The organism is Pseudomonas sp. NPDC012596 (assembly GCF_042902325.1).
Classification (GTDB): Bacteria; Pseudomonadota; Gammaproteobacteria; order Pseudomonadales; family Pseudomonadaceae; genus Aquipseudomonas.
Window position 1 is genome coordinate 53967 of sequence record NZ_JBIBEB010000020.1, and the last position, 55499, is coordinate 109465.

The following is a 55499-nucleotide window of genomic DNA, read 5'->3' on the forward strand; positions in this document are numbered from 1 at the left end:
GGGCCAGGGTGGAACCGGCGGTGACCAGGCTGACTGCTTCCTTCGGCCCGGCCGTCATCACTTTAAGGTCGTAGCCGCCGGACAGGATGCCCGGCTGGCCAGTGATGATCACTACGGCCCGTTCGTCCTTGGCGCGATCGAGGGCGGCATTGAACGCGTCGATGACATCCGGCGAGATGGCGTTGACCTTGCCGTTGTTCAGGGTCAGGGTGGCGATGCCGTCTTCGGCATGGTAGGTAATCAGCTCGCTCATGGCAGAGTCCTTTAGGTGGCGTGACGATGACGTTACCCAGCGCCGTAGGCCAGGTAAAGCAGCAAGGCTGACTGGCCAGTCAGTAGCAGGGCTGAACGCCTTTGCGCACCGGGGTAGAGCGTTGCCAGCCCGTAAAAGCGCAGGCGAGATTGGCAGCATTGCCCTGACAACCTCGGGTTTTTATCGGTTTGGCTTAAATGCATGAAAAAACTGAAAAAAATGCTTGCCAAGGTAAAGCTCTTCCACTAAATTAGCGCGCCTCGACAGGGTGAATGCCTTGAAGAGAAAACGGTGAAGTGTCCGAGTGGTCGAAGGAGCACGCCTGGAAAGTGTGTATACGAGAAATCGTATCAAGGGTTCAAATCCCTTCTTCACCGCCACATTCTGCGAAAAGCCCCCGAACTGCAAAGTTCGGGGGCTTTTTGTTTCAGGGGTAGTAGGGGCCGCGTCCAAGGTCAGCAGAGCATCTGTGGGAGCGGGCTTGCCCCGCGAATGGGCCGCAAAGCGGCCCCGCAGACCTCAGAAACTCACCGACGCCGACAGCCGCGCCGTCCTCGGCGCCCCCTGGAACAGGTAGTTGTCCCCCAGGTAATCGCCCACATCCCGCCAGTAGCGCTTGTCGAACAGGTTATCCACGGTCAGCCGCAGCACCGTCTCATAGCCACCCACACGCGTGCGATACCGGGTACCGACATCGAACACCGTATACCCACCCACCTCGACATTCCCCGCCTGGCTCGCATACTTGCTGGCGCTGTAGCGCGCGCCGCCAAGCAGTGCCAGGCCAGGGACCGGCAGGCTGTAGTCGGCTTGCAGGGCGGCACGCAGGCGCGGCACGTTGATCGCCTGATGGTCCTCGTAGGCATCGGTACCACTGTTCTTGACCCGTGCGCGAATCGCTGCGGCGCTGGCCTGGACCTGCAGGTTCGAGGTCACCCAGCCGCTGGCACCCAGCTCCAGGCCGATGTTCTTCTGCTGGCCTTGCTGCACGTAGGTGAAACGGCCATCGCCTTGCGGGCGGGCGTACTGATAGGCCTGGCGGATCTGAAACAGCGCGGCGCTGAAGCTCATGCCTTGCCAGTCGCGCTTGATGCCCAGCTCAAGTTGCTGCGACAGGGTGGGGGCGAGGATTTCGGCAGCGTTGCTGGCAAACCAAGGGGCGGTGCCCCCGGCCGACAAACCCTTCGAGTAGCTGGCGTACAGGGTGGTGTCCAGGCGCGGTTTGTAGATCAGTGCGGCATTGGGCAGCAGCTGATATTGCCGGGTGTGGCGCCCGGCCACGCCGTTCTCGTCCCAGGTTTTTTCGTCCAGGCGCACTTCACGGGCGCCAAGCACGGCTTGCCAGTGCTCGTTCAAGGTGATGCGGTCGCTGACGAACAGGCCGTACTGGCGGCTGTCCAGGCGCCGCTCGCTACTGCCAACGGGCTTGTCCGAAGGGGCCACGGCAGGCGCGCCGGTGTAGATGTTGCCGCTGCCGACCCACTCGTTGTAGTAGGGGCGCTGGTCCAGAGTGCGTCGTTGGGCGCTGCTGCCGGCCGTCAGTTCGTGGCTTACGCCAAGGGCATCGAAACGGCCGTTGAGCATGGCCTGCGCCTCGTCCGTGCGGCGGGTGTCATCAGGGCTGCGGAAATCATAGATGTCGTAGTCGCCTTGCGGGCTGAAGTGCGACTGCCAGCCACCTTCGCTGCCCCAGGCAAACGCGCTGTAGTCATCGATCACCACGTGGCTGCGCGAGGCGCTGAGCGTGCCGCTCCAGTTATCGTTGAAGCGGTACTGGAAGCGTCCGCCCAGGTTCAGCGAATCGTTCTGCACAGGCTTGGCCCAGTGCTGATAGGCCAGCCTGTCATCGGGGTCGATGCCGTGCGGCACTTCGCTGCCGCCCAGCAGTTGATAGCCCGGCACCGAGCGCTGCTCGCGGTGCTGGTATTCGGCATCCAGTTGCAGGGTGGCATCGGCGCTGATCTGCCAGTCGAAGGCCAGGGATGCGAAGTCGCGCTTGCCATCGGCATGGTCGACGTACGAGCGGATGTCCTCATGGGCGAGGTTGGCGCGCAGGCCGAACTGCCGTTCGCTGCCGAACCAGCCGCCCAGGTCGGTGGCCAGGTAGCGCTCGCCCTGCTCGTTGGTCGAAACGGTTACGCTGCGTACATCTTCGGCGCGCTTGGTCACGTAGTTGATCAACCCGCCAGGCTCGGACACGCCGCTTTGCAGGCCGGACAAGCCTTTGAGCAGTTCGACCTGCTGCTTGTTTTCCAGGGCTACGTTCTGCTCGCCGACAATGGTCTGGCCATTGATGCGGTAGCTGCTGGCGGCGTTCAGTTCGAAGCCGCGGACGTTGAAGTTTTCGTAGTAGCCGATAGGCGCATAACTTTCGCCGACCGAGGCGTCGCTTTGCAGCACCTCGCTGAGCTGGCGTACCTGCCGGTCTTCGATCAGTTGCTGGCTGAACACGCTGACCGATGCCGGGGTATCGAGCAGCGGTGCGGCCTGGAACCCGCCTACTGCGGCCTCGCGCACCTGATAGCCTTCGTTGCCGTAGGTGTCGGACACCTGCACGGGGGCGAGGGTGACACTGCTGTCAGCCAAACCGTGAGGGCTGTGCAAGGCCAGGCCCAGGCTGAGCAGGCTCAGGGGCAGGCGGGGGCGGGGCAGGGGCATGCGAGGTCCTTGATGGGCGAGATTGCACCGGCCTCTTCGCGGGCAAGCCCGCTCCTACAGGCACGGCACCGCTTTCAACGGCGGCGCCATGCCTGTAGGAGCGGGCTTGCCCGCGAAGAGGCCGGTGCAGACAAAAAGTGCCGCATCTTATCAGGCCCATGCAGCCCAGAGCGCGCCCGAGATGCTTATTCGCCTTTAGCCGGCCGCCGGTGCTGGCGCCAGCTGTCATCGATCTTTGACCAGGTCTTGCCATCGGTGATGGCCATCAGCTTGCGGCCATCCTTGAACGTGGCAAGAAAGGTGGCTTCCTCCTCCTTGCCACCGAGCCACAGCCCCGCCAGCAGGCCCACCGGGCCAGCCACCAGGGCGCCGGCCACGCCCCAGCCCAGTGCAGTGCCCAGGCTCCGGCTGGTCTCAAGGCTGGCGAGCTGCAGGTCGCTGATACGTGTAAGGGAAATCCGCTCGCCAGGCGAAGGGCTGCGCGGGGTCTTGAGTGTGAGCGATCCATTGCGATACTCGCCTTCACCTTGCAAGAAATCGCCGGATTGCACCGTGAGTCTTGTCATTGAGTCGTCCTGTCAGTGAAAGGGGCTTGGCCAGCACCTACTGAAGCGCTGGCACGTCGGGCAAGTCAACGAGCAGGCGACGGAGGGTCGTGTGGCGCTATGCCGTGCAGGCCCTCGCAGGCCGCTTGCGCTTGCGTTCGGCCCAACCCCATACCAGCAGGGCCAGCGCGCCGATCAGCAACCCTGCCACCACGATGCCCTTCCAGCCTGAATGCTGGAACAGCTGCGTGCCCAGCAACGAGCCTAGCGCGCCGCCGATGAAATAACAGGTGATGTAGCCGGCATTGAGCCGAGTACGTGCCTCGGGCCGCAGGGCAATCACCGCATTCTGGTTGCTCACGTGCACCAGTTGAACGGCCAGGTCGAGCACCAGCACGCCCAGCAGCAATGCCGCCAGTGAGTGCTCGGCAAAGCCCAGCGGTACCCATGACAGCAACAGTGCCACCAGGCCCACCGTGGTGCCCAGCGAGCCCTTGCCGCGGTCTGCCAGGCGCCCGGCCCAGTTGGCCGACAGCGCGCCCGCTGCGCCGGCAAGGCCGAACAGGCCGATTACCGCGTCGGAATAATGGTAAGGCTCGCGGGCCAGGAGGAACGCCAGCGGCGTCCAGAACAGGGCGAACAGGCTGAATGCCAGCAACCCCAGCAGCGAACGCAGCCGCAGCACCGGCTCCTCGATGAACAGGCGGAACACCGAGCCGATCAGCGCCGGGTACTTCAGCCCAGCGTGGCTGTGGTGTTGCGGCAGGCTGCGGTACAGGGCGAAGGCGGTGATCGCCATCAGCACGGCAGCCAGCACATAGATGCTGCGCCAACCGCCCAGCTCCGCCATGAAACCGGCAGCGGTGCGTGCCAGCAAGATGCCCAGCAGCAGGCCGCTCATCAGTGTGCCCACCGCTCGCCCGCGCTGGTGCGGCTCGCTCAAGGTCGCCGCCATGGGCACGAGGATTTGCGCCACCACCGAGAAAAGGCCGGTGAGCGCGGTACCGAGGAGCAACCATGGCAGGTTTGGTGCGCAGGCGCTGATCAACAGGCCCAGGGTGGATATCGCCGACATCACCACGATAAGGCGGCGTTGCTCGAACAGGTCTCCCAGTGGCGCCAGCAGCAGCAGGCCGGCGCCATAGCTGAGTTGTGCGGCGATGACGATACTGCCGGCACTGGCGGTGCTCAGGCCGAACTGTTCGGCGATGCTGTGCAGCAATGGCTGTGCATAGTAGTTGCTAGCCACGGCCAGGCCGGTGGCGGTGGCCATCAGCAGGATCAGGGCGCGGCTCAAACTCGGGGCGTTCATGGCAATCTCGTGCGGGCAGTGGTCAGTGGCAATCAGTATCGGGAACTGCCAGGCATGACGCCAACGTAGGGTTATCAGGTTATCCGCAAAGGTTGCCGGTACTCGCCGTTTCGCAGGCCTGCACCGGCAACCTCCTCAGTCAGGCAGCGAAACCACCGTCGGCGGTCAGGCTGGCACCGGTGATATAGCCGGCTTCCGGGCCCGCCAGGTAGGCCACGAAGCTGGCAATTTCGTCGACCTGGCCGTATCGCCCAATCGCCATCAACGGGATAAGGCTCTCGGCAAACTCGCCGCTGGCCGGGTTCATGTCGGTGTCCACCGGGCCTGGTTGCACGTTGTTCACGGTGATCCCCTGTGGCCCCAGGTCGCGCGCCATACCTTTGGTGAGGCCGACCAGCGCCGACTTGCTCATGGCATAGGGCGCACCGCCGGCAAACGGCATGCGTTCGGCATTGGTGCTGCCGATGTTGATGATCCGCCCGCCCTGGCCCATGTAGCGGGCGGCGGCCTGGCTGGCGACAAATACGCTGCGTACGTTGATGGCCAAGGTGCGGTCGAAGTCGGCGAGGTCGAACTCCGCCAGCGGTGCCACGGCCAGTACGCCGGCGTTGTTGACCAGGATGTCGAGGCGGCCGAAGGCTTTCACGGTGTCGTCCACCGCCAGTTGCACGGCTGCGGCGTCAGCGCTGTCGGCGCGCAAGGCAAGCGCTTGACCACCGGCTGCCTTGACCTCTTCGACCAGGTCGTTGGCCGGGCCTTCCGAGCTTGCGTAGGTGAAGGCAACCTGGGCGCCTTCGCGGGCCAGGCGGCGCACGATGGCGGCGCCGATGCCGCGAGAACCGCCCTGGATCAGGGCGACTTTGCCTTCGAGAGTAAGTTGCTTGGACATGCTGATCTCCTGCTGGAAGCAAGGCCGAATGCCTTGGATGGGCGCAGTATCGGCCGATGATTACCTGCTGATAAGATGGCAATCGCTATTGGCAGAGTAAACCTTTGGTTGGTAATCATGGCCATGGAATCTTTCAACGCCCTCGAGTGTTTCATCCGCAGCGCCGAGGTCGGCAGCTTCGCCGAAGCGGCCCGCCGCCTGAGCCTGACGCCGGCAGCGGTGGGCAAACATGTCGCTCAGCTTGAGGCGCGCCTCGGTGTACGGCTGTTCCAGCGTAGTACGCGCAAGCTGACCCTGACCGAAGCCGGGCAGCGATTTCTGGGCGAGGTCAGCGACAGCTTTCGCACCATCCAGTATGCCGTGGCCAACCTGGCCAGTGCCGAAGGCCAGCCGGCCGGGCTGTTGCGGGTGAGCATGGGTACCGTGTTTGGCAGGTTGTACGTGTTGCCGTTGCTCGGGGAGTTTCTGCGGCGCTACCCGGCAATTACCCCGGACTGGCATTTCGACAACCGCCAGGTGGACCTGATCGGCCAGGGCTTCGATGCCGCGATCGGCGGCGGGTTCGAACTGCCGCTGGGGGTTGTGGCGCGTAAGCTGACGCCGGCACATCGCGTGTTGGTGGCGGCGCCTGCGTACCTGGCCCGGCACGATGCGATCAAGGAGCCACAAGCGCTGCAGCGCCATGCCGGCATCCTTATTCGCTCACCCCAGACCGGCCGCGTGCGCTCCTGGCCCTTGACCAGCCGCTGGCAGGCGCAGCAGCCGTTGCAGTTACGCCAGGCAATGACCATGAGCGACTCGGATGCAGCCTGCGCGGTGGCCCAGCAAGGGGTGGGCATTGCCTTGGTCAGCCTGCCGTTTGCCGTGCCTTATCTGGAGGCGGGGCAACTGCAACGGGTGTTGCCAGACTGGTATGTGGATGATGGGCATATCAGCCTGTATTACGCCGAACACAAGCTGCTACCCGGCAAGACCCGAGCGTTCATCGATTTTGTGCAGGAGCAGTTTGCCGAGCGCGGGTTGGCGGCCAAATTCGATGCGTTGACCGGGGTTGAACGGTGAACGTGCAGGCTTGCCCGCGATGGGGCTGGGTCAGAGCACCTCAACAATGAACAACTGCTGAGCACCCAGGTTGACCTCGTCATCGACCTTCTTGCCCATCAGCTGTTGGCCCAATGGCGAGCGTGGGGTGATGACCGTCACCAGCCCGTGCCCTTCGCCAATCTTCAGCCCAGCTGCCTCTGGCCCCAGAAACAGCCGCCGCTGGCCGCCGTCCTGGTCTTCCAGGGTCACCAGGCTGGTGATCTGGATGCCGCGTGCGGGGTCGTAGCCGCGCAGGGCCAACTGCTGGTAGGTCAGCAGCGCCTGGCGGATCTCGGCGGTGCGCCGGGCTTGGCCGGTGGCCAGGTAGGAGGCTTCCAGGCCTAGGGTGTCGTACTTGTTCTCGGCGATGTTCTCTTCGGCGGTGGCCGTTTCGTAGGCGGTCTGGGCGGCGCGGCGCAATACCTCCATGTCCGTTTCCAGGGCTTCGATGATGCGTGTGAGCAGCGTGGCCTTGTCCATGATCAGTAACAGAACTCCAGCACGTTGGCCTGGCTCTTGTCGGTCGGCGCGGTGCGGTTTTGCGACAGCCAGAACTGGCACTTCGGGCTGTTGAGGTTACGCGGGTTACCTTGGGCAGCCTCGGCGGCTTGTTGCTGTTCTTGCTTGTGCAGGATGTCCTTGTACCGCTCGAACATCTCGTTCTGCGCATCCAGCGGTTGCGTGGGCGGGGCGGCCGGCTGGGCAATGCCTGGGGCAACGGCCTGGGCCACCGGTTGCACCTGCTCGGGCCACCAACGCAGGGCAAGCCCCAGGCTCAGGGCGATGGCCACGGCGCCTAGCCACAGGCCCAGTGCCACGCACAGGATCAGCTGCAGGGGCTTGAGGGTGATCTTCAGTTCACGGTGGCGGGGCATGGCGGCCTCCTGGCAGGGCGGGACGAGCGGCTATTGTCGCATGGCACCGGGCGGTTTTTCAGTGCCAATGCTTTTGTCGGCGACGATTTAGCCTCAGAATTCGCCGATTTGCGCAGGGCGAGGGCAGGGCACATGGCAGAGAGCGTGAAAGTCACCTGGGACATTTTCTGCACTGTGGTCGACAACTACGGCGATATCGGCGTGACCTGGCGCCTGGCGCGACAGCTGGTGGCCGAGCACGGGCTGGCAGTGCGCCTGTGGGTGGACGACCTGGGTGCCTTCGTCCCGCTGTGCCCGGGCGCCGATGCCAGTGCTGCGCAGCAATGGCAACAAGGTGTGGACGTGCGTGCCTGGCCTGCCGAATGGCAGCCAGCGGAGCCGGCCGACGTGGTGATTGGTGCCTTTGCCTGCCAGTTGCCACCGCCTTACGTTGAAGCCATGCGCGTGCGCACCACGCCTGTTTTGTGGCTGAACCTGGATTACCTCAGCGCTGAAGACTGGGTGGAGGGCTGCCACGGCCTGCCGTCGCCCCAGTCCAACGGGCTGCGCAAAGTGTTTTTCTTCCCGGGCTTCACCGATAGGACCGGCGGGCTGCTACGTGAGGCCTCTTTGTTGGCGCGGCGCGAAGCGTTGCAGCAGTCCGCAGAGGCGCGTGAGGCGTTCCTGCAAAGCCTGGGCATATACCCGCAGGCCGATGCGCAGCTAATTTCGCTGTTCGCCTACGAAAACCCACAACTCGGTGCCTGGCTCGATGCGCTGGCAACCGACACTTGCGCCACCCACCTGCTGGTGCCGCAAGGCCGTATTCTCGGTGACTTGGGCACCTGGCTGGGCGAGCCGGGGCTAAAGGTGGGTGACCTGTTCCAGCGCGGCGCGCTGACCGTGCAGGTTTTGCCGTTCGTCAGCCAGGACGACTACGACCGCCTGCTCTGGAGCTGCGACTTCAATGCCGTGCGCGGTGAAGATTCGTTCGTGCGTGCGCAGTGGGCGGGCCGGCCGATGCTGTGGCACATCTACGTGCAAGAAGAAAACGCCCATTGGGAAAAGCTCGAGGCGTTCCTCAACCTTTATCGACAGGGGCTGTCGGACGCTGCCGGTGCTGCACTGGTGGCATTGTGGCGCGCCTGGAACATGGGCAGCGACATGGGCCAGGCGTGGCAAGGGGCCCGTAAACACTGGCCCGAGCTGCAGCAGCACGCCCGTGATTGGGCAGCCTGTCAGGCCGCTCGGCCGGACCTTGCCAAGGCGCTGGTACAGTTTTACCGAAATTGGATATGATATGCGGCCTCGATTTTTATAAATCCATCCAGATTCGGATACTTCGTAATGAAAACTGGTAAAGAACTGAAACCCGGTACCGTACTGCGGATCGACAATGACCCGTGGCTGGTTCAGAAAGCCGAGTTCACCAAATCGGGTCGCAACAGCGCGATCATGAAGACCAAGCTGAAAAACCTGCTGACCGGCTACAAGACCGAAACCGTTTACGGTGCGGACGACAAGCTGGACGACGTGATCCTGGATCGCAAAGAAGCGACCCTGTCGTTCATCAGCGGTGACTCGTACACCTTCATGGATACCAGCGACTACACCATGTACGAGCTGAACGCCGAAGACATCGAAGCCGTTCTGCCGTTCATCGAAGAAGGCATGGAAGACGTCTGTGAAGCCGTGTTCTTCGAAGGCCGCCTGGTATCGGTTGAACTGCCGACCACCATCAGCCGTCAGGTTGTCTACACCGAGAACGCTGCTCGCGGCGACACCTCGGGCAAGGTCATGAAGCCTGCCAAGCTGAAGAACGGTACTGAACTGCAGGTTGCCGACTTCATCAACATCGACGAGTGGATCGACATCGACACTCGCGAAGGTGGTGTGTACAAGGGCCGTTCCAAGAAGTAATCCTTCTTGTAACGTGCACAAAAAACCCGGCCTTGGCCGGGTTTTTTGTGGCTGAAATTTGCACTGGCTTCCTGTGGCAGCGGGTTCGCCCGCAAAGCAGGCGCCGCCAGATTCAGACAGTAACGTGCAGCCTTACGTCCACATTCCCGCGGGTAGCGTTGGAATAAGGGCAAACGTGGTGCGCTTTCTCCACCAGCCCTTCGGCGTCCGCTTGGGCCAGGCCCGGCAAGTTGATGTGCAGGTCGATATCCAGGCCAAACCCCCCTGGAATCTGGCCAATGCCTACCTTGGCGGTGATCGATGCGTCAGCGGGCAGTTGTTTCTTTTCCTGGCCGGCGACGAATTTCAGTGCGCCGATGAAGCACGCGGAGTAACCGGCAGCGAACAGCTGCTCAGGGTTGGTGCCTTCACCGCCTGCGCCGCCCAGTTCTTTCGGGGTGCTCAGCTTGGCTTCCAGCTTGCCGTCGCTGGAGCGGGATTTGCCGTCGCGACCGCCAGTGGAAGTGGCTTCTGCGATGTACAGCGGAGTGACCTTTTGCATCTTGAGCCTCGCTAGTGTGCTGTGCGACCCGCTTGAGGCGGGTGCGCCGGGTGGGTACGGGATTTAAGTTAGCGCGCAATTAGTTTGTGCGCAAGATAAATCTTCACCGCTCATCCGAACGGGCACTGCACAGCATAGCCGTCAGAGGTTCTTTTGCAGGCTGTCGCGCAGTGCAAGCAGGTCTGCCTGCAACTTCTGCAGGCTCTCAAGGCTGCGACCACTGGCCTTCAGAATGCAAGGCGGCACCGCTTTGGCCTGCTGCTGCAGGGCGCGGCCCTTGTCGGTCAGTTGCACCAGCACCACCCGTTCGTCCTCGCGGCTGCGGGTACGCTTGAGCAAGCCTTCGCTTTCCAGGCGCTTGAGCAAGGGGGTGAGCGAGCCAGGGTCGGTGAGCAGGTGCTGGCTGATCTCGCCCACGGTCAGGCCGTCCTGCTCCCACAACACGAGCATGGCCAAATACTGCGGGTAGGTCAGGCCCAATGCCTGCAGCAGGGGTTTGTAGACCTTGGTCATCAGCAACGAGGTGGAGTGCAGGGCGAAGCAGACCTGATTGTCCAGCAGCAGCTCGTCGCAAGAGGCTTGGGTGTCGGCGTTCATGCAGGTCCTTGAATATGATCAGTGTGGAAATCAAGCGCGCTCAAGTTTAGCGCACTCATTACCAGCGCAACTCGCTTCGCAGCGCCATGTCCCAGGGAGGAATAGGGCTGAAGCGGCTCTTGAGGAATTCGAGCAGCAAGCGGCTGCGAGAGTTCGTTTCATGTTCCAGGCGGAGCGCATAAATTCCGCTGGTCTCTGCGCTTGGCAGTCCGTCATGACAAAACAGCGGCAGCAACTCGCCACGCAGCAGGTACTCGCTGATCAACCAGGTCGGCAAGTGCGCGATGCCGAGGCCTGCGAGGGCGCCGAACAGCAGGGTTTCGGCGTTGTTGGCGGCCATGCGCATGCGTGCTGGGCGGTACAGGCGCAATTGCCCATCGACGTGGAAGCGCCAGGCAAACGGTGGCGCCAGGCCGTCCCAGTCCAGCCCGTCGTGTTCAGGCAGCTCGCTGGGGCAGGCGGGCACGCCGCGGCTGGCCAGGTAGGTGGGGCTGGCACAGGCGATGCGCACCATGTAGGCCAGCGGAGTGGCGACCAGCCTGGTATCGGCCAGAGGGCCGGCCCGCAGCACCAGGTCGACTTCGCCCAGGTGGCTGCCGTGCAGGTCGACGAAACTGTCGATAAGGCGCAGGTGCACGTCCAGGCCAGGGTAGGCGACGAGGAAGTCGGCAATGGCCGGGGCCAGGTGGCGGCGGCCGAAAGCGGCGGGGGCGTCGATACGGATCAGGCCTTCCGGGGCATTGCTCAGCGACACCGCCTCGGCGCGGGCCAGGCGCAGCTCCTCGATGATGCGCCGTGCCCGCTCGGCGAAGGCATTGCCCGCCGGTGTGGCGCGCACGGCATGGGTGCTGCGGGTAAACAGGCGGCTGCCGACGGCATTCTCAAGGTTGTCGATACGCCGTGCCACGGCAGAGGGCGTCAGCGGATGGCGCCGGGCGGCAGCGGAAAAGCTGCCGGTCTCCAGCACATCAAGGAACAGGCTCAACTGGTCGGTAAGGGTATCAGGGCTCATGGTTTGCCTTGCTTTTGCATAAAACGCACAGCCATTGTGCGTTGCTGTGCGTTTCCCCGCCAGCGCGCAATCGTTAGCATGCTCGCATTGTGAATGAGGCAGATGAGGCCCTGATGATCGAGTGGTTGTTGTATATCGTGCTGGGCGCAGGCCTGGGCACCGTGGGCGGGCTGTTCGGCATTGGAGGCGGATTGATTGCCATCCCGGCGCTGGGGGTTCTGTTTGGCCTTGATCAGCAGTTGGCCCAAGGCACGGCGCTGGTGATGGTGGTGCCGAATGTGCTGCTGGCGCTGTGGCGCTATCACCAGCGCAACCGCATCGAGCTGCGCCATGCCTTGCCGCTGTCGGCGTGCAGCTTCGTGTTCGCCTGGCTGGGCTCGATCTGGGCGGTGGGCATTGATGCGCATGCCATGCGCCTGGGTTTTGTCGGTTTTCTGGTGGCGCTGGCCATCTGGAACGTGGCGCGGATGTTTCTCAAGGCCGTACCCCCCAGCCCGGAAATGCGCCATGCGTGGCCATGGTTGGGCGTGCTGGGCTGCTTCTCCGGGACCATGGGCGGTCTGTTCGGTGTGGGCGGTGCGGTGGTTGCCACGCCAATCCTGACCAGTGTATTCGGCACCACCCAGGTGGTGGCGCAAGGCTTGTCGCTGGCACTGGCGGCGCCGAGCACCATGGTTACCTTGCTGACCTACGGCGTGCACCACAGTGTCGACTGGAGTGTGGGTATCCCGTTGGCGGTCGGTGGCCTGCTCAGCATCAGCTGGGGAGTGCGGCTGGCTCATGCGCTGCCGGAAAAGATCCTGCGCGGGATGTTCTGTGTATTCCTGGTGGTGTGCGCGGTGATGCTGGGGTACGAGTTGTAAGGCCTACAGGAACCCTTCGACGATGTAATCGGCCATGCAGTCGGTGATCGGCGACTGGGTCTGGGAATTGCGCAACAGCATCACATTTGCCACCGGCAGTTGTGGCAACCCGTCCTGCTCGCCAAGGATGCGAATATTCCCGCCCACCAGGCTCTGCAGTTGCGCCGTCACCGCAAGCCCTGCGGTGACGATGGCGAAGATCGCCGCCAGGCTGGGGCTGGTGTAGGCAATGCGATAGTCGATGCCCTGGGCCTCCAGGGCGTTGCAGGTCCAGGCGCGGCAGAAGCAGTCGGTGTTGAACAGTGCCAGCGGCATGGGCCGTTGTTCCTGCGGGCAGAAGCCTTCGGCGGCAGCCCATACCAGGCGCTCCTGGCGCAGCAGCTGGCCGATCTCATTGCCCGGCTCGCGGGTGACGATGGTCAGGTCCAGGTCCTGGCGCAGCATCAGGTGTTTCGACGAATCACAATGCACCTCCACCTGCACCAGCGGGTAGGCCTGGGCGAAGCTTGAGAGGATGGTCGGCAAGAAACGCATGGCGTAGTCGTCGGGCGTGCCGATGCGCACCACGCCCACCATGTGCGGCATGCGCAGGGTGTTGAACACCTCGCCATGCAGCTTGAGGATGCGCCGCGCGTAACCCAGCAGCACCTGGCCCTCGGCGGTCAGGCGCACCTGGCGGCCTTCGCGCTCGAACAGCTGGCGCTGCAGGATGTCTTCCTCCAGGCGTTTCATCTGCATGCTGACCGCCGACTGGGTGCGGTTGACCACTTCGCCGGCGCGGGTAAAGCCACCTTGCTCGGCGATGGCGACGAAGGTGCGCAGCACGTCAGCATCAAGGCTTTGATACTGGGACATTGCATCAATCTCCGAGATGCATGGCATCAGAAACATTCGTTGGATTGATCTTAAGCCTGGCGTGAGACTGGAGCCATCAACACGGAGGGCTTCACGATGAAAGGTCATGTCAGCAGCATCCAGCAATCTGCGTTCTCCCTGAACCACCTGTGGCACGCAGCCCTTGAGCGCCCGCTGCGCTGGTACGACCTGTACCGCCAGCGCCAGGAACTGGCCAGCCTCAGCGATGCCACCCTGCACGATCTGGGCTTGAGCCGGGCAGATATCCAGCAAGAGGCCGATCGGCACTTCTGGGATGATCCGCTGAGCAAAGGGTGACTGTTCTGCCCCGGTGAACGCTCAGGTGTTCACTGGGGCAGCAGCAAAGCCATCGGGCAGAAAGTCCTTACCTCCCCCGGAAAACCCACTAACCTGCAGTGCGTTCCTTCAACGAACCGCGTATGATGCGCGGCCTTTTGGCGCGTTCGTCGCCAGAAACCTCGTTTTCATTCTTACACCGGGAGGTGCCCAGATGAGTGAGCAAGACCTGCAAAATACCGAAATTACCCCTCCGTCCGGCGAAAAGCTGCAGAAAGTGCTGGCGCGTATCGGCGTGGGCTCGCGCCGTGACGTCGAGGCCTGGATCAGCCAGGGCCGTATCAAGGTCAATGGCGTTGCCGCCACCCTTGGTCAGCGCGTCGACCTGCACGATGCCATCGCTGTCGACGGCAAGCTGATCAAGCGCGAAGAGGCCGCCGAGGCCACCCGCCGGGTGATCATGTACAACAAGCCTGACGGCGAGATCTGCACCCGTGACGACCCGGAAGGCCGCCCAACCGTGTTCGACCGCCTGCCACGCCCGAAGGAAGGCCGCTGGATCAACATCGGCCGCCTGGACATCAACACCACTGGTCTGTTGTTGTTCACCACCGACGGTGAGCTGGCCAACCGCCTGATGCACCCGTCCTACGAGATGGACCGCGAGTACGCGGTGCGTGTGCGTGGCGAAGTCGACGACGAGATGATCGAACGCCTCAAGGCTGGCGTGATGCTCGAAGACGGCCCGGCCAAGTTCACCGACATCCAGAAGGCGCCGGGCGGTGAAGGTTTCAACCATTGGTACCACTGCGTGGTGATGGAAGGGCGTAACCGTGAGGTTCGCCGCCTGTGGGAATCGCAAGGCATGGTGGTGAGCCGCCTGAAGCGTGTGCGCTTCGGCCCGGTGTTCCTCAATTCTGACCTGCCGATGGGCCGCTGGCGTGAAATGACCCAGGGTGAAATCGACATCCTGGCCGCCGAAGTAGGGCTGCAGCCGGTTGCGCTGCCGGCCATGAACCTCAAGGCCAAGGACAAGATGGAGCGCCTGCAGCGCAAGTCGACCCGGCCGATGGGCCGTGGCGAGCGTGTGCGTAACCTTCGCCCGGCGCAGGAAGGCAGTGCAGCCGCCGAGCGCCCGGCACGTCAGCCGCGTGAAGAAGCACCGCGCAAGGGCAACCGCGGCAGCGCCGTGGCCGAGCGCCCGAGCGAGATGCGCAAGCGCCCGTCCAAGCCTGATGGCGACAAGCCGGCAGGCCGTGGTCGCGGCAAGCCGCGTGGTTGATCTGCGGTAGCGGTAATGAAACAGCCAGCCTTCGGGCTGGCTTTTTTGTGCCTGCGGGGAAGGGGCTGCTGTGCAGCCCAATCGCCGGCAAGCCGGCTCCCACAAAAGCAGGTTTACACCACCCCTTGTTGTAGGGGCAGCCCACAAAAGCAGGTTTACACCACCCATTCTGGTGGGAGCCGGCTTGCCGGCGATTGGCCGCGCAGCGGCCCAAGATATTGAAGAAAAAGTAATTTTCGGACGACTGGCAAGTTTTCAAACCGCCTTGTAAAGAAATTTATACGGAACCGCCAGGCTTCATTGGTCAGGCCTGTATTCTGTAAAAATTACTTGCCAAGGTCATGTCCTCAGCACCCCGCCCAAGCCCGCTCCCCTATTGCCCAAACCCCCGTCCCACGGGGATATTGCGCCCATTGCCACGCGCAAAAAGCCCGTCCCCAGAGCCGAGCTACTAGAACAACAAATGGAGGCGCCATGTACGCCGATCACTGCGCCTTTCAAGGCTACCTACCACAGGACCGCTGCGTTTTTTCCGAGAGAACGACGCAACGCGTTGACGCCTGCGCGCTCGCAGGGGTATACAGTGCGCCGCGTTTTACCTGTGACCCTCTTGCGTACCGCGCACTCTTGCTCACACCCGGCTGAGCCGCCCTGGCGGCACTCGTGTTCAAGAAACCCAAGGTAACCACCTTGCCCATTCCGCTGCGCCACGAGCGCGGTGGGTCCGATTCCGTCACAGATAAAAACAATGCAGGTGACTTCGTTCATGAGTGAACACAACATGCATTCAGGCGAGCTCAAGCGGGGCCTGAAGAACCGCCATATCCAGTTGATCGCCCTCGGCGGCGCTATTGGTACTGGCCTGTTCCTCGGCTCGGCAGGCGTGATGAAAACCGCCGGCCCGTCGATGATCCTCGGCTACGCGATTTGCGGCTTCATCGCCTTCATGATCATGCGCCAGCTGGGCGAAATGATCGTCGAAGAGCCGGTGGCCGGTTCGTTCAGCCACTTTGCCCACAAATACTGGGGCGGTTTCGCCGGCTTCATGTCGGGCTGGAACTGCTGGGTGCTGTATATCCTGGTGGGCATGTCGGAGCTCACCGCGGTCGGCAAGTACATTCACTACTGGTGGCCAGAAATCCCCACCTGGGTGACGGCGGCAGGCTTCTTCCTGCTGATCAACTTCATCAACCTGATGAATGTGAAGGTGTTCGGTGAAGCGGAATTCTGGTTCGCCATCATCAAGGTTGCAGCCATCGTCGGCATGATCGGCCTGGGTGCCTACCTGCTTACCAGCGGCAGCGGCGGGCCTGACGCCTCGGTGACCAACCTGTGGGCGCATGGCGGCTTCTTCCCGCATGGCGTCAGCGGCCTGGTCATGGCATTGGCGTTCATCATGTTCTCGTTCGGCGGCCTGGAAATGCTCGGTTTCACCGCAGCCGAGGCTGACAAACCGCGAACCGTGATCCCGAAGGCGATCAACCAGGTCATCTACCGAATCCTGATTTTCTACATCGGTGCGCTGGTGGTGCTGTTGTCGCTGACCCCGTGGGACAACCTGGTCGCCAGCATCGACGCCTCCGGCGGCAGCTACGGCAGCAGCCCGTTCGTGCAGGTGTTCTCCCTGCTGGGCAGCGACGTGGCCGCGCACCTGCTGAACTTCGTGGTACTGACCGCGGCGCTGTCGGTGTACAACAGCGGCACCTACTGCAATGCCCGCATGCTGCTGGGCATGGCCGAGCAAGGTGACGCCCCGGCGGCCCTGGCCAAGGTCGACAAGCGCGGTGTGCCGGTGCGTTCGATCCTGGCGTCGGCAGCGGTGACTGTGATTGCGGTGCTGCTCAACTACTTCATGCCGCACGATGCACTGGAGTTGCTGATGTCGTTGGTGGTGGCGACCCTGGTGATCAACTGGGCGATGATCAGCTATTCCCACCTCAAGTTCCGCCAGCACCTTGAGCGCACTGGCCAGAAGCCGCTGTTCAAGGCGTTGTGGTACCCCTATGGCAACTACATCTGCCTGGCGTTCGTGGTGTTGATCCTGGGCATCATGTTGCAGATCCCGGGCATCAAGATCTCGGTTTATGCGATGCCGGTATGGGTGCTGGGGATGTTCCTCCTTTACCTCATCAAGCCAAAGCGCCGGGTGCACGCTGGCGGCGTTGCTGCCGGTACTGTGGCCAAGTAAAGGCTTCGGGCGGTAAGCAAAACCCGATGTCAGGTGACTGGCATCGGGTTTTTTGTTGCCTGGCCCGGCCCTATCGCCGGCAAGCCGGCTCCCACAGAATGGACTGCCCCCAAGAAGTTGGACACCAATCCAACCCTTGGGGGATCTATGGGTAAGTACACCGAGCAATTCAAGCTCACAGCGATTACAGCCTACCTGGATGGCAGCAACGGTTTCCGAAAGGTGGCTAAACACTTTGGTATCGACTTCAGTCTGCTTCGACGCTGGGTGGCCAGTTATCAGGCCAATAATGGCGCTGGTTCCGGCTCGCATGGGCAGCGCTATACCAGTGATTTCAAACAGCAGGTGCTCAGCTACATGCAAGAGCACCGCCTTTCGCTGCGCCAGACCGCTGCCCACTTTGGCCTTGGGCAGTCCTCTCGGATAGGCATTTGGCAGCGCCAGTACTACAGTGGCAGTCCTGCCCCTTCTGCTGCCATCAAGCCAATCAACATGCCGAAGAAGATCAAACCTGCCAAACCCACCGATACCAATGATGATCAGAAGTCTCGAGATCAGCTGATGGCTGAACTCGAGTTCCTGCGCATGGAGAATGCTGTCCTAAAGGAGCTCAAGGCTCTGCGCGAGGAAAAGGAGCGAATACGCGGGAAAAAGTCCTGATCGTTTCCAAACTCAAGCGCAGGTTTCCTTTGCCTGACCTCCTTGAATTGGTCGAGCTGGCGCGCAGCACCTTCTACTACCAGCTCAAAGCTCAGCAGAAGCCAGACCGGCATGCTGAGCTCAAGGCGTTGGTGCATCGCGTCTACCACGAGCAAAAAGGGCTTTATGGTTATCGCCGTATTGCGCTCGTAATCAGGAAGGAAAAGCGGGTGAACAAGAAGGTGATTGAACGGCTGATGGCTGAGCAGGAATTGAAATCGGTAGTGCGCCCCAAGAAATACCGCTCCTATCGAGGCACCGTCGGCAAAGTGGCTGCGAATCTGCTGGAGCGAAATTTTGTCGCGCAACGGCCGAATCAGAAGTGGGTGACCGATGTAACCGAGTTCAAGGTAGCTCAACAGAAGCTCTACCTATCGCCCGTGATGGACTTGTACAACGGTGAAATCGTGGCCTACGAAATGGCCAGTCGCCCGTGCTATAGCCTGGTTGGGAACATGCTTGGCAAAGCGCTCGATTGCCTGGGAGAGAAACCGAAGCTCGTGCTGCATTCGGATCAGGGATGGCATTACCAGCAAGCCCAGTACCGCCGTGTGCTCAGCGAGCGCGGGGTAAAACAGAGTATGTCTCGCAAAGGTAATTGCCTGGACAACGCGGCTATGGAAAGCTTCTTCGGCACGCTCAAATCCGAGTTTTTCTACCTGAAGCGTTTCGAGAACATTGATGAGCTGAGAGCGGGTCTGGATGAGTACATTCACTACTACAACCATGATCGCATCAAGCTGAGGCTCAATGGCCTGAGCCCTGTGGAGTACAGGGCTCAGGCTGCAGCTTAGAACTGTCCAACTTTTGGGGGGCAGTCCAGAAACGCGGGCGACGCACTACCCTGTGGGAGCCGGCTTGCCGGCGATAGGGCCCGCCCAGGCAATAACCCATTCAGATCTGTTCCAGCAGCCAGCTGCGAAACGCGCGCAACGAGGGCAGCGCCTCGTTCCGTGGCGGGTAGATCAGGTAGTAACTGCGCTGGCTGGCAAATGCTGCCCCCGGGCTGAACAGCTCACCCTTGGCCAACTCTTCCTCCACCAATATGCGCGGCACCAGCCCTATGCCGATCCCGGCGCGCACGGCCTGGATCAGGTGCGATGTCAGCTCGAAGCTCGGCCCCAGGCGCATTGCCCGGTGCGACAGGCCATGGTGCGAGAACCATTCGCCCCAGGCATGCGGGTTGTTGGCGACATTGAGCAGCACTTCGGCACTGATCCGCGCCGGGTCCCAGCCTTGGCTGTCGCCGCTGGCCTGTGGCGGCAGGATGACTACCAGTTCTTCGGCATGCAGGCGGTGGCAGATCAGCCCCGGCAGGTCGTGGCTGGCCACACCGATGGCGGCATCGATCTCGCTGGTGTCGAAGTTGATCGCTTCGATCCGGGAGTGGATGTGCACCAACATGCCCGGGTGGGCGCCGTAGAAGGCATGCAGGCGCGGCAGCAGCCACTTGGAGCCGAAAGTGGGCAGGGTGGCCAGGCGCAGGGTGCCGACCCCAGACTGATAGGCCAGGGCCTGCAAGGTGGCACTGCGGATGCGGCCCAGGGCCTCGCTCAGCTCGCGCTGGTACAGCCGGCCGACGTCGGTCAACTGCACCTGGCGGCCTTCGCGGCGGAACAGGGTCAGGCCCAGCTGTTGCTCCAAGGCCTGTACCTGGCGGCTGACCGCGCTCTGGGTCAGCGACAGTTCGGCAGCGGCGCGGGTGTAGCTTTCATGCCGGGCGGCGGCCTCGAAGGCCAGCAGCAGCGACATGGACGGGGTGAGGTGGCGGTAATTCATTCATAAAAGTCATTGATAGCGGCAGGATTATCCGTTTGCCCCTGAAGCGAAACTACAGGAACATTGGCCCATGCGTCATCCCTGCAGGTCTAGACCCATGCCGTGATGACAGGATTTCCGTGAATTAGCCCATATCAAGAGGCCATCCTTCGATGATCGCCCAGCTGCCGACCGTTGCGCCGAGCGCCACCTACCCCGAATTCCTCGAAGCCCTGCGAGGCAGCGGCTTCCGTGGCCAGATCAGTGCCGACTACGGCACCCGTACGGTGCTGGCCACCGACAACTCCATTTACCAGCGCCTGCCCCAGGCGGCGGTGTTCCCCCTGGACGCCGATGACGTTGCGCGCGTGGCCGCGCTGATGGGCGAGGCGCGCTTCGCGCAGGTCAAGCTGACCCCGCGCGGTGGCGGCACCGGCACCAACGGCCAGTCGTTGACCGACGGCATCATCGTCGACCTGTCGCGGCACATGAACAGCATCCTCGAAATCAACGTCGAGGAACGTTGGGTGCGGGTGCAGGCCGGTGTGGTCAAGGACCAGCTCAATGCCGCGCTCAAGCCCCATGGCCTGTTCTTCGCCCCCGAGTTGTCCACCTCAAACCGCGCCACCGTCGGCGGCATGATTAACACCGACGCCAGCGGCCAGGGTAGCTGCACCTACGGCAAGACCCGCGACCACGTGCTGGAGCTGCACAGCGTGCTGCTCGGTGGCGAGCGCCTGCACAGCCTGCCGATCGATGATGCGGCGCTGGAGCAGGCCTGTGCCGCGCCTGGACGAGTGGGCGAGGTGTACCGTACCGCCCGTGACATTCAGCAAACTCAGGCCGATCTGATCGAAACCACCTTCCCCAAGCTCAACCGCTGCCTGACCGGCTACGACCTGGCGCACCTGCGCGACGAGCAGGGCCGCTTCAACCTCAACAGCGTGCTGTGCGGCGCCGAAGGTTCGCTGGGTTATGTGGTCGAAGCCAAGCTTAACGTGCTGCCGATTCCGAAGTACGCGGTGCTGGTCAACGTTCGCTACACAAGCTTCATGGACGCGCTGCGGGATGCCAATGCACTGATGGCACACAAGCCGCTTTCGATCGAGACGGTAGACTCCAAGGTGCTGATGCTGGCGATGAAGGACATCGTCTGGCACAGCGTCGCCGAGTACTTCCCGGCCGACCCTGAGCGCCCGACGTTGGGCATCAACCTGGTGGAGTTCTGTGGCGACGAGCCGGCCGAGGTGAATGCCCGCGTCGAAGCGTTCGTCAAGCACCTGCAGGCAGACACCAGCGTCGAGCGTCTTGGCCATACCCTGGCCGAAGGCGCCGAGGCGGTGACCCGTGTCTACGTCATGCGCAAACGCTCGGTGGGCCTGCTGGGCAACGTCGAGGGCGAAGTGCGCCCGCAACCCTTCGTCGAAGATACCGCGGTGCCGCCGGAGCAACTGGCTGACTACATCGCCGACTTCCGTGCGCTGCTCGATGGCTATGGCCTGGCCTACGGCATGTTCGGCCACGTCGATGCCGGCGTGCTGCACGTGCGCCCTGCGCTGGACATGAAAGACCCGGCCCAGGCCGCCCTGGTCAAGCCGATCTCCGATGCCGTGGCGGCGTTGACCAAGCGCTACGGCGGCCTGCTGTGGGGCGAGCATGGCAAGGGCCTGCGCTCGGAATACGTGCCGGAATACTTCGGTGCGCTGTACCCGGCGCTGCAGCGCCTGAAAGGCGCGTTCGACCCACGCAACCAGCTCAACCCCGGCAAGATCTGCACCCCGCCGGACAACGCCGAAGGCCTGACCAAGGTCGATGGCGTGACCCTGCGCGGCGACCTCGACCGCACCATCGACGAGCGTGTGTGGCAAGACTTCGGCAGTGCCGTGCATTGCAACGGCAACGGCGCCTGCTACAACTACGACCCCAACGACGCCATGTGCCCGTCGTGGAAGGCCACCCGCGAGCGCCAGCATTCGCCCAAGGGCCGTGCCTCGCTGATGCGTGAATGGCTGCGCCTGCAAGGTGAGGCGAACATCGACGTGCTGGCGGCGGCGCGCAACAAGGTGTCCTGGTTGCGTGGGCTACCGGCGCGGCTGCGCAACAACCGCGCACGCAGCCAGGGCCAGGAAGACTTCTCCCATGAGGTCTACGACGCCATGGCGGGCTGCCTGGCGTGCAAGTCTTGCGCTGGCCAGTGCCCGATCAAGGTCAATGTGCCGGACTTCCGTTCGCGCTTCCTCGAGCTGTACCACGGGCGCTACCAGCGCCCGATGCGCGATTACCTGATCGGCTCGCTGGAGTTCACCATCCCGTACCTGGCCCATGCGCCGGGGCTGTACAACGCGGTGATGGGGTCGAAGTGGGTGAGCAAGCTGCTGGCAGACAAGGTCGGCATGGTCGACAGTCCGCTGATCAGCCGCTTCAACTTCCAGTCCACCTTGACCCGCTGCCGGGTGGGCGTGGCCAGTGTGCCGGCGCTGCGTGAACTGACGCCGGCCCAGCGCGAGCGCAGTATCGTATTGGTGCAGGACGCTTTCACCCGTTACTTCGAGACGCCGCTGTTGGCTGCCTTCATCGAACTGGCGCACCGCCTTGGCCATCGCGTGTTCCTGGCGCCCTACAGCGCCAACGGCAAGCCGCTGCACGTGCAAGGTTTCCTTGGCGCCTTCGCCAAGGCGGCGATCCGCAACGCTACCCAGCTCAAGGCGCTGGCCGACTGCGGCGTACCGCTGGTGGGCCTGGACCCTGCGATGACCCTGGTCTACCGCCAGGAGTACCAGAAGGTGCCTGGCCTTGCAGGCTGCCCGAATGTGCTGCTGCCGCAGGAGTGGCTGATGGATGTGCTGCCCGAGCAGGCGCCGACCGCCCCCGGTAACTTCCGCCTGATGGCGCACTGCACCGAGAAGACCAACGTGCCGGCCAGTACCCGCCAGTGGGAGCAGGTGTTCGCGCGCCTGGGCCTGAAGTTGGTGACCGAGGCCACGGGCTGCTGCGGCATGTCCGGTACATACGGGCATGAAGGGCGTAACCAGGACACCTCGCGGACCATTTTCGAGCAGTCGTGGGCAACCAAGCTGGACAAGCAAGGTGAGGCACTGGCGACAGGCTATTCGTGCCGCAGCCAGGTCAAACGCATGACCGAGCGGCAGCTGCGTCACCCGCTGGAGGTGGTGTTGCAATACGCCCAGCGATAGATCTGCGTTGGCGCTATCGCGGGCAAGCCCGCTCCTACAGGAACTGCACCGAATGCACGGGCTGCACTGTACTTGTGGGAGCCGGCTTGCCGGCGATAGGGCCGCCAGACACTGCAGCGCTCAGGCTTCGTGCACCGGCTTGCGACCATGCCGCGCCTGCCTGTACAGGTACAAGCTCAACACTAGCCCGCAGCATGAAGCTGCCGCGGCGAACAGGAACATCGAAGCAAACCCGAACCCCGACGCCACCGCGCCCACCAGCGGCCCGGTAATCCCCAGTGACAAATCGATGAACAGCGAATACGCACCCACCGCCGCCCCGCGGTTGGCTGCGGAAACCTGATTCACGGCCTCCACCCCCAGCGCCGGGAACACCAGCGAAAAGCCGAAACCACTGAGCGCCGCCCCAGCCAATGCCAGTTCAGCACTGGGCGCCAGCCACAACATCAGCAGGCCAAATGTCTCCACCAGCAGGCAAGCGATCGCCACGCGAAACCCGCCAATCCGGTTGATCAGGTTGCCGAACAGCAAGCGCGCACTGATGAAGCTGGCGCCGAACAGGCTGAGGGTCAGGGCCGCGTTCGGCCAGCCACGGCTGGCGTAGTAGAGGGTGATGAAGGTGGCGATGGTGCCGAAGCCGATCGAGCCCAGTGCCAGGCCGGACCCGTGCGGGAATACCTTGCCCAGCACCCGCATGAAAGGCAGGCGCACACCGCTGACAATTGGCGCTGCGCGTTTCGGCCAGGCCAGCAGGAGCCCGAGCATGCACAGCAGAATGATGCTCACCCCCATGCTCCATAGCCCCAGTTGCTTGGCCATCAGCACGCCCAGCGGGGCGCCGATGGCTAGCGCGCCATAGCTGGCGATGCCATTCCAGGAGATCACTTTTGCCGTGTTCTCGGCGCCGACCCGGCCAATGCCCCAGCCAATCGAGCCGGAACCCACCAGGCTTTCGGCGCTGCCCAGTACCAGGCGGCCGACCAGCAGGCAGGCCAGGCTCAACCACGGCAAATGGGTGAGGAAGGCACACGCGAGCATGAACACGCCGCTCAGGCCGCAACCGGCGAGGCCGTACATGACCGCCTTCTTGCTGCCGAGGTTGTCGATGATGCGGCTGGCGGTGGGGCGGCTGAGCAGGGTGGCCAGGTACTGCACGCTGATCACCAGGCCGGCGATTACGGTGCTGAAACCCAGGTCGTTGTGGACATAGCCGGGCAGTACGGCCAGGGGAATGCCGATGTTCAGGTAGCCGATGAAGGTGAACAGGACAATGGAGACGACTTGCAGAGTGACCGCAAGGGGGCGCGGTGAGTCGGGCATGGGGGCCTACGTGGCAGAAGTTCTGGACGGTGTGAAAACGCGATGACGACGGAGGCCCGCAGGTCAGCCGTTTTCACACAGTCGGGGAGATGCGCGGTTATTCCTGGTCAGCGCTGGATTGATCGTCGCCATCCTCGACGGCAGGCGTCGGTTCGGAGTGGGCGGCAACGGTTTGCTCTTCTGGGTTCAGGCTTGGGAAGGGAAGATTCGGGATTTCGTGCATCTCGTCGTCCTCGCAAGTGTGAGTGAAAAGTCTGCGCCAGGCGCGTTTGGAGCTTCGTAAAGCTGGGGCAGGATACACAAGTCTGGATGACAGTTTGTATTTTTTCCCGGTCGCTTGTCGGTTTTGCGGGCGGATACCGAACATTTCCTGCAGAAAAAACAGGGCCGCTGTGCGCCGTTCGATAGCGCACAGCGGCCCTGTTCAAAGGCTTTACTTGCGGCCTTCGGCCGTCTCGGCGACCTTGTCGGTACGCGCGCACATGATGAAGTCGTTGCGGTGCAGGCCTTTGATCGAGTGGCTCCACCAGGTCACGGTGACTTTGCCCCACTCGGTCAGCAAGCCTGGGTGATGGCCTTCGGCTTCAGCGATTGCGCCCACGGCGTTGGTGAACTCCAGGGCATGCTTGAAGTTCTTGAACTTGAACACGCGCTCCAGCTCCATGTGGCCGTCACGTACTTCGATGTTCCAGTCCGGGATCTCGCGAATCAGCTCGGCCAGCTCGTCGTCGGTGACTTTCGGCGCATCGGCGCGGCAGGCTTCGCAGTGGGCTTGGTTCAAGGCATTCATGAGGTATTTTCCGATTCGAGTTGTTGTCGCAAGGCCGCTCAGGCGGCGACCTTGGGTGGAAACTTCGGCGCATGCAGCCCCAGCTGCATGGCCTGCTGGACCATCCCCATGATGTCTTCATGGGCCAGGTCGAACAGGCGCTTGAGGTTCGGCAGCACGAAATACACCGGCTGCAGAATGTCGATACGGTACGGGGTGCGCATGGCTTCGACCGGGTCGAAGGCCTGGTGCTCCGGCTCGCCCGACAGGCTGTAGACGGTTTCCTTCGGCGAGGAGAGGATGCCGCCGCCATAGATCTTGCGACCTTGCGGGGTCTCCATCAGGCCAAACTCGATGGTCATCCAGTACAGCCGCGCCAGATATACGCGCTGTTCCTTGGTCGCGGCCAGGCCCAGCTTGCCATAGGTGTGGGTGAATTCGGCGAACCAGGGGTTGGTCAGCAGTGGGCAGTGGCCAAAAATCTCGTGGAAGATGTCCGGTTCCTGCAGGTAATCAAGCTCTTCTGCGGTGCGGATGAACGTGGCCACCGGGAAGCGCTTGCTGGCCAGCAGCTCGAAGAAGGTCTGGAACGGGATTAGGGCCGGTACGCGGGCAACCTGCCAACCGGTGGTGGCGCCCAGCACCTTGTTGATCTCGCCCAGTTGCGGGATACGATCGTGGGGCAGTTGGAGCTGATCGATGCCGTCCAGGTACTCCTGGCACGCCCGGCCTTCGATGACCTTGAGCTGACGGGTGATCAACGTGTTCCACACCGCATGCTCTTGCTGCGGGTAGTCGATAAAACCATGCGCATCGGGCTCGCGTGCCACGTACTGCGTCTGTTTCATGTGGCTCTCCTGGTGAAGGCTTTCTTGTTATGTCCACGACATACCCTAGGAATATCCCTTCATGCGCCCAATTGCACGGGTGATCCGTGCCCCCTTGCCCAGGCTGTACACGGCAATTCGTAACGATAATTTTACAAAATACCGCGCATCGCGGAAAATTCGGCTCATCGAGCTGGCGTAATGGCAGAATTCGTCAGCTTTTCTTTACGACTTTTCCGTGCGCGGTTGAAAAACTTCGCCGCTTCGAGAGCTTCCATGCGTATCAAAGTGCATTGCCAGAACCGCATCGGCATCCTTCGCGACATTCTCAACCTGCTGGTGGAATACGGCATCAACGTGCTGCGTGGCGAGGTGGGGGGCGACCACGGCAATGCCATCTACTTGCATTGCCCTAATCTGATCAACTTGCAGTTCCAGGCGTTACGGCCGAAGTTCGAGGCAATCGCCGGAGTGTTTGGCGTCAAGCGCGTCGGGCTGATGCCCAGCGAGCGGCGGCACATGGAACTCAACGCGCTGCTGGGGGCGCTGGATTTTCCGGTGTTGTCGGTGGACATGGGCGGCAGCATCGTTGCCGCCAACCGTACCGCCGCGCAGTTGCTCGGGGTACGGGTTGACGAAGTGCCGGGCATGCCCTTGGCGCGCTATGTCGAGGACTTCGACCTGCCGGAGCTGGTGCGGGCCAACCAGTCACGCATCAACGGCCTGCGGGTCAAGGTCAAGGGCGATGTGTTCCTGGCTGACATCGCGCCGTTGCAATCAGAGCACGATGACAGCGAAGCGCTGGCGGGTGCGGTGTTGACCCTGCACCGCGCCGACCGCATTGGCGAGCGCATTTACAATGTGCGCAAGCAGGAGTTGCGCGGCTTCGACAGCATCTTTCAGAGCTCGCGGGTGATGGCGGCGGTGGTGCGTGAAGCGCGGCGCATGGCGCCACTGGACGCACCGTTGCTCATCGAGGGCGAAACCGGCACCGGCAAGGAGTTGCTGGCGCGCGCCTGCCACCTGGCCAGCCCGCGTGGCCAGGCACCGTTGATGGCGCTGAACTGTGCCGGCCTGCCGGAATCCATGGCTGAAACCGAACTGTTCGGGTATGGGCCGGGTGCATTCGAGGGAGCGCGCGCCGAAGGCAAGCTGGGGCTTCTGGAGCTGACGGCTGGCGGCACGCTGTTCCTCGATGGGGTAGGGGAGATGAGCCCGCGCTTGCAGGTGAAACTGCTGCGCTTTCTGCAGGATGGTTGCTTCCGCCGTGTCGGCAGTGATGAAGAGGTGTACCTGGATGTACGGGTGATCTGTGCGACCCAGGTGGATTTGTCCGAGTTGTGCGCCCGTGGCGAGTTCCGCCAGGACCTCTATCACCGGCTCAATGTGCTGTCGCTGCACATCCCGCCGCTTCGCGAGTGCATGGATGGCCTAGAAGGGCTGGTGCAGCATTTTCTCGACCAGGCTAGCCGGCAGATCGGTTGCGCCCTGCCGCGCCTGGCGCCGGCGGCGATGGACAAACTTGCCCAGTACCACTGGCCGGGCAATGTACGGCAACTGGAAAACGTATTGTTCCAGGCGGTATCACTGTGCGAAGGCGGGGTGGTGAAGAGCGAACATATCCGTTTACCGGATTATGGTGTGCGCCAACCGTTGGGCGAGTTTTCCCTGGACGGTGATCTTTCGCAGATTGTCGGGCGGTTCGAGAAGGCGGTGTTGGAGAGTTTGCTGGGCGAATACACAAGTAGTCGCGCATTGGGTAAGCGATTGGGTGTATCGCATACAACTATTGCCAACAAGTTGCGTGATTATTCGCTGGGCAAGTCGAGTGAATGAACCAATGATGTATTGAACACGTTACGAGCGAAGGGGCCCTTTGGGCCCCCAACCCACAGGCATCAGCCGTTGGAGCAGCCGTTGCCCATCACGCGGTATTCGAGAATGTGCTTCTGGCCGTTGGAGTCCTCGTAGGTCATGCGGGCAGGCACTACTTCGCAGACATTCGGCACTTCGCTCATGGAGATGACGCGAGCGATGTCCAGGTGCTGTGAGTAACTGTACTGTTCAACCGGAATCTGCTCGACATCGTTTGCTTCGCCGGCCATCGCCGCGCTGCAAAGACCGCCAAGTACCAATACCAGTAAAGCTTTCATTTTCTATTTACCTGTCTAAGGTCGTGAGGGGGCACGCGGCGCTTGTGGCGCCGCGAATACAGCCAAGTTTTCAACTATCGGATTAGAGAGGGATTAACGTAATGCCTTCGTGGGGGCTGTTACTGTTACCAGTTGTTAATCGCCTTGCCGTTGCTGGCGAGGTGAATCTTATGCCTCGGTAATAAAGGGAAACAGATGGCGTTTTGATAAAGTTTTTTCGCCTTTTGACAGAATCGGTAACAATCCCCCGGCAAAACCCTCTCCTTTGCCCGCGCATCAGGCCGCCCGCTGCGGCCTAGAGCCTTTCGCGCTGATTGGCGCAGTCGCATCCCGTCGCGTTACTACCATCGTCGTATGGCTTTTGCCGCTCTGGTACAGTTACAAACGATTCCATACAAAAACAACTATTACACCGAGGTAACACAGATGAGTGCGGCTCCACTGTATCCCGTTCGTCCCGAGGTTGCGGCCACTACCCTGACCGACGAGGCCACCTACAAGGCCATGTACCAGCAATCGGTGATCAACCCGGACGGCTTCTGGCGCGAGCAGGCCCAGCGTCTTGACTGGATCAAGCCATTCACCAAGGTCAAACAGACCTCCTTCGACGACCATCATGTCGATATCAAGTGGTTTGCCGACGGCACTCTGAACGTTTCTTCCAACTGCCTGGACCGCCACCTCGAAGAGCGCGGCGACCAGCTGGCAATCATCTGGGAGGGCGACGACCCTTCCGAGCACCGCAACATCACCTACCGCGAACTGCACGAGCAGGTCTGCAAGTTCGCCAACGCCCTGCGTGGCCAGGACGTGCACCGCGGTGATGTGGTGACCATCTACATGCCGATGATCCCCGAAGCCGTGGTGGCCATGCTGGCCTGCGCGCGCATTGGTGCCATCCATTCGGTGGTGTTCGGCGGCTTCTCGCCGGAAGCTCTGGCTGGGCGCATCATCGACTGCAAGTCCAAGGTGGTGATCACGGCCGACGAAGGCGTGCGCGGTGGCCGTCGTACCCCGCTCAAGGCCAACGTCGACCTGGCTCTGACCAACCCTGAAACCAGCAGTGTGCAGAAGATCATCGTGTGCAAGCGCACCGGTGGCGACATCGCCTGGCACCAACACCGCGACATCTGGTACGAAGACCTGATGAAGGTTGCCTCGAGCCACTGCGCGCCGAAGGAAATGGGCGCCGAAGAGGCGCTGTTCATCCTTTACACCTCTGGCTCCACCGGCAAGCCCAAGGGTGTGCTGCACACCACGGGCGGCTACCTGGTGTATGCCGCGCTGACCCATGAGCGTGTGTTCGACTACCGCCCGGGTGAGGTCTACTGGTGCACCGCCGACGTCGGCTGGGTCACCGGCCACAGCTACATCGTCTACGGCCCGCTGGCCAACGGCGCGACCACGTTGCTGTTCGAAGGTGTGCCGAACTACCCGGACATCACTCGCGTGTCGAAGATCGTCGACAAGCACAAGGTCAACATCCTCTACACCGCCCCGACCGCCATCCGCGCGATGATGGCCGAGGGCCAAGCTGCGGTCGAAGGTGCTGACGGTTCCAGCCTGCGCTTGCTGGGCTCGGTGGGCGAGCCGATCAACCCTGAAGCCTGGAACTGGTACTACAAGACCGTCGGCAAGGAGCGTTGCCCGATCGTCGACACCTGGTGGCAGACCGAGACCGGCGGCATCCTGATCAGCCCGCTGCCGGGCGCCACCGGCCTCAAGCCGGGTTCTGCGACCCGTCCGTTCTTCGGTGTGGTGCCGGCGCTGGTGGACAACCTTGGCAACCTGATCGAGGGTGCGGCCGAGGGCAACCTGGTGATCCTCGACTCCTGGCCGGGCCAGTCGCGCTCGCTGTATGGCGACCACGACCGCTTCGTCGATACCTACTTCAAGACCTTCCGCGGCATGTATTTCACCGGTGACGGTGCGCGTCGCGACGAGGATGGCTACTACTGGATCACCGGGCGTGTGGATGACGTGCTCAACGTTTCCGGCCACCGTATGGGTACCGCCGAGATCGAAAGCGCCATGGTCGCCCATGCCAAGGTGGCCGAGGCTGCCGTGGTGGGCGTACCGCACGACATCAAGGGCCAGGGCATCTATGTGTATGTCACCCTCAATGCCGGCGTCGAGTCGAGCGAGCAGCTGCGCATGGAGCTGAAGAACTGGGTGCGCAAGGAGATTGGCCCGATTGCCTCGCCGGATGTGATCCAGTGGGCGCCCGGGTTGCCGAAAACCCGCTCGGGCAAGATCATGCGGCGGATCCTGCGCAAGATCGCTACCGCGGAGTATGACGCACTGGGTGACATCTCGACCCTGGCCGACCCTGGCGTGGTGCAGCACCTGATCGATACCCACAAGGCGATGAACCTGGCGACGGCGTAAGTTTGCCCGCGCCAACCCAGGGCTGAGTAAACCCCGCCGCGCAACCGGCGGGGTTTTTGCTTTACTGTTACCCGACATTCATCGGTAACCCCCTTGTGTCACCGCCTTTGCACGGAAACGGGGCGCCGGGAAACAGCCAGGCCTGTTTTGGGTGCATTTTTCGCTTCAATGTGTGCAACCCGGCACGCTGCACTTGCCGTAACTCAAGGCTTTGCCAATAATAGGCCCAGTAATTGCTAGTCCTATGGGTTCTATTTCTTGCGCTCTTGCATATCTTGCAAAGGCTGTCAACCTCGCCCGCTGCGGTTTCAAGCGCTTCTGTAAGTAGTTGTCGCTTTGAAGAAATATCGACTACCGGGCTGTCGTTAAAATGCCACTCACTCGCTCGTGGTCTGCGACCTTGGTCGAACCCTGCGCGGCTCGCGTTGTACCCATTCGCATATCGGGCAGTTGTTACCCCTGCCTTGTATTGCCCCGTACCGATGGAGTTACCTGATGAAGAAGCTCGCACTGCTTGGCGCCCTGGCGCTTTCCGTGTTTTCCCTGGTGTCGCAGGCCGATGAAAAACCGTTGAAAATCGGTATCGAGGCCGCCTACCCACCCTTCGCCTTCAAGCAGCCTGACGGCAGCATCGCCGGTTTCGACTACGACATCGGCAATGCCCTGTGTGAAGAGATGAAAGCCAAGTGCACCTGGGTCGAGCAGGAATTCGATGGCCTGATCCCGGCACTGAAAGTGCGCAAGATCGACGCCATCCTGTCGTCCATGTCGATTACCGACGACCGCAAGAAATCGGTCGATTTCACCAAGCGCTATTACCTGACCCCGGCGCGCCTGGTGATGAAGGACGGCACTGCCGTCAGCGACAGCCTGGATGAACTCAAAGGCAAGAAGATCGGCGTGCAGCGCGGCTCGATCCACGACCGCTTTGCCAAGGAAGTGCTGGGCGCCAAAGGTGCCACCGTGGTCCCTTACGGCACCCAGAACGAAATCTACCTCGACGTCGCCGCTGGCCGCCTCGACGGCACCGTGGCCGATGCCACCCTGCTGGAAGACGGCTTCCTGAAAACCGACGCCGGCAAGGGCTTCGCCTTCGTTGGCCCGGCATTCACCGACGCCAAGTACTTCGGTGACGGTATCGGTATCGCCGTGCGCAAGGGTGACAAGGCCAACGTCGACCGCATCAACGCCGCCATCGACGCCATCCGCGCCAACGGCAAGTACAAGCAAATTGAAGCCAAGTACTTCAACTTTGACATCTACGGTCCAGACTCGAACTAAGACGTCGGGTTTCACCTGTGCAATGGTGCAAACAGCAGAGGCTCTGAGGTTTGCACCATTTTTCATTCTTTAGGTCGAGGACCTCATCATGTTGAAAGGCTACGGGGCAGTCATCCTCGACGGGGCGTGGCTGACGCTGCAGCTCGCCCTGTCGTCGATGGCCCTGGCCATCGTGCTCGGCCTGATTGGCGTGGCGCTGCGCTTGTCGCCGGTGCGCTGGCTGGCCTGGTTGGGCGATATGTACGCCACGGTGATCCGTGGTATTCCGGACCTGGTGCTGATTCTGCTGATCTTCTACGGCGGGCAGGACATCATCAACCGTCTGGGGCCGCTGGTTGGCTATGACGATTACATCGACCTGAACCCGTTGATTGCCGGTATCGGTACGCTGGGCTTCATTTTTGGTGCCTACCTGTCGGAAACCTTCCGCGGGGCCTTCCTTGGTATCCCCAAGGGCCAGGCCGAAGCGGGCGCGGCCTACGGCATGAGCGGGCGGCAAGTGTTCTTCCGCATCCAGGTGCCGCAGATGATCCGCCTGGCGATTCCGGGTTTCACCAACAACTGGCTGGTATTGACCAAGGCTACCGCGCTGATTTCGGTGGTCGGTTTGCAGGACATGATGTTCAAGGCCAAGCAGGCGGCAGACGCCACCCGCGAACCCTTTACCTTCTTCCTGGCGGTGGCGGCGTTGTACCTGGTGCTCACCAGTGTCTCGCTGCTGGCACTGAAGTATCTCGAGAAGCGCTACTCGGTGGGCGTCAAGGTGGCTGAGCTATGATTTTCGATTACAACGTCATCTGGGAGGCCATGCCGCTGTACCTGGGTGGCCTGCTGACCACCCTGAAGTTGCTGGCGATATCGCTGTTCTTCGGCCTGCTGGCGGCTGTGCCGCTGGGGTTGATGCGCGTGTCGAAGCAGCCGGTGGTCAACCTCACGGCCTGGCTCTACACCTACGTAATCCGCGGCACCCCGATGCTGGTGCAGCTGTTTCTGATCTACTACGGCCTGGCGCAGTTCGAGGCGGTGCGTGAAAGTGTGTTCTGGCCATTGCTGTCCAGTGCCACGTTCTGTGCTTGCCTGGCCTTCGGTGTCAACACCAGCGCCTATACCGCCGAAATCATCGCCGGCAGCCTCAAAGCCACGCCCCATGGCGAGATCGAGGCGGCCAAGGCCATGGGCATGTCGCGCATGAAGATGTATCGCCGCATCCTGCTGCCGTCGGCCCTGCGCCGGGCATTGCCGCAGTACAGCAACGAAGTGATCATGATGCTGCAGACCACCAGCCTGGCGTCGATCGTGACCCTGATCGACATCACCGGTGCCGCACGCACGGTCAATGCCCAGTACTACCTGCCTTTCGAGGCCTACATCACGGCGGGCGTGTTCTACCTGTGCCTGACCTTCATCCTGGTGCGCCTGTTCAAGATGGCCGAACGCCGTTGGCTCGGCTACCTGGCGCCGCGCAAGCACTGAACGCTCTGTGAGAACCGACAGCATGTACAAACTCGAAGTCCAAGACCTGCACAAGCGCTATGGCAGCCATGAAGTGCTCAAGGGTGTTTCCCTGGCGGCCAAGGCAGGCGATGTGATCAGCATCATCGGCTCCAGCGGTTCGGGCAAGTCGACCTTCCTGCGCTGCATCAACCTGCTTGAGCAGCCGCACGCCGGCAAGATCCTGCTCAACAACGAAGAGCTGAAGCTGGTCGCCGGCAAGGACGGCGCGCTCAAGGCTGCCGATTCCCGTCAGCTGCAGCGCATGCGCTCGCGCCTGTCGATGGTGTTCCAGCACTTCAACCTGTGGTCGCACATGACCGCGCTGGAGAACGTCATCGAAGCACCGGTGCACGTGCTGGGCGTGAGCAAGAAGGAGGCCCTGGAAAAAGCCGAGCATTACCTGGCCAAAGTGGGCGTGGCCCATCGCAAGGACGCCTTCCCCGGCCACATGTCCGGCGGTGAGCAACAGCGTGTGGCAATTGCGCGGGCGCTGGCCGTGGAGCCTGAGGTTATGCTGTTCGACGAGCCTACCTCGGCGCTCGACCCGGAGCTGGTGGGGGATGTGCTGAAGGTCATGCAGGCCTTGGCCCAGGAAGGCCGGACGATGGTAGTGGTGACGCACGAGATGGGTTTTGCCCGCGAGGTGTCCAACCAGCTGGTGTTCCTGCACAAAGGCCTGGTCGAGGAAACCGGCTGCCCACGTGATGTGCTGGCAAACCCACAATCCGAGCGGCTCAAGCAGTTTCTCTCCGGCAGCCTGAAGTAAAGGCTGCACCTTTGCACCAGAATAGGGCATGCTGCGCAGCGAGCGCAGCCTGACCCGGCGCCACAGACTCGAACGACCTCAGGTTTCGGACCGTACCCTATGACCACCCAGCGAATCGGTTTTCTCATCTGGCCAAGCACCAAGCCTTTAACGTTGGCGCTGGCAGAGGAAGTATTGCTGGTGGCCCAGCGGGTGCATCCAGACGTGGTCTACGAGCTGGCCTTCCTGCAGGCCGAGCCTGCCGAGGAGGGTGCCTGGCGCCTGCCGGGCGAGCCATGGAATGGTCGCCTGGAAGGCTGTCACAAGCTGTTCTTGCTGGCCGACGAACCGCCACAGGCGGTGGGTGCGACGCTGTCGACAGCGCTCAAGCAGCTGGCCCGCAGTGGCTGCATGATTGGCGGGTTGTCCGCCGGCGTATACCCGCTGGCCATGCTCGGCCTGCTCGATGGCTACCGCGCCGCGGTGCACTGGCGTTGGCAGGACGATTTTGCCGAGCGTTTCCCCAAGGTCATCGCCACCAGCCACCTGTTCGACTGGGACCGTGATCGCCTGACGGCGTGTGGCGGTATGACCGTGACTGACCTGCTGCTGGCGGTGCTGGCGCGCGATCACGGTGCCGAGCTTGCCGGTGCCGTGTCCGAGGAACTGGTGGTCGAGCGTATTCGTGAGGGTGGCGAACGCCAGCGCATTCCGCTGCAGAATCGCCTGGGCTCCAGCCACCCGAAGCTCACCCAGGCGGTGCTGCTGATGGAGGCCAACATCGAAGAGCCACTGACCACCGACGAAATCGCCCAGCATGTGTGCGTTTCGCGCCGGCAGCTGGAGCGCATCTTCAAGCAGTACCTCAATCGAGTGCCGAGCCAGTACTATCTGGAGCTGCGCTTGAACAAGGCACGCCAGATGCTGATGCAGACCAGCAAGTCGATCATCCAGATCGGCTTGTCCTGCGGGTTCTCTTCCGGGCCGCATTTTTCCAGTGCTTACCGCAACTTCTTTGGCGCAACGCCGCGGGAGGATCGTAACCAGCGGCGTAACAGCAGCCCGTTCGAGCTCAGTTCGGCGCCGGCTGAAAAAGGCTGATGAGCTTGGCGGCATGCCCTGAGTTGTGTGGCGGCCATTAGACCGAGCGTCGCCCGCACGGCGCTCGATGCGGCCGCAGCACAAAATCATCGCCCTACACCCCGCAGCCCCTCCAGTTCAATGTGAACACCCGTTCACCCATCCCTTCTCTACCGTTACACTGCGCGATTGCGACAGTGTTTGTCGCATTGCCGAAAGCCTGGCTGAAACTGGGTTTTGCGCTGTAACAAGTTGTCGCTTGGCCGCAAGGACAGGCGCCGATCAGTCCTTACAATCCCCCCATCGCTCGCCACATCCAGGCCAGCGTTCCTCTTCAGGAGACTCAGATGTCCGTTGAGCAAGCCCCGGTGCAACGTGCCGATTTCGACCAGGTCATGGTCCCCAACTATTCTCCGGCGGCCTTCATTCCTGTGCGAGGCGAGGGTTCCCGCGTCTGGGACCAGTCGGGTCGCGAGCTCATCGACTTTGCCGGTGGCATCGCGGTGAACGCCCTGGGCCACTGCCACCCGGCACTGGTCAAGGCCCTGACCGAACAGGCCAATACCCTCTGGCACGTTTCCAACGTCTTCACCAACGAGCCGGCCCTGCGCCTGGCGCACAAGCTGGTTGACGCCACCTTTGCCGAGCGTGCGTTCTTCTGCAACTCGGGCGCCGAGTCCAACGAAGCCGCCTTCAAGCTGGCCCGTCGCGTTGCCCATGACCGCTTCGGCCCCGAGAAGCACGAAATCATCGCCACCGTGAACAGCTTCCACGGCCGCACCTTGTTCACCGTAAGCGTCGGTGGGCAGCCGAAGTATTCCGACGGTTTCGGCCCGAAGATCACCGGCATCAGCCACGTGCCATACAACGACCTGGAAGCGCTGAAGGCACAGATTTCCGACAAGACCTGCGCCGTGGTGATCGAGCCGATCCAGGGCGAAAGCGGTGTGGTGCCGGCCGACAAGGCGTACCTGGAAGGCGCGCGTAAGCTGTGTGACGAGCACAACGCCCTGCTGATCTTCGACGAAGTGCAAACGGGTGTCGGCCGTACCGGTTCGCTGTATGCCTACCAGCACTACGGCGTGACCCCGGACATCCTGACCAGCGCCAAGAGCCTGGGCGGTGGCTTCCCGATCGGCGCCATGCTCACCACCAGCGACATCGCCAAGCACCTGGCCGTCGGCACCCACGGCACCACCTACGGCGGCAACCCGCTGGGCTGCGCCGTTGCCTGCGCGGTGCTGGACGTGATCAACACCCCGCAAACCCTGGCCGGCATCAAGGCCAAGCACGCGCGTTTCAAGGCTCGCCTGGAACAGATCGGTCAGCAGTACAGCCTGTTCACCCAGGTGCGTGGCGTCGGCCTGCTGATCGGCTGCGTGCTCAACGAGGCCTGGCAGGGCAAGGCCAAGGACATCCTCAACGCCGCCGAAAAGGAAGGTGTGATGGTGCTGCAGGCTGGCCCGGACGTGGTGCGCTTCGCGCCAAGCCTGGTGGTGGAAGATGCCGACATCGATGAAGGCCTGGACCGCTTCGAGCGCGCCGTGGCCAAACTGACCCAGGGTTGATTTGCCTGCGGTCTTTCGCTGGCCCTGCACGGGCCGGCGATACCTGAATTCCAGTGCCGGCGCGTGCTTGCAGATACAACCACGCGCCCGCCGTTTTTCCGTGCCGTCGTGAACGGCCAGTTTTTCCAAAGGAGTGACACCATGCTGGTGATGCGCCCCGCGCAAATGGCTGATCTGAATGAAGTGCAGCGCATGGCTGCAGACAGCCCCGTTGGTGTCACCTCGCTGCCGGACGACGCTGCCCGCCTGGGCGACAAGATCGCCGCCTCGGAGACGTCGTTCGCCGCCGAAGTCAGCTTCAACGGTGAAGAGAGCTACTTCTTCGTCCTTGAAGACAGCGAGACCGGCAAGCTTGCCGGTTGCTCGGCCATCGTTGCCTCGGCCGGTTATTCCGAGCCGTTCTACAGTTTCCGTAACGAAACCTTCGTGCACGCCTCGCGCGAGCTGAAGATTCACAACAAGATCCACGTTCTGTCGCTGTGCCACGACCTCACCGGCAACAGCCTGCTGACCAGCTTCTATGTGCTGCCCGAACTGGTCAACAGTGGCTGGGCCGAGCTCAATTCGCGCGGTCGCTTGCTGTTCATGGCGGCGCACCCGGAGCGCTTTGCCGATTCGGTGGTCACCGAGATCGTCGGCTATAGCGACGAGCAAGGCGAGTCGCCGTTCTGGGATGCCATCGGGCGCAACTTCTTCGACCTCAACTACGCCCACGCCGAGCGCCTGTGCGGCCTGAAAAGCCGTACCTTCCTCGCCGAGCTGATGCCGCATTACCCGATCTACGTGCCCCTGCTGCCGGACGCTGCGCAGGAAGCCATGGGCCAGGTGCATCCGCGTGCGCAGATCACCTTCGACATCCTCATGCGCGAAGGCTTCGAGACCGAACATTACATCGACATCTTCGACGGTGGCCCCACCCTGCATGCGCGTGCTTCGGGCATCCGCTCGATCGCCCAGAGCCGTGTGGTGCCGGTCAGGCTCGAAGAGGCACCGGCCAAGGGTGGCCGCCCGTACCTGGTGTGCAACGGCCAGCTGCAGGATTACCGCGCCGTGCTGCTTGAGCTGGACTGGGTGCCGGGCAAGCCGGTCAGCCTCGGTGCGCAGGCCGCGGAAGCGTTGGGTGTGGGCGAGGGCGCCAGCGTGCGCCTGGTCGCGGTCTGAAGCCTGGGAACAGAGAGTTTTGCGGTGGCCGCAGCTGCCGCTCAAGGAGATAGCATGATCGTTCGTCCTGTACGCAGCAGCGATTTACCTGCGCTGATCGAATTGGCACGCAGCACCGGTACCACCGGGCTGACCACCTTGCCAGCCAATGAGGAGCGCCTTGGGCATCGCGTTGGCTGGGCCGAAAAGAGCTTCCGTGGCGAAGCCGAGCGTGGCGACACCGACTACCTGTTCGTGCTGGAAAACGATGAAGGCCTGGTGGTCGGCATCAGCGCCATCGCCGGTGCCGTCGGCCTGCGCGAGCCCTGGTACAACTACCGGGTCGGCCTGACCGTCAGCGCCTCGCAGGAGCTGAACATCTACCGCGAGATTCCGACCTTGTTCCTGGCCAACGACCTGACGGGCAACTCCGAACTGTGCTCGTTGTTCCTGCGCAGTGACTATCGCTCCGGGATCAACGGCCGCTTGCTGTCGCGGGCGCGCATGCTGTTCATCGCCGAGTTCCCCGAGCTGTTCGGCAACAAGATCATCGCCGAGATGCGCGGCATGTCCGACGAGCATGGCCGGTCGCCGTTCTGGGAAAGCCTGGGTCGGCACTTCTTCAAGATGGAATTCAGCCAGGCCGACTACCTCACCGGCGTGGGCAACAAGTCGTTCATCGCCGAGCTGATGCCCAAGTTCCCGCTGTACACCTGCTTCCTGTCGGAAGCAGCACGCAACGTCATCGGCCGTGTGCACACCGATACCGAGCCTGCGCTGGCCATGCTCAAGCAGGAAGGTTTCAACTATCAGGGCTATGTCGACATCTTCGACGCCGGCCCGGCTATCGAATGCGAAACCTCGAAGATTCGTGCGGTGCGCGAAAGCCAGACCTTGGTGCTGGCCGTGGGCACGCCGGGCGATGACGCCACCCCTTACATCATCCACAACCGCAAGCGCGATGACTGCCGCATCACCGCCGCGCCCGCGCGCCTGGCCGCTGGCACCCTGGTGGTCGACCCGCTGACCGCCAAGCGCCTGCGCATGGGCGCTGGCGACAACGTGCGCGCAGTGCCGCTTTCAGCAGCCCGGGAGGCCCAGTAAATGACCACGCATTACATCGCCGGCAACTGGCAGGCTGGCCGGGGTGAAGCCCTGCAATCGCTCAACCCGGTGACCCAGGCGGTTATCTGGCAAGGGCAGGGCGCTGACGCCAGCCAGGTCGACGCTGCCGTGCAGGCCGCTCGCCAGGCCTTCCCGGCATGGGCGCAACTGAGCCTGGAAGCGCGCATCGATGTGCTGGAGAAGTTTGCCGAGCAGCTCAAGACGCATTCCGAGGCGCTGGCTTACTGCATCGGTGAGGAAACCGGCAAGCCGCTGTGGGAATCGGTCACCGAAGTCACCAGCATGGTCAACAAGGTAGCGATCTCGGTGCAGAGCTACCGTGAGCGCACCGGTGAAAAGAGCGGCCCGCTCGCCGATGCCACCGCAGTGCTACGGCACAAGCCCCACGGCGTGGTCGCCGTGTTCGGGCCGTACAACTTCCCCGGCCACTTGCCCAACGGCCATATCGTGCCAGCGTTGCTGGCAGGTAATTGCGTGGTGTTCAAGCCCAGCGAGCTGACGCCCAAGGTCGCCGAGTTGACGGTCAACTGCTGGATTGCTGCAGGCCTGCCTGCCGGTGTGCTCAACCTAGTCCAGGGCGCGCGGGAAACGGGCGTGGCAGTGGCTGCCAACCCGGGTATCGATGGCCTGTTCTTCACCGGCTCCAGCCGTACCGGCAGCTTGTTGCACCAGCAGTTCGCCGGGCGGCCAGACAAGATTCTGGCCCTGGAAATGGGCGGCAACAACCCATTGGTGGTGGACGAGGTCAAGGATATCGACGCGGCGGTCTACACCGTCATCCAGTCGGCATTCATCTCTGCCGGTCAGCGCTGCACGTGCGCTCGCCGCTTGCTGGTACCGCAGGGTGCCTGGGGCGATGCGCTGCTCGAGCGACTGGTCGAGGTGTGCAAGACCATCACGGTCGGTGCCTTCGACCAGCAGCCGGCGCCCTTCATGGGCTCGGTGATCTCGCTGCAGGCAGCGCAGGCACTGGTTGCTGCCCAGGCCGAACTGCTTGGCAAAGGCGCCATCAGCCTGCTGCAAATGACCCAGCCGCAGGCCAACGCCGCCTTGCTGACCCCAGGCATCCTCGATGTCACTGCCGTGGCCGAGCGCCCCGACGAAGAGTTCTTCGGCCCGCTGCTGCAGGTGATCCGTTATACGGACTTCGATGGCGCCATCGATGAGGCCAACAACACCCAGTACGGGCTGGCCGCCGGCCTGTTGTCCGATTCCCGTGCCCGTTACCAGTACTTCTGGCTGCGCAGCCGCGCCGGCATCGTCAACTGGAACAAGCAATTGACCGGCGCTGCCAGCAGTGCGCCGTTCGGTGGCGTTGGCGCCAGTGGCAACCATCGCGCCAGCGCCTATTACGCGGCCGACTACTGCGCTTACCCCGTGGCTTCGCTGGAGACCGCCAGCCTTGCCTTGCCGGCGACCCTGACGCCGGGCGTCACCCTATAACAACAGGTCACGGAGCCTAGCCGATGAAATCCTATGAAGTGAATTTTGATGGCCTGGTGGGGCCTACCCACAACTACGGCGGCCTGTCCTACGGTAACGTGGCTTCGCAGAGCAATAGCCAGCAGGGCTCAAGCCCCCGTGAAGCGGCGCGCCAGGGCCTGGCAAAGATGAAAGCGTTGGCTGACATGGGCTTCAACCAAGGCGTGCTGGCCCCACAGGAACGCCCGGACGTGGCCGCGTTGCGCCGCCTGGGTTTCAGTGGCAGTGATGCCGAGGTGATCCAGCGCGCCGCCAAAGAAGCCATGCCGCTGCTGGTCGCCAGCTGCTCGGCGTCGAGCATGTGGGTGGCCAATGCCGCCACTGTCAGCCCCAGCGCCGACACCGCCGACGGCCGAGTGCACTTCACTGCTGCCAACCTGAACTGCAAGTACCACCGCAGCATCGAGCACCCGACCACCAGCCGTGTGCTGGCCGCCATGTTCAACAACGACAAACACTTTGCCCACCACCCGGCACTGCCTGCCGTGGCACAGTTTGGCGATGAAGGCGCGGCCAACCACACGCGCTTCTGTCGCAGCTATGGCGAAGCTGGCGTCGAGTTTTTCGTCTATGGGCGCAGTGCATTCGACAGCCGCTACCCGGCGCCGCAGAAGTACCCGGCACGTCAGACCCTCGAGGCTTCCCAGGCGGTAGCGCGGCTGCACGGCCTGAGTGACGACGGTGTGGTCTACGCTCAACAGAACCCGGCGGTAATCGACCAGGGGGTGTTCCACAACGATGTGATTGCGGTGGGTAACGGCGAGGTGCTGTTCTACCACGAAGACGCCTTCCTTGAGACCGATGCGGTGCTTGGCCAACTGCAAGCTAAACTGGCCAGCAAGGGCGGCAACTTCCAGGCCATCCGGGTGCCACGGGCTAAGGTGGCGGTAGAGGACGCGGTACGGTCCTACCTGTTCAACAGCCAGCTGCTCAGCCGTGAAGACGGCTCGATGCTGCTGGTGGTGCCGGAGGAGTGCCGCAACAACGAGCGCGTCTGGGCCTACCTGCAGCAGTTGGCCAGCCAGGGCGGCGCGGTGCAGGAGGTCAAGGTGTTCGACCTCAAGCAGAGCATGCAAAACGGCGGTGGGCCGGCTTGCCTGCGCTTGCGTGTGGCACTGAAGGAAACGGAACTGGCGGCGGTCAATCCAGGCGTTATCATGACCGCCCCGCTGTATGACACGCTGCTGCAGTGGGTCGACAAGCACTACCGCGACCGCCTCGGCGAGGCGGACCTTGCCGATCCGCAGTTGCTGGTCGAATGCCGTACGGCACTGGATGAGTTGACCCAGATCCTGAAGTTGGGTTCGGTCTATCCGTTCCAACGCCAACCTTGAAGAGAGAGTTTGTAATGACCGACGCCCTGCGCCTGATCCTTGAAGATGAAGACGGCACCCAGCTGGAAACCTCATGCACTCGTTTTGCCGTGGTGTGGCAAGGCAAGGAAGTGTGGATTCAGCAAGACGGCCGCGGCCAGTTGCTGATTGGCGTCGATGTCGATGAAAACGACGCCGAGTTTGCCAACCTGCTGCTGCGCCCAATGGCCACCAACCTGGTCAGCCTGCAGCTGGAGATGGAGCCGGCAGACGTCGGCGATGAAGGCGATGATCACGTCCATGGCCCCGATTGCGGCCACCACCACTAAGGAAGCGCCTATGCTCGCCCTTGGCAAATTGCTTGAGCTGACCCTGACCGATCACGAGCCGGCCGAGAAGACCCAAGTGACACCCAAGGGCGTGCGTTTGCGCTGGCTGGGGGAGGGCGCGCTGGAAGTGCGCCCTCCGGAAAACGACGATTGTGGGCTGGACCTGCTGCTATCGGCAGGTATTCATGGCAATGAAACCGCGCCGATCGAACTGCTCGAACGGCTGCTGCATGGCGTTGCCAATGGCAAGATCAAGCCGCGTGCTCGGGTGCTGTTCCTGTTCGGCAACCCGGCAGCCATCCGCAAGGGCGAGCGCTTCATCGAGCAGGACATCAACCGCCTGTTCAATGGCCGCCACGAGCTTTCCAGTGGTTTCGAGGCGCTGCGCGCCGCCGAGCTGGAACAGTTTGCCCGGGTATTCTTCAGCAAGCCTGAGCGCACCCGCCTGCATTACGACCTGCATACCGCCATCCGCGGTTCCAAGATCGAGCAGTTCGCCCTGTACCCTTACAAGGAGGGTCGCCAGCATTCCCGGCGCGAACTGGCGCGCCTGGCGGCCGCCGGCATGGAGGCGGTGCTGCTGCAGAGCAAGTCGTCGATCACCTTCAGCGCCTTCACCTATGAGCAGCTCGATGCCGAGGCATTCACCCTGGAGCTTGGCAAGGCGCGGCCATTCGGGCAAAACGAGCAGGTCAATCTCGACAAGCTGGAAGAGCGCCTGATCCAGATTATCGAAGGTGCCGAGCCCGCGACCGAAGGTTCGCTGGACGGTTTGCAACTCTTCAGCGTGGCGCGCGAGATCATCAAGCACAGCGAGGGCTTCCGCCTGCACCTGCCTGCGGACATCGAGAACTTCTCCGAGCTGAGCAAGGGTTACCTGCTGGCCGAAGACTTGGCGGAAATGCGCTGGGTGGTCGAGGAGGAGGGCGCGCGGATCATCTTCCCCAACCCCAAGGTCAAGAACGGGCTGCGCGCCGGGATTCTCATCGTCCCGGACTCGGGGCAACGGCTGGGATGAATTGCTGGGGCCTATTGCCGGCGTGCCGGCGAGAGGGTCAGAACCGTCAGTTTTGGATCCGAGCGCATCCGTTAAAAGTATTTAATTAACCGCCTGTTCCATTTTCCCTTCCCTTGGGCGGTAATTGGCTTGCCAGCGGCAAAAGCCTGCCTTTAGCATCCGGTCATGTCTTTTTCGTTTGCTTGAGCTGAAAAGCCGTCCAATCGACGCTTTCTATCGCATAAACACACTGCACCGAGATTGCAGGACCGATATAATGCGGCCCTTTGCCGTCGTTTCGTCGACGCGTTTGCCCCCAAGGGCCGCCGTTTCCGTGGAAGAACCTATGAAAAGCGCAGAAATCCGTGAAGCCTTCCTTCGCTTCTTCGAAGAGCAAGGCCATACCCGAGTCGCCTCCAGTTCGCTGATTCCGAACAACGACCCGACCCTGCTGTTCACCAACGCAGGCATGAACCAGTTCAAGGACTGCTTCCTCGGTGCAGAGAAGCGCGCCTACACCCGTGCGGTCAGCAGCCAGAAGTGCGTACGCGCCGGCGGCAAGCACAACGACCTGGAAAACGTCGGCTACACCGCGCGTCACCACACCTTCTTCGAAATGCTGGGCAACTTCAGCTTCGGCGACTACTTCAAGCGCGATGCGATCACCTTCGCCTGGAACTTCCTGACGTCCGACAAGTGGCTGAACCTGCCCAAGGAAAAGCTCTGGGTCACCGTTTACGCCAGCGACGACGAAGCCTACGACATCTGGACCAAAGAAGTCGGCGTGCCGGCCGAGCGCATGGTGCGCATCGGTGACAACAAAGGCGCCCCGTACGCCTCCGACAACTTCTGGACCATGGGCGATACCGGCCCGTGCGGCCCGTGCACCGAGATCTTCTATGACCACGGCGCTGATATCTGGGGCGGCCCGCCCGGCTCCCCGGAAGAAGACGGCGACCGTTACATCGAGATCTGGAACAACGTCTTCATGCAGTTCAACCGCACTGCCGACGGTGTTCTGCACCCGCTGCCAGCGCCGTCGGTGGATACCGGCATGGGCCTTGAGCGCATCAGTGCGGTAATGCAGCACGTGCATTCGAACTACGAGATCGACCTGTTCCAGAACCTGCTGATCGCAGCCGCCAAGGCCATCGGTTGCAGCAACGACGGCCAGGCTTCGTTGAAGGTCGTGGCCGACCACATTCGCTCCTGCGGCTTCCTGATCGCCGACGGCGTGCTGCCGTCCAACGAAGGCCGTGGCTACGTGCTGCGCCGCATCATTCGCCGCGCGTGCCGTCACGGCAACAAGCTGGGCGCAAAGGGCAGCTTCTTCTATCAGATCGTCGCTGCCCTGGTCGCCGAGATGGGCGAGGCCTTCCCGGAGCTCAAGAGCCAGCAGGCGCACATCGAGCGCGTGCTCAAGGCTGAAGAAGAGCAGTTCGCCAAGACCCTCGAGCAGGGCCTGCGCATCCTCGAGCAGGACCTGGCGCAGCTCAAGGGCAACGTAGTGCCGGGCGACGTGGTGTTCAAGCTGTACGACACCTACGGCTTCCCGATGGACCTCACCGCTGACATCGCCCGCGAGCGCGAGCTGACCATCGACGAAGCCGGCTTCGAGCGCGAGATGGACGCCCAGCGTGAGCGTGCCCGCTCCGCCAGCGCCTTCGGCATGGACTACAACAGCCTGGTCAAGGTCGACACGGCCACCGACTTCGTCGGCTACAGCACCACCGAAGGCCAGGGTAAGGTCATCGCCCTGTACAAGGACGGCCAGGCCGTCGACCAGCTGGGTGAAGGCGAGCAGGGCGTCGTGGTCCTGGACCGTACGCCGTTCTATGCCGAATCCGGTGGCCAGGTCGGTGACTGTGGCTACCTGCAGACCGGTGCCGTGCGCTTCGACGTGCAGGACACCACCAAGACCGGCGGTGCATTCCTGCACCATGGGGTCGTCAGCAGCGGTGCGTTGGTCATCGGTTCGCCGGTCGAGGCCAAGGTCGATGCCGAGGTGCAGCACGCCACTTCGCTGAACCACTCGGCCACCCACCTGTTGCACGAAGCGCTGCGCCAGGTGCTGGGCGAGCACGTGCAGCAGAAGGGCTCGCTGGTCGACAGCCAGCGCCTGCGTTTCGACTTCAGCCACTTCGAAGCGGTGACGCCTGCGCAGATCAAAGCGCTCGAAGACATCGTCAACCGTGAAGTGCGCAAGAACACCCCGGTGCAAACCGAAGTCACCGATATCGAAACCGCCAAGCGCAAAGGCGCAATGGCCCTGTTCGGCGAGAAGTATGGTGATACCGTGCGCGTGCTGAGCATGGGTGGCGATTTCTCCGTTGAGCTGTGCGGCGGTATCCACGCCAAGCGCACCGGCGATATCAGCCTGTTCAAGATCATCAGCGAAGGTGGCGTGGCCTCTGGCGTACGCCGTATCGAAGCAGTTACCGGCGCTGCCGCGCTGGCCTACCTGAACGCTGCCGAAGAGCAGGTCAAGGAAGCCGCGCAGCTGGTCAAGGGTAACCGTGACAACCTGATCGACAAGCTGTCGGCTGTGCTTGAGCGCAACCGCCAGCTGGAGAAGCAGCTGGAACAGCTGCAGGCCAAGGCCGCCAGCGCCGCCGGGGATGATCTCTCCAACGCGGCTGTTGAGGTCAAGGGCGCCAAGGTGCTTGCTGCCCGCCTGGATGGGCAGGACGGCAAGGCCCTGCTGGCGCTGGTCGATCAGCTGAAGAACAAGCTCGGCCACGCAGTGATCCTGCTGGGCAGCGAGCATGAGGGCAAGGTCGTGCTGGTGGCCGGCGTGACCAAAGACCTCTCCAGCCAACTCAAGGCTGGCGACCTGATGAAACAAGCCGCTGCGGCGGTGGGTGGCAAGGGCGGTGGCCGTCCGGACATGGCCCAGGGTGGTGGCGTCGACGTCGCTGCGCTGGACCAGGCCCTGGCGCTGGCCGTGCCGTTCGCAGAGCAGGGACTTTGAGATGAAGGGGCCGGCGGTCTAGTCGCCGGCCCCTTCATGTTGGATGGTTTTTTTGGGGCCCTGTATGGGCTGAGGCACCATTGAAATGGCGTTGATCGTACAGAAATTTGGCGGTACCTCTGTCGGTTCCATCGAGCGGATCGAGCAGGTTGCCGACAAGGTCAAGAAACACCGTGAGGCGGGCGACGACCTGGTGGTTGTGCTGTCGGCCATGAGCGGCGAAACCAATCGCCTGATCGAGCTGGCCAAGCAGATCACCGATCAGCCGGTTCCGCGTGAGCTGGACGTGATCGTATCCACCGGCGAGCAGGTCACCATTGCACTGCTGGCCATGGCCTTGATCAAGCGTGGCGTGCCGGCTGTGTCCTACACCGGCAACCAGGTGCGCATCCTCACCGACAGCTCGCACAACAAGGCGCGCATCCTGCAGATCGACGATCAGAAGATTCGTGCCGACCTCAAGGCCGGGCGCGTGGTGGTTGTGGCTGGTTTCCAGGGCGTCGACGAGCATGGCAGCATCACCACCCTCGGCCGTGGCGGCTCCGACACCACCGGTGTGGCCCTGGCGGCCGCGCTCAAGGCTGACGAGTGCCAGATCTACACCGACGTCGATGGCGTCTACACCACCGACCCGCGTGTGGTGCCGCAGGCTCGCCGCCTGGAGAAGATCACTTTCGAAGAGATGCTGGAAATGGCCAGCCTCGGTTCCAAGGTGCTGCAGATCCGTTCGGTGGAGTTCGCCGGCAAGTACAACGTTCCGCTGCGCGTGCTGCACAGCTTCAAGGAGGGTCCGGGGACCCTCATTACCATTGATGAAGAGGAATCCATGGAACAGCCGATCATTTCCGGTATCGCCTTCAACCGTGATGAAGCCAAGCTGACCATTCGTGGCGTGCCGGACACCCCGGGCGTTGCTTTCAAGATCCTCGGCCCGATCAGCGCCTCGAACATCGAAGTGGACATGATCGTGCAGAACGTGTCGCACGATAACACCACCGACTTCACCTTCACCGTGCACCGCAACGAGTACGAGAGTGCTTACCGTGTGCTGGAGAACACCGCGCGTGAAATCGGTGCCCGTGAAGTGATCGGCGACACCAAGATCGCCAAGGTCTCGATCGTCGGTGTTGGCATGCGTTCGCACGCCGGCGTTGCCAGCCGCATGTTCGAAGCCCTGGCCAAGGAGAGCATCAACATCCAGATGATCTCCACGTCCGAAATCAAGGTTTCGGTGGTCATCGAAGAGAAGTACCTGGAGCTGGCCGTACGCGCGCTGCACACCGCGTTCGAGCTCGACGCTCCGGCCCGACAGGGCGAGTAAGGCGTTGCCTTGAGGGGCGCGGCTTGCCGCGCCCTTCGCGTTTCTGCTCGTTACGCAGGCCCTGTCCTGCCAGCGTGACGCGCTTTGCGGCCTGAGTCGTTGTCCGCGACCAGGCCCTGCTGTTACCAGACTGTTATCCCTGAATGTTTGCCTAAGGAGAAAGCTATGTTGATTTTGACTCGTCGGTGCGCCGAGAGCCTGATCATTGGAGACGGCGAGATCACCGTGACGGTGCTCGGCGTGAAAGGAAACCAGGTGCGTATCGGCGTCAGCGCCCCTAAGGAAGTGGCCGTTCACCGCGAAGAAATCTACCTGCGGATCAAGAAAGAGAAGGATGAGGAGCCAAGCCTTTAATTCTTTTGAAGTTTTTTTCAAAAAAAGGGTTGCAAACGAGGAAGAGCCTGTTTAATATTCGCCTCGTGTTGCGGTGAGGTGGCCGAGTGGCCGAAGGCGCTCCCCTGCTAAGGGAGTATACCTCATAAGGGTATCGGGGGTTCGAATCCCCCCTTCACCGCCATTATTTGCGTAGGGCGCTGTAAACGGTAAGAACGCTAAGTCGTTGATTTTAAACGAAAAGATTCTTGCAAAAATGTTTCAGCGACCTATAATGCGCGGCAAGACACGGACTCATAGCTCAGCTGGATAGAGTACTCGGCTACGAACCGAGCGGTCGCAGGTTCGAATCCTGCTGAGTCCGCCATTTTTGAAGTGGCTTTGCTTGCAAGGGTGCTTCAAACAACCAGTGGTAATCTGGTCTAAAACTACCAACTACGGACTCATAGCTCAGCTGGATAGAGTACTCGGCTACGAACCGAGCGGTCGCAGGTTCGAATCCTGCTGAGTCCGCCATTTTTTGAAGTGGCTCTGCTTGCAAAGGTGCTTCAAGCAATCAGTGGTAATCTGATTCAAAACTACCAACCACGGACTCATAGCTCAGCTGGATAGAGTACTCGGCTACGAACCGAGCGGTCGCAGGTTCGAATCCTGCTGAGTCCGCCATTTTTGAAGTGGCTCTGCTTGCAAAGGCACTTCAACCCACCAGTGGTAATCTGGTCTAAAACTACCAACACGGACTCATAGCTCAGCTGGATAGAGTACTCGGCTACGAACCGAGCGGTCGCAGGTTCGAATCCTGCTGAGTCCGCCACACAATCAAGAAGCCCGCTCATTTGAGCGGGCTTTTTGTTTTCTCCCGGTCACTGATTTATCAGTGATGCCCGCTAGACTCAAAACTAACCAGCGCCACAATCTTTTGCGCGGTGCATGTGTTCTTTCTTTCGCCGCTGCCGTCGCACAGATAGCTTCGAGCGTTGTCCTAGCTTTATCGCGCAAACGATTGTTCTGGCCAAAAATTTAGGCGATCTGCCCGCTTAGGCAGTGTATGATTGCGCCCGTCAGCCCCGCCGGGGCTTGTGGAATACCACCATGGACTTACCCAGTAGTTACTCCTTAACACGTTTCATGCAGCTTGATCTGACCGATTGATTCTCCCGGCGTGCTCCGCTGCTGGGAGTGGAGTTCGCCTATGACTGAAGTAGAAGTAAAAAAAGCGCAAGAGAGCCTGCAGGATCGCCTGGCCCAGGTGGTCGAGCTATTGCAGCGTCAACGCGTGGTGGAAGACCTGACCCACCGTCAGGAAGGTCATCACCACGATCTGGTGGAAAACCTCGTCCACCGTCAGAATCTTGTCGAGCTGCAACGTAAGCTCGACGACCTGCACCCTGCAGACATCGCCTACATCCTCGAAGCCTTGCCTCTGGAAGACCGCCTGACGGTCTGGCAGCTGGTGCGCTCGGATCGTGATGGCGACATCCTGCTCGAAGTTTCCGATTCGGTACGCCAATCGCTGATCGCCGACATGGACGATCACGAGATCCTCGCCGCGGCCAAGGAGATGGACGCCGACGAACTGGCTGACCTGGCGCCGGAACTGCCGCGTGACGTCGTTCACGAGCTGATGGAAACGCTCGATGCCCAGCAGCGCGAGCGTGTACGTTCGGCGCTGAGCTACGACGAGGAGCAGGTCGGTGCACTGATGGACTTCGAGATGGTCACCATCCGCGAAGACATCAGCCTGGAAGTCGTGCTGCGCTACCTGCGCCGTCTGAAAGAACTGCCCAACCACACCGACAAGCTGTTCGTGGTCGACTACGACGGCATTCTCAAAGGTGTGCTGCCGATCAAGCGCTTGCTGGTCAACGACCCGGACAAGAAGGTAGCGGAGGTCATGGCGACCGACCCGGTATCCTTCCACCCCGAGGAAGATGCCTACGACGCTGCACAGGCGTTCGAGCGTTATGACCTGGTTTCGGCGCCGGTGGTGGACAAGAGTGACCGCTTGATCGGCCGTTTGACCATCGATGAAATGGTCGACCTGATTCGCGAGGAGAGCGAAAGCGAAGTCCTCAACATGGCGGGTCTGCGTGAAGAGGAAGACATTTTTGCCTCGGTCTGGCGTTCGCTGCGCAACCGTTGGGCATGGCTCGCGATCAACCTTATTACCGCATTCCTGGCTTCGCGGGTTATTGGCCTGTTCGAAGGTTCCATCGAGAAGCTGGTAGCCCTGGCTGCACTGATGCCCATCGTTGCGGGCATTGGCGGCAACTCCGGCAACCAGACCATTACCATGATCGTTCGCGCCATGGCGTTGGACCAGGTGTCACCGGGCAATACCAGCCGCCTGATGCGCAAGGAGCTGGCAGTTTCGCTGCTCAATGGTCTGATCTGGGGTGGGGTGATCGGTATCGTCGCGTTCTGGCTGTACGGCAGCTGGTCACTGGGCCTGGTGATGACTGCGGCGATGACCTTGAACTTGTTGCTGGCCGCGCTGATGGGGGTATTGATCCCCATGACCCTGACGCGTCTGGGGCGCGACCCGGCCATGGGCTCCAGCGTGATGATCACTGCCGTGACCGACAGTGGTGGCTTCTTCATCTTCCTGGGGCTGGCGACGCTGTTCCTGCTGTAACAGCGTCAACGCCTGGGGGCTGCCTGGCAGTTCCCCCGGCGTTCTCGGCACAACGAAAAAAGCCAGCTTGCGCTGGCTTTTTTGTGCTCGCTGTACGCTTCAGGAAGCGTCGGCGGCCATTTCCACATCGTGAGCGATGAGGGCCACCAGCGCGTTTTGCTGGCGGTGCGACAACTGGCGGAAGCGTTGCAGCAGCTCGCGTTCATGCAGGGACAGTTCAGGGCTGTCCAGGCGCATGCTCAGCTCGTCGCCCAGCGCACCTTCCTGGATAAGGCTCTGTTCCAGGCGAGCGATGATTTCGGAGTTCATGCTGCGATGATGGTTGCGCGCTACCTCGGCAATGCGCTCACGCATTCCGTCTGGCAGGCGGACTACAAACTTGTCAGCGGTGCGGCTCGAATAAATAGCCTGTTTCATTGGGCGCATATAAATTGACCGGTTTTTGGTTCAGGGGAAGCGGTTCTCAAATTGGCCGCACGGGATGGTGGTACGACCGTGGCGACGACAAAATGTTCAACCGACTGGAAAATTTGGTGCTCATCTTGCCTCAAGGTCGCCGTTTCCTTGGCGTCAATTCTGTGACAAATAGTGATCCTGATAAAGGCTTTTTGCCAGTACCAATTATCAGAAATGAGTACTGGTTTGAAAAGTTTTGCATTCCCAGGCTCACCCTACCGTCAGGCCCTTGCCGTCAAAAACCCGTAAAACGCAGCAAAGGTCACAGAAAACCCCTAAAATGCGCGGGTTTCCTTTCATAGAGCATAGTGGCTATGCAACATGACGCAAGCGCCCAACGTAAACCCCCAGGCCGCCTGATATTCCTGATAGGACCTTCAGGTTCGGGAAAAGATTCCCTGATCGATGCGGCCCGTGAGCAGCTCTCTGCCGCAGGTGTTGAAATTGCCCGGCGGGTCATCACCCGCTCGCCGGAGGCCAAGGGTGAGGCTGCCCATGGCGTCACGCCTGAGCGTTTCGCGGCCATGCAGGCGGCCGGAGAATTTGCCATGTATTGGCAAGCGAATGGCTTGGCGTACGGGATCCCTGCCCAGGTCAACGATTGGCTGGCGCAGGGGCGATCGGTGCTGGTCAATGGTTCCCGGGCTTATCTGCCCGAAGCTCGACAGCGCTATCCGGACCTTCTTGCGGTATGCCTGGAGGTCAAGCCTGAGATCCTGCGCGAGCGCTTGCTCGCCAGAGGGCGCGAGACACCCCAGCAGGTCGACCAGCGCCTGGCGCGAGGTGCGCAGTTGCAGGCCGGCCCCGATTCGGCTGTGTATCGCCTGGACAACTCGGGGTCGCTGGCCACGGCGGTCTGCGCGTTGCTTGAGCTGCTGCGCCACGAGCGGCTGCTCGTTTGACATGTATCGGAAAGGCCCTACGTGCAAAAAGCCCGATAGGTGCATGACAAACGGCAGCCTGCTGGTTAACATGCTCCCCGTCCAGCTGTGCAGCGCTCGCTGTCGGTTCTTGTGTCTCAGTAGCTCAATTGGATAGAGCATCCCCCTCCTAAGGGGAAGGTTGGCAGTTCGAACCTGCCCTGGGACGCCATATAAATAAAGGCTTGCAGCAATTTAGGCTTGCGCCACAAAAACGCCATGGGTGCGTGGCGGGTGCAACAGTTTTGCTTCAGGTAGAGAAAGCCCCGCTCAGATGTTTGCTGTCGGGGCTTTTTTGCAACTGGGGCTATCTCAAGGAATGGCATGGATACGCTGATCAATTTCGCCCTGACCACCCTTGCTACCGCAGGGGTGACCACTGTCCTTTTGGCGGCTCTCGGATGGCTGCTCAGAACCTGGATAGGCGAACGCTTAAAGGCGAGCATCAAGCATGATTATGATGAACGCCTAGAGCGTCTCAAAAGTGAACTCAAGGTGCAAAACGATTTGGATCTTGCCGCCTTGAAATCAGAAGTGGATAGACAGGCTGAAAAGCTAAAAATCGCCGCTCTGTCCTTTTCAGATGTCCAAAAAGCTACGATTCCACGAAAAATTGAAGCCGTGGATGATTTGTGGGCGGCCGTTATGCAGGCCCGTGGTCATATGCCTGGGGAGTTCTATGTCTGCGACGTGCTCACGGATGACGAGCTATCTGATATGAGGAAGACAGGCCCACTGAACGACATACGTTTGAGGTTGCTGAAGATTGATGCTATGGCCTTGTCGCCGCTCATTTTTGGAGATGCCGAAAAGGTCAGACCACACGTTGGGGAGTATATCTGGGCACTGTTCGCAACATTTCATGGGTTGTTGAGCAGGATACTGTTTCTAATTTCGGGGAAAAATGAAGATCGTAGATGGTATCGTGACAAAAATGTTCAGCGTCTGATCGCATCAGCATTTGGGCAGGATCGCCTCGATGTATTTCTCCATCTCAAGGTGAGTCGTTACGATTGGTTGAGGAGAGAGTTTGACGGTCGGCTTTTCGCATCATTTGAACATCTGTTGAACGGCAAAGCTTTTAGTGAGGCTGCCCTGCGCCAAGCTCAAGAAATGGAGAGCCAGCTAGCACGTGCAAACCAGGAGCAGGGTTAGTTAGGATATTGCGTCCCTAATTCTCAGAACCGTCGTGGTCGAGCAATCTGCGTGCCGGGCCGTGGCGCGGATGCCCAAGCCGGCGCCGAGCAGTTCCTTGACCCGTTTGTGCAACTCTTCATCTACCGGCCGGCCTTGGTACTTGCCGGCAGCCTTAGCCTTCTGTATTCCCTGGGCCTGGCGCTCGCGGCGCTGCTCGTAATCCTTCCGGGCGATAGCCGCCATCATTTCCACCAGCATCGAGTTGATCGCGGCCAACATCCGGTCGGTGAACTCGTCGCCCTGCGTGTCACGCATACCCTGATGGCTGGTGGGCAGATCGAGCGCGACAATGCGCAGGCCCTTGGCGTCGATAGCACCCTTGAGCTTGGCCCAGTCGTCAGCGGGGAGGCGGGAGAGGCGGTCGATGGATTCGACCAAGAGCACATCACCCTTGCGGGCATCCCTCAGCAGGCGAAGCAGCTCAGGTCGATCCGCCGCGGCGCCGCTGGCGTTCTCCAGATACTCGCAGGCGATGACCTTGTTATGGTTGCTGGCGAACTTCTCCAGGGACGCCCGGGCGCGGCCGGCGTCTTGCTCGTCGGTGGATGCTCGAAGGTAGGCGCGGATGAACATAGTGCAACCTGTATCAGTTAGGGTGTTGTACTAATACTGTTGCATTTTGGGTGGTACTTATCAAGCGAAAAGGCTGATAAAGGCCAGAACTGACCGTATCAGCCTAGGCATACCCTAGATGGAGCTGGCGTCTTACTGAACCTGAGCTAGATTGCAAAATGCCATCTAACAACACAGGGAGTCGTAACATGGGGATGCATTACGCGAGTCTTGCAGACGTTCGCGAGCATATGAGTGCTGAGCTCAAAGGGGACCAGGCTGCTGGGAAGCTATTTGTAAGCAATCGGCTTACTCCACTCGGCGGCCAGCAGTGGCCTGGTTTGCTGCTGGATGCAGTTGAGCAACATGATGATGACTGGCTTGCCGCTCAGCTGAGGGCCAACAGGCTTATCATCACCCAAGAGCAGCGGCGTAAGCCATCAGGTGGTTTCACTATGGCCGCAGTTCCAGCGACGGCGCCTGATACCCTTGCAGAAGGGGAGTTCAATCGCTTCTATATCCGCGGTGTTTGCCTGCAAGCAATCAAAATCGGACGTCCAATGGTCGAGGTTTACCGCGCCAAAGCTGTAGCGGCTCCACGAGCAGAATCAACAGCCAAGGTGGGCACCCAGATTTCTCCTGAGAGATTGCTGGCTGACCTGCGTCAAAACCTCGGTATTGATACCGCCTTAGGGCTTCCAGCTGGCCCGAACTCAGGGCTGTCGGTCAAACTCTGAGCTCTATCTCGGACCATCAGTTAGGCTTTATCTTGCGCCTCGATGGATGCAGAGATGATCGCTCCTCCCCAGCGGCGCTCGCCTATGCATATGGGAACGGGGTTGCCGCTGGCGGTGGTGTTCTTGGCTGAGCCGAAGGCGTAACTCGGCAGGTTCTCCGGCGCTCCGCTCTGAGAGAGACCACCAGCCTGCGGGCTAAGCATCTGGATTACGCCTCCAGCGGTATTTGCAATACCGGCCCCCATGACAGCCGTTGCGGCTGCCCCCGCAGTCATGAACGAGGCGACGACAATCAAGGCTACACCTATCACTGTCTGCAAAAGGCCGGCGCGCTTGCTGCCCTGAATCACAGGGACGATACGCACCTCATTTGCGCCACCGCGGGCGAATTCATCCTCCCCGACGTTTTTGCGGTTCCTGAATATCGCGAATCGCATACCCAGTGCTTCCAGCCGCTTGATCTCTTGTTCGAAGCCTTGCAGCGTTGCCTTCAAGGCCCGAAATACCTCCCAGGCGTTTTGGCTGTCTAGCAAGTAATCCCTCTTGCGGAAGAATTTACGAATCAGTGGGCCGGACAGGTAAACGGCGGTCATGGCCGGCAACTTTCGGACTTGGGCAGCCATCATGGGTTCTCCTTGGGCATCGGCAAGCACACGCCGAGTCGGCGAGCCAGCATCTCACGGCTCTGCAGGCCTTGGATGCGGATAGCCTTCTCACGGGCAGGGTCAGGGTTCCAAGCGGCGCAGTGGCAGGCCGATACCGCCTTGACGCCGCGATAAGATCCCCGCAGCAGATCGGCAGAGATGCGCGCCTCTTCTTCGGTGAAAAACGGGCCGTCTATGTTGACGTGGCGACCGCTCTGTACGCACTGCACATTCCAGACGTCGTAGCCGCTGATGGCGATAGGGTTGGCGGCGAAGTCGGCGATCTTACACGCCTCGCTGAATCGATCTTTGTAGCCCATCAGGCCGCCTCCCCAGAGGTCTGCTGCTTCATCCGCTGAGCCATCTCAGGCGGAAGAGGGGTGTTGCTTGGCAGTTCCAGCGGAATCGGCTTGAGCCATTCGATCAGGTCCACAAGGCCCTGGCTTACTTTGGTCAGGGAACCGATCTCCGCCGTCTTGCTGTCGAGCTCTACCCCGGCCCGGATAACGTCATTGCCCAGGGTCTGCACCATGTGCAGAAGGTCGCGCATACCACCGGCCAGGCGGGCCAGCGTCAGCACGGCGTCGGCGTGGTTCACGGCAATGCCAGCGGCGCCAAGTTGGACCAACTGGGCATTGCTGAAGCCGCTGAGGCGGGCGGGGCCGCGCAGGACTGCGGCGGTGATGCGCTGTTCTCGGCCCAGGCGAATCTCGCTCATGAGATCGGAACGGTCTTTGGAGGTCAGATCATAGACATAGGCCCTGCACTCGGCATCCATCGCCGCGCCCGCTGCGTCAGTCGACGCCAGTGGCTGAACGGGCAGCAACTGGGTGGATGCGAAGGTGTGGAGGTTGGTCGCTGTTTCGGCGATGCTGGGCAGAGCCGCTTTAGCGGCGTCGGCGAAGAGGGTGTATGCGTCGAG

Annotated in this window: 52 protein-coding genes and 7 tRNA genes (2 of these 59 cut by a window edge); 37 read left to right on the forward strand and 22 right to left on the reverse strand. The window is 61.7% G+C overall.

All coding sequences use genetic code 11. The features are described 5' to 3' along the window. A protein-coding gene (locus tag ACFY68_RS21655; protein WP_387531556.1) for a crotonase/enoyl-CoA hydratase family protein crosses the window boundary here: on the reverse strand, positions 1–253 show its start. Its footprint begins 437 nt before the window's first position; only the first 253 of its 690 coding nucleotides appear in the window; it begins with the start codon at positions 251–253; the stop codon falls past the left edge of the window. Positions 254–543: 290 nt separating this feature from the next. On the opposite strand from ACFY68_RS21655, the gene ACFY68_RS21660 reads away from it, so the two are divergent. Beyond that, positions 544–633, forward strand: a tRNA-Ser gene (locus ACFY68_RS21660). Positions 634–772: 139 nt separating this feature from the next. On the opposite strand, the gene ACFY68_RS21665 is transcribed toward ACFY68_RS21660, so the two are convergent. The 4 genes from ACFY68_RS21665 to ACFY68_RS21680 all read right to left on the reverse strand — a co-directional run bounded on the left by ACFY68_RS21665 (position 773) and on the right by ACFY68_RS21680 (position 5657). After that, the gene (locus ACFY68_RS21665) at positions 773–2911 is read right to left on the reverse strand and encodes a TonB-dependent siderophore receptor (protein WP_387531559.1); all 2139 of its coding nucleotides are present in this window, start codon (positions 2909–2911) and stop codon (positions 773–775) included. 185 nt (positions 2912–3096) lie between these two features. Beyond that, entirely contained in the window at positions 3097–3477 is a 381-nt protein-coding gene (locus ACFY68_RS21670) for a hypothetical protein (protein ID WP_387531561.1), read from the reverse strand. A gap of 97 nt (positions 3478–3574) precedes the next feature. Beyond that, the gene (locus ACFY68_RS21675) at positions 3575–4768 is read right to left on the reverse strand and encodes an MFS transporter (protein ID WP_387531563.1); all 1194 of its coding nucleotides are present in this window, start codon (positions 4766–4768) and stop codon (positions 3575–3577) included. A gap of 139 nt (positions 4769–4907) precedes the next feature. After that, positions 4908–5657, reverse strand: a complete 750-nt coding sequence (locus ACFY68_RS21680; protein WP_346614996.1) for a 3-oxoacyl-ACP reductase family protein — start codon at positions 5655–5657, stop codon at positions 4908–4910. Between the two features lie 117 nt (positions 5658–5774). Between ACFY68_RS21680 and ACFY68_RS21685 the strand changes: the two genes are divergently transcribed. Beyond that, positions 5775–6719: a LysR family transcriptional regulator gene (locus ACFY68_RS21685; protein ID WP_387531566.1), complete on the forward strand. Its 945-nt coding sequence runs from the start codon at positions 5775–5777 to the stop codon at positions 6717–6719. 30 nt (positions 6720–6749) lie between these two features. Here ACFY68_RS21685 and ACFY68_RS21690 read toward each other — a convergent pair whose 3' ends face one another. Next, entirely contained in the window at positions 6750–7220 is a 471-nt protein-coding gene (locus tag ACFY68_RS21690; protein WP_387531569.1) for a GreA/GreB family elongation factor, read from the reverse strand. A 2-nt stretch (positions 7221–7222) separates the two neighbouring features. Next, entirely contained in the window at positions 7223–7615 is a 393-nt protein-coding gene (locus ACFY68_RS21695) for a hypothetical protein (protein WP_387531572.1), read from the reverse strand. Between the two features lie 144 nt (positions 7616–7759). Here ACFY68_RS21695 and earP point away from each other — a divergent pair, with 144 nt between their 5' ends. Then, positions 7760–8893 (forward strand): elongation factor P maturation arginine rhamnosyltransferase EarP, encoded by a 1134-nt coding sequence (earP, locus tag ACFY68_RS21700; RefSeq protein ID WP_387531575.1) that lies wholly within the window; start codon positions 7760–7762, stop codon positions 8891–8893. 48 nt (positions 8894–8941) lie between these two features. Next, positions 8942–9514, forward strand: coding sequence for an elongation factor P (locus tag ACFY68_RS21705; RefSeq protein ID WP_043203751.1), 573 nt, complete (start codon positions 8942–8944; stop codon positions 9512–9514). A 112-nt stretch (positions 9515–9626) separates the two neighbouring features. On the opposite strand, the gene ACFY68_RS21710 is transcribed toward ACFY68_RS21705, so the two are convergent. The 3 genes from ACFY68_RS21710 to ACFY68_RS21720 all read right to left on the reverse strand — a co-directional run bounded on the left by ACFY68_RS21710 (position 9627) and on the right by ACFY68_RS21720 (position 11664). Then, positions 9627–10055, reverse strand: coding sequence for an organic hydroperoxide resistance protein (locus ACFY68_RS21710; protein ID WP_387531579.1), 429 nt, complete (start codon positions 10053–10055; stop codon positions 9627–9629). Between the two features lie 141 nt (positions 10056–10196). Beyond that, entirely contained in the window at positions 10197–10652 is a 456-nt protein-coding gene (locus tag ACFY68_RS21715; RefSeq protein WP_346615002.1) for a MarR family transcriptional regulator, read from the reverse strand. 58 nt (positions 10653–10710) lie between these two features. Next, positions 10711–11664 (reverse strand): LysR family transcriptional regulator, encoded by a 954-nt coding sequence (locus ACFY68_RS21720; RefSeq protein WP_387531583.1) that lies wholly within the window; start codon positions 11662–11664, stop codon positions 10711–10713. A gap of 113 nt (positions 11665–11777) precedes the next feature. On the opposite strand from ACFY68_RS21720, the gene ACFY68_RS21725 reads away from it, so the two are divergent. Then, positions 11778–12527, forward strand: coding sequence for a sulfite exporter TauE/SafE family protein (locus tag ACFY68_RS21725; RefSeq protein WP_387531585.1), 750 nt, complete (start codon positions 11778–11780; stop codon positions 12525–12527). 3 nt (positions 12528–12530) lie between these two features. Here the strand turns inward: ACFY68_RS21725 and ACFY68_RS21730 are convergent, their stop codons facing one another. Continuing rightward, positions 12531–13382, reverse strand: a complete 852-nt coding sequence (locus ACFY68_RS21730) for a LysR substrate-binding domain-containing protein (protein WP_346615005.1) — start codon at positions 13380–13382, stop codon at positions 12531–12533. A gap of 96 nt (positions 13383–13478) precedes the next feature. Here ACFY68_RS21730 and ACFY68_RS21735 point away from each other — a divergent pair, with 96 nt between their 5' ends. The 4 genes from ACFY68_RS21735 (at position 13479) to ACFY68_RS21750 (ending at position 18642) form a co-directional block, all read left to right on the forward strand. Continuing rightward, the gene (locus tag ACFY68_RS21735) at positions 13479–13700 is read left to right on the forward strand and encodes a DUF1127 domain-containing protein (RefSeq protein ID WP_346615006.1); all 222 of its coding nucleotides are present in this window, start codon (positions 13479–13481) and stop codon (positions 13698–13700) included. Between the two features lie 193 nt (positions 13701–13893). Continuing rightward, positions 13894–14961: a 23S rRNA pseudouridine(2605) synthase RluB gene (gene rluB / locus ACFY68_RS21740; protein ID WP_387531589.1), complete on the forward strand. Its 1068-nt coding sequence runs from the start codon at positions 13894–13896 to the stop codon at positions 14959–14961. Positions 14962–15727: 766 nt separating this feature from the next. Further along, on the forward strand, positions 15728–17149 hold the full coding sequence (locus ACFY68_RS21745; protein ID WP_387531592.1) for an amino acid permease: 1422 nt from the start codon (positions 15728–15730) through the stop codon (positions 17147–17149). Positions 17150–17296: 147 nt separating this feature from the next. Further along, positions 17297–18642, forward strand: a protein-coding gene (locus ACFY68_RS21750; protein WP_387531595.1) for an IS3 family transposase whose coding sequence is annotated in 2 segments (ribosomal slippage) — positions 17297–17761 and positions 17764–18642 — 1344 coding nt in all. Because the reading frame shifts where the segments join, the coding sequence is not laid out codon by codon here. 100 nt (positions 18643–18742) lie between these two features. Here ACFY68_RS21750 and ACFY68_RS21755 read toward each other — a convergent pair. Further along, positions 18743–19627, reverse strand: coding sequence for a LysR substrate-binding domain-containing protein (locus ACFY68_RS21755; RefSeq protein ID WP_346615009.1), 885 nt, complete (start codon positions 19625–19627; stop codon positions 18743–18745). Between the two features lie 152 nt (positions 19628–19779). Here ACFY68_RS21755 and ACFY68_RS21760 point away from each other — a divergent pair, with 152 nt between their 5' ends. After that, positions 19780–22800, forward strand: coding sequence for an FAD-binding and (Fe-S)-binding domain-containing protein (locus ACFY68_RS21760; RefSeq protein WP_387531598.1), 3021 nt, complete (start codon positions 19780–19782; stop codon positions 22798–22800). A gap of 120 nt (positions 22801–22920) precedes the next feature. On the opposite strand, the gene ACFY68_RS21765 is transcribed toward ACFY68_RS21760, so the two are convergent. The 4 genes from ACFY68_RS21765 to phhA form a co-directional block, all read right to left on the reverse strand. Further along, positions 22921–24120: an MFS transporter gene (locus ACFY68_RS21765; protein ID WP_387531601.1), complete on the reverse strand. Its 1200-nt coding sequence runs from the start codon at positions 24118–24120 to the stop codon at positions 22921–22923. Positions 24121–24217: 97 nt separating this feature from the next. Continuing rightward, complete coding sequence (locus ACFY68_RS21770; protein WP_256215917.1) at positions 24218–24343, reverse strand: hypothetical protein; 126 nt, start codon at positions 24341–24343, stop codon at positions 24218–24220. Between the two features lie 210 nt (positions 24344–24553). Continuing rightward, positions 24554–24910, reverse strand: coding sequence for a 4a-hydroxytetrahydrobiopterin dehydratase (locus tag ACFY68_RS21775; protein WP_387531604.1), 357 nt, complete (start codon positions 24908–24910; stop codon positions 24554–24556). Between the two features lie 38 nt (positions 24911–24948). Then, the gene (phhA, locus tag ACFY68_RS21780; RefSeq protein ID WP_346615013.1) at positions 24949–25737 is read right to left on the reverse strand and encodes a phenylalanine 4-monooxygenase; all 789 of its coding nucleotides are present in this window, start codon (positions 25735–25737) and stop codon (positions 24949–24951) included. Positions 25738–25992: 255 nt separating this feature from the next. Here phhA and ACFY68_RS21785 point away from each other — a divergent pair, with 255 nt between their 5' ends. Beyond that, on the forward strand, positions 25993–27552 hold the full coding sequence (locus ACFY68_RS21785; protein ID WP_387531607.1) for a sigma-54-dependent transcriptional regulator: 1560 nt from the start codon (positions 25993–25995) through the stop codon (positions 27550–27552). 62 nt (positions 27553–27614) lie between these two features. On the opposite strand, the gene ACFY68_RS21790 is transcribed toward ACFY68_RS21785, so the two are convergent. Then, positions 27615–27869: a DUF2790 domain-containing protein gene (locus ACFY68_RS21790; protein WP_346615015.1), complete on the reverse strand. Its 255-nt coding sequence runs from the start codon at positions 27867–27869 to the stop codon at positions 27615–27617. Positions 27870–28295: 426 nt separating this feature from the next. Between ACFY68_RS21790 and acs the strand changes: the two genes are divergently transcribed. The 22 genes from acs to mgtE all read left to right on the forward strand — a co-directional run bounded on the left by acs (position 28296) and on the right by mgtE (position 50071). Then, on the forward strand, positions 28296–30257 hold the full coding sequence (acs, locus tag ACFY68_RS21795) for an acetate--CoA ligase (protein WP_387531611.1): 1962 nt from the start codon (positions 28296–28298) through the stop codon (positions 30255–30257). Between the two features lie 495 nt (positions 30258–30752). Continuing rightward, positions 30753–31538, forward strand: a complete 786-nt coding sequence (locus ACFY68_RS21800; RefSeq protein WP_346615017.1) for an ABC transporter substrate-binding protein — start codon at positions 30753–30755, stop codon at positions 31536–31538. Positions 31539–31626: 88 nt separating this feature from the next. Further along, positions 31627–32316, forward strand: a complete 690-nt coding sequence (locus ACFY68_RS21805) for an ABC transporter permease (RefSeq protein ID WP_387531614.1) — start codon at positions 31627–31629, stop codon at positions 32314–32316. Then, complete coding sequence (locus ACFY68_RS21810; protein ID WP_346615019.1) at positions 32313–33011, forward strand: ABC transporter permease; 699 nt, start codon at positions 32313–32315, stop codon at positions 33009–33011. The genes ACFY68_RS21805 and ACFY68_RS21810 overlap by 4 nt, the downstream gene beginning before the upstream one ends. Positions 33012–33033: 22 nt before the next feature. After that, positions 33034–33798 (forward strand): arginine/ornithine transport ATP-binding protein AotP, encoded by a 765-nt coding sequence (aotP, locus tag ACFY68_RS21815; protein WP_387531617.1) that lies wholly within the window; start codon positions 33034–33036, stop codon positions 33796–33798. A 99-nt stretch (positions 33799–33897) separates the two neighbouring features. Beyond that, positions 33898–34878, forward strand: coding sequence for a transcriptional regulator ArgR (gene argR, locus ACFY68_RS21820; RefSeq protein ID WP_387531620.1), 981 nt, complete (start codon positions 33898–33900; stop codon positions 34876–34878). A gap of 326 nt (positions 34879–35204) precedes the next feature. Next, positions 35205–36425 (forward strand): aspartate aminotransferase family protein, encoded by a 1221-nt coding sequence (locus tag ACFY68_RS21825; RefSeq protein ID WP_387531623.1) that lies wholly within the window; start codon positions 35205–35207, stop codon positions 36423–36425. A 141-nt stretch (positions 36426–36566) separates the two neighbouring features. Then, positions 36567–37586 carry an arginine/ornithine succinyltransferase subunit alpha gene (gene aruF / locus ACFY68_RS21830; protein ID WP_346615023.1) on the forward strand — a complete coding sequence of 340 codons (1020 nt, stop codon included), beginning with the start codon at positions 36567–36569 and terminating at the stop codon, positions 37584–37586. A gap of 54 nt (positions 37587–37640) precedes the next feature. Next, positions 37641–38669: an arginine N-succinyltransferase gene (gene astA, locus ACFY68_RS21835; protein WP_346615024.1), complete on the forward strand. Its 1029-nt coding sequence runs from the start codon at positions 37641–37643 to the stop codon at positions 38667–38669. Beyond that, on the forward strand, positions 38670–40133 hold the full coding sequence (astD, locus tag ACFY68_RS21840) for a succinylglutamate-semialdehyde dehydrogenase (protein ID WP_387531626.1): 1464 nt from the start codon (positions 38670–38672) through the stop codon (positions 40131–40133). A gap of 23 nt (positions 40134–40156) precedes the next feature. Further along, positions 40157–41506 (forward strand): N-succinylarginine dihydrolase, encoded by a 1350-nt coding sequence (gene astB, locus ACFY68_RS21845; RefSeq protein WP_387531629.1) that lies wholly within the window; start codon positions 40157–40159, stop codon positions 41504–41506. A gap of 14 nt (positions 41507–41520) precedes the next feature. After that, positions 41521–41814 carry a topoisomerase II gene (locus tag ACFY68_RS21850; protein WP_346615027.1) on the forward strand — a complete coding sequence of 98 codons (294 nt, stop codon included), beginning with the start codon at positions 41521–41523 and terminating at the stop codon, positions 41812–41814. A gap of 10 nt (positions 41815–41824) precedes the next feature. After that, a complete protein-coding gene (astE, locus tag ACFY68_RS21855; RefSeq protein ID WP_387531632.1) occupies positions 41825–42832 on the forward strand; it encodes a succinylglutamate desuccinylase in 1008 nt (335 codons plus the stop codon). 325 nt (positions 42833–43157) lie between these two features. Continuing rightward, entirely contained in the window at positions 43158–45782 is a 2625-nt protein-coding gene (gene alaS, locus ACFY68_RS21860) for an alanine--tRNA ligase (protein ID WP_387531635.1), read from the forward strand. Between the two features lie 85 nt (positions 45783–45867). Further along, positions 45868–47103 carry an aspartate kinase gene (locus ACFY68_RS21865; RefSeq protein ID WP_346615030.1) on the forward strand — a complete coding sequence of 412 codons (1236 nt, stop codon included), beginning with the start codon at positions 45868–45870 and terminating at the stop codon, positions 47101–47103. 165 nt (positions 47104–47268) lie between these two features. Continuing rightward, positions 47269–47457, forward strand: coding sequence for a carbon storage regulator CsrA (gene csrA / locus ACFY68_RS21870; protein WP_003254503.1), 189 nt, complete (start codon positions 47269–47271; stop codon positions 47455–47457). A 72-nt stretch (positions 47458–47529) separates the two neighbouring features. Next, positions 47530–47620: transfer RNA gene (locus ACFY68_RS21875), tRNA-Ser, on the forward strand. 106 nt (positions 47621–47726) lie between these two features. After that, a tRNA-Arg gene (locus ACFY68_RS21880) sits at positions 47727–47803 on the forward strand. Positions 47804–47875: 72 nt separating this feature from the next. Continuing rightward, positions 47876–47952 (forward strand) — tRNA-Arg (locus ACFY68_RS21885). 73 nt (positions 47953–48025) lie between these two features. Continuing rightward, a tRNA-Arg gene (locus tag ACFY68_RS21890) sits at positions 48026–48102 on the forward strand. A 71-nt stretch (positions 48103–48173) separates the two neighbouring features. Next, positions 48174–48250: transfer RNA gene (locus ACFY68_RS21895), tRNA-Arg, on the forward strand. 378 nt (positions 48251–48628) lie between these two features. Next, the gene (mgtE, locus tag ACFY68_RS21900) at positions 48629–50071 is read left to right on the forward strand and encodes a magnesium transporter (RefSeq protein WP_346615031.1); all 1443 of its coding nucleotides are present in this window, start codon (positions 48629–48631) and stop codon (positions 50069–50071) included. Between the two features lie 99 nt (positions 50072–50170). Here the strand turns inward: mgtE and ACFY68_RS21905 are convergent, their stop codons facing one another. After that, positions 50171–50497, reverse strand: coding sequence for an Arc family DNA-binding protein (locus ACFY68_RS21905; RefSeq protein ID WP_003254499.1), 327 nt, complete (start codon positions 50495–50497; stop codon positions 50171–50173). Between the two features lie 344 nt (positions 50498–50841). Here ACFY68_RS21905 and phnN point away from each other — a divergent pair, with 344 nt between their 5' ends. The 3 genes from phnN to ACFY68_RS21920 all read left to right on the forward strand — a co-directional run bounded on the left by phnN (position 50842) and on the right by ACFY68_RS21920 (position 52602). Continuing rightward, positions 50842–51429: a phosphonate metabolism protein/1,5-bisphosphokinase (PRPP-forming) PhnN gene (gene phnN, locus ACFY68_RS21910; RefSeq protein WP_387531642.1), complete on the forward strand. Its 588-nt coding sequence runs from the start codon at positions 50842–50844 to the stop codon at positions 51427–51429. Between the two features lie 113 nt (positions 51430–51542). Further along, a tRNA-Arg gene (locus ACFY68_RS21915) sits at positions 51543–51619 on the forward strand. Positions 51620–51771: 152 nt separating this feature from the next. After that, positions 51772–52602, forward strand: a complete 831-nt coding sequence (locus tag ACFY68_RS21920) for a hypothetical protein (RefSeq protein WP_387531645.1) — start codon at positions 51772–51774, stop codon at positions 52600–52602. Here ACFY68_RS21920 and ACFY68_RS21925 read toward each other — a convergent pair whose 3' ends face one another. Beyond that, on the reverse strand, positions 52603–53217 hold the full coding sequence (locus ACFY68_RS21925) for a recombinase family protein (protein ID WP_387531648.1): 615 nt from the start codon (positions 53215–53217) through the stop codon (positions 52603–52605). It lies immediately after the preceding gene. A 188-nt stretch (positions 53218–53405) separates the two neighbouring features. Here ACFY68_RS21925 and ACFY68_RS21930 point away from each other — a divergent pair, with 188 nt between their 5' ends. Continuing rightward, on the forward strand, positions 53406–53933 hold the full coding sequence (locus ACFY68_RS21930) for a hypothetical protein (RefSeq protein ID WP_387531651.1): 528 nt from the start codon (positions 53406–53408) through the stop codon (positions 53931–53933). Between the two features lie 20 nt (positions 53934–53953). Here the strand turns inward: ACFY68_RS21930 and ACFY68_RS21935 are convergent, their stop codons facing one another. The 3 genes in view from ACFY68_RS21935 to ACFY68_RS21945 are tightly spaced (each overlapping or abutting the next) and all read right to left on the reverse strand, a layout consistent with a single transcriptional unit that may run on beyond the window. Then, the gene (locus tag ACFY68_RS21935) at positions 53954–54556 is read right to left on the reverse strand and encodes a tail assembly protein (RefSeq protein ID WP_387531722.1); all 603 of its coding nucleotides are present in this window, start codon (positions 54554–54556) and stop codon (positions 53954–53956) included. Then, positions 54556–54897: a hypothetical protein gene (locus ACFY68_RS21940; RefSeq protein WP_387531654.1), complete on the reverse strand. Its 342-nt coding sequence runs from the start codon at positions 54895–54897 to the stop codon at positions 54556–54558. The genes ACFY68_RS21935 and ACFY68_RS21940 overlap by 1 nt, the downstream gene beginning before the upstream one ends. Further along, a protein-coding gene (locus ACFY68_RS21945; RefSeq protein ID WP_387531656.1) for a hypothetical protein crosses the window boundary here: on the reverse strand, positions 54897–55499 show its 3' portion. 243 nt of this gene lie beyond the right edge of the window; 603 of the gene's 846 nt are visible here — the last part of the coding sequence; its start codon lies beyond the right edge, outside the window; its stop codon occupies positions 54897–54899. The genes ACFY68_RS21940 and ACFY68_RS21945 overlap by 1 nt, the downstream gene beginning before the upstream one ends.

Bases quoted from the DNA above. Each gene is read 5' to 3' on its own strand.
- ACFY68_RS21665 (WP_387531559.1), bottom strand. From the start codon at position 2,911: ATGCCCCTGCCCCGCCCCCGCCTGCCCCTGAGCCTGCTCAGCCTGGGC.
- ACFY68_RS21670 (WP_387531561.1), bottom strand. From the start codon at position 3,477: ATGACAAGACTCACGGTGCAATCCGGCGATTTCTTGCAAGGTGAAGGC.
- ACFY68_RS21675 (WP_387531563.1), bottom strand. From the start codon at position 4,768: ATGAACGCCCCGAGTTTGAGCCGCGCCCTGATCCTGCTGATGGCCACC.
- ACFY68_RS21680 (WP_346614996.1), bottom strand. From the start codon at position 5,657: ATGTCCAAGCAACTTACTCTCGAAGGCAAAGTCGCCCTGATCCAGGGC.
- ACFY68_RS21685 (WP_387531566.1), top strand. From the start codon at position 5,775: ATGGCCATGGAATCTTTCAACGCCCTCGAGTGTTTCATCCGCAGCGCC.
- ACFY68_RS21690 (WP_387531569.1), bottom strand. From the start codon at position 7,220: ATGGACAAGGCCACGCTGCTCACACGCATCATCGAAGCCCTGGAAACG.
- ACFY68_RS21695 (WP_387531572.1), bottom strand. From the start codon at position 7,615: ATGCCCCGCCACCGTGAACTGAAGATCACCCTCAAGCCCCTGCAGCTG.
- ACFY68_RS21705 (WP_043203751.1), top strand. From the start codon at position 8,942: ATGAAAACTGGTAAAGAACTGAAACCCGGTACCGTACTGCGGATCGAC.
- ACFY68_RS21710 (WP_387531579.1), bottom strand. From the start codon at position 10,055: ATGCAAAAGGTCACTCCGCTGTACATCGCAGAAGCCACTTCCACTGGC.
- ACFY68_RS21715 (WP_346615002.1), bottom strand. From the start codon at position 10,652: ATGAACGCCGACACCCAAGCCTCTTGCGACGAGCTGCTGCTGGACAAT.
- ACFY68_RS21720 (WP_387531583.1), bottom strand. From the start codon at position 11,664: ATGAGCCCTGATACCCTTACCGACCAGTTGAGCCTGTTCCTTGATGTG.
- ACFY68_RS21725 (WP_387531585.1), top strand. From the start codon at position 11,778: ATGATCGAGTGGTTGTTGTATATCGTGCTGGGCGCAGGCCTGGGCACC.
- ACFY68_RS21730 (WP_346615005.1), bottom strand. From the start codon at position 13,382: ATGTCCCAGTATCAAAGCCTTGATGCTGACGTGCTGCGCACCTTCGTC.
- ACFY68_RS21735 (WP_346615006.1), top strand. From the start codon at position 13,479: ATGAAAGGTCATGTCAGCAGCATCCAGCAATCTGCGTTCTCCCTGAAC.
- rluB (WP_387531589.1), top strand. From the start codon at position 13,894: ATGAGTGAGCAAGACCTGCAAAATACCGAAATTACCCCTCCGTCCGGC.
- ACFY68_RS21745 (WP_387531592.1), top strand. From the start codon at position 15,728: ATGAGTGAACACAACATGCATTCAGGCGAGCTCAAGCGGGGCCTGAAG.
- ACFY68_RS21755 (WP_346615009.1), bottom strand. From the start codon at position 19,627: ATGAATTACCGCCACCTCACCCCGTCCATGTCGCTGCTGCTGGCCTTC.
- ACFY68_RS21760 (WP_387531598.1), top strand. From the start codon at position 19,780: ATGATCGCCCAGCTGCCGACCGTTGCGCCGAGCGCCACCTACCCCGAA.
- ACFY68_RS21765 (WP_387531601.1), bottom strand. From the start codon at position 24,120: ATGCCCGACTCACCGCGCCCCCTTGCGGTCACTCTGCAAGTCGTCTCC.
- ACFY68_RS21770 (WP_256215917.1), bottom strand. From the start codon at position 24,343: ATGCACGAAATCCCGAATCTTCCCTTCCCAAGCCTGAACCCAGAAGAG.
- ACFY68_RS21775 (WP_387531604.1), bottom strand. From the start codon at position 24,910: ATGAATGCCTTGAACCAAGCCCACTGCGAAGCCTGCCGCGCCGATGCG.
- phhA (WP_346615013.1), bottom strand. From the start codon at position 25,737: ATGAAACAGACGCAGTACGTGGCACGCGAGCCCGATGCGCATGGTTTT.
- ACFY68_RS21785 (WP_387531607.1), top strand. From the start codon at position 25,993: ATGCGTATCAAAGTGCATTGCCAGAACCGCATCGGCATCCTTCGCGAC.
- ACFY68_RS21790 (WP_346615015.1), bottom strand. From the start codon at position 27,869: ATGAAAGCTTTACTGGTATTGGTACTTGGCGGTCTTTGCAGCGCGGCG.
- acs (WP_387531611.1), top strand. From the start codon at position 28,296: ATGAGTGCGGCTCCACTGTATCCCGTTCGTCCCGAGGTTGCGGCCACT.
- ACFY68_RS21800 (WP_346615017.1), top strand. From the start codon at position 30,753: ATGAAGAAGCTCGCACTGCTTGGCGCCCTGGCGCTTTCCGTGTTTTCC.
- ACFY68_RS21805 (WP_387531614.1), top strand. From the start codon at position 31,627: ATGTTGAAAGGCTACGGGGCAGTCATCCTCGACGGGGCGTGGCTGACG.
- ACFY68_RS21810 (WP_346615019.1), top strand. From the start codon at position 32,313: ATGATTTTCGATTACAACGTCATCTGGGAGGCCATGCCGCTGTACCTG.
- aotP (WP_387531617.1), top strand. From the start codon at position 33,034: ATGTACAAACTCGAAGTCCAAGACCTGCACAAGCGCTATGGCAGCCAT.
- argR (WP_387531620.1), top strand. From the start codon at position 33,898: ATGACCACCCAGCGAATCGGTTTTCTCATCTGGCCAAGCACCAAGCCT.
- ACFY68_RS21825 (WP_387531623.1), top strand. From the start codon at position 35,205: ATGTCCGTTGAGCAAGCCCCGGTGCAACGTGCCGATTTCGACCAGGTC.
- aruF (WP_346615023.1), top strand. From the start codon at position 36,567: ATGCTGGTGATGCGCCCCGCGCAAATGGCTGATCTGAATGAAGTGCAG.
- astA (WP_346615024.1), top strand. From the start codon at position 37,641: ATGATCGTTCGTCCTGTACGCAGCAGCGATTTACCTGCGCTGATCGAA.
- astD (WP_387531626.1), top strand. From the start codon at position 38,670: ATGACCACGCATTACATCGCCGGCAACTGGCAGGCTGGCCGGGGTGAA.
- astB (WP_387531629.1), top strand. From the start codon at position 40,157: ATGAAATCCTATGAAGTGAATTTTGATGGCCTGGTGGGGCCTACCCAC.
- ACFY68_RS21850 (WP_346615027.1), top strand. From the start codon at position 41,521: ATGACCGACGCCCTGCGCCTGATCCTTGAAGATGAAGACGGCACCCAG.
- astE (WP_387531632.1), top strand. From the start codon at position 41,825: ATGCTCGCCCTTGGCAAATTGCTTGAGCTGACCCTGACCGATCACGAG.
- alaS (WP_387531635.1), top strand. From the start codon at position 43,158: ATGAAAAGCGCAGAAATCCGTGAAGCCTTCCTTCGCTTCTTCGAAGAG.
- ACFY68_RS21865 (WP_346615030.1), top strand. From the start codon at position 45,868: ATGGCGTTGATCGTACAGAAATTTGGCGGTACCTCTGTCGGTTCCATC.
- csrA (WP_003254503.1), top strand. From the start codon at position 47,269: ATGTTGATTTTGACTCGTCGGTGCGCCGAGAGCCTGATCATTGGAGAC.
- mgtE (WP_346615031.1), top strand. From the start codon at position 48,629: ATGACTGAAGTAGAAGTAAAAAAAGCGCAAGAGAGCCTGCAGGATCGC.
- ACFY68_RS21905 (WP_003254499.1), bottom strand. From the start codon at position 50,497: ATGCGCCCAATGAAACAGGCTATTTATTCGAGCCGCACCGCTGACAAG.
- phnN (WP_387531642.1), top strand. From the start codon at position 50,842: ATGCAACATGACGCAAGCGCCCAACGTAAACCCCCAGGCCGCCTGATA.
- ACFY68_RS21920 (WP_387531645.1), top strand. From the start codon at position 51,772: ATGGATACGCTGATCAATTTCGCCCTGACCACCCTTGCTACCGCAGGG.
- ACFY68_RS21925 (WP_387531648.1), bottom strand. From the start codon at position 53,217: ATGTTCATCCGCGCCTACCTTCGAGCATCCACCGACGAGCAAGACGCC.
- ACFY68_RS21930 (WP_387531651.1), top strand. From the start codon at position 53,406: ATGGGGATGCATTACGCGAGTCTTGCAGACGTTCGCGAGCATATGAGT.
- ACFY68_RS21935 (WP_387531722.1), bottom strand. From the start codon at position 54,556: ATGGCTGCCCAAGTCCGAAAGTTGCCGGCCATGACCGCCGTTTACCTG.
- ACFY68_RS21940 (WP_387531654.1), bottom strand. From the start codon at position 54,897: ATGGGCTACAAAGATCGATTCAGCGAGGCGTGTAAGATCGCCGACTTC.